This is a genomic window from Marinobacter sp. (genome assembly GCF_033722195.1).
Classification (GTDB): Bacteria; Pseudomonadota; Gammaproteobacteria; order Pseudomonadales; family Oleiphilaceae; genus Marinobacter.
In genome coordinates, this window is the sequence record NZ_JAWVZL010000018.1 from 1 (window position 1) to 50,534 (window position 50,534).

General features: G+C 64.7%; 43 protein-coding genes and 1 pseudogene. 33 read left to right on the forward strand and 11 right to left on the reverse strand.

Annotated elements, in window-relative coordinates; translation table 11 throughout:
- The 5 genes and pseudogenes from R3280_RS05320 to ung all read left to right on the forward strand — a co-directional run.
- Positions 1–741, forward strand: a pseudogene (locus R3280_RS05320) (threonine synthase); the annotation flags it as partial.
- 16 nt (positions 742–757) lie between these two features.
- A complete protein-coding gene (gene recJ / locus R3280_RS05325) occupies positions 758–2,491 on the forward strand; it encodes a single-stranded-DNA-specific exonuclease RecJ (protein WP_318997583.1) in 1,734 nt (577 codons plus the stop codon).
- A 132-nt stretch (positions 2,492–2,623) separates the two neighbouring features.
- Positions 2,624–3,719 (forward strand): peptide chain release factor 2 gene (gene prfB / locus R3280_RS05330; protein WP_318997545.1). Its coding sequence is split into 2 segments (ribosomal slippage): positions 2,624–2,695 and positions 2,697–3,719, totalling 1,095 coding nucleotides; the frame shifts between segments, so codons are not numbered across the junction.
- 38 nt (positions 3,720–3,757) lie between these two features.
- A complete protein-coding gene (gene lysS, locus R3280_RS05335) occupies positions 3,758–5,269 on the forward strand; it encodes a lysine--tRNA ligase (protein WP_318997546.1) in 1,512 nt (503 codons plus the stop codon).
- A 3-nt stretch (positions 5,270–5,272) separates the two neighbouring features.
- Positions 5,273–6,019 carry a uracil-DNA glycosylase gene (gene ung, locus R3280_RS05340; RefSeq protein WP_318997547.1) on the forward strand — a complete coding sequence of 249 codons (747 nt, stop codon included), beginning with the start codon at positions 5,273–5,275 and terminating at the stop codon, positions 6,017–6,019.
- Between the two features lie 37 nt (positions 6,020–6,056).
- Here ung and R3280_RS05345 read toward each other — a convergent pair whose 3' ends face one another.
- From R3280_RS05345 to nadB, 5 genes are all read right to left on the reverse strand, one after another.
- Positions 6,057–6,890: an HDOD domain-containing protein gene (locus tag R3280_RS05345; RefSeq protein ID WP_318997548.1), complete on the reverse strand. Its 834-nt coding sequence runs from the start codon at positions 6,888–6,890 to the stop codon at positions 6,057–6,059.
- A gap of 81 nt (positions 6,891–6,971) precedes the next feature.
- The gene (locus R3280_RS05350; RefSeq protein WP_318997549.1) at positions 6,972–7,961 is read right to left on the reverse strand and encodes a folate-binding protein; all 990 of its coding nucleotides are present in this window, start codon (positions 7,959–7,961) and stop codon (positions 6,972–6,974) included.
- 65 nt (positions 7,962–8,026) lie between these two features.
- A complete protein-coding gene (locus R3280_RS05355) occupies positions 8,027–8,515 on the reverse strand; it encodes a hypothetical protein (RefSeq protein ID WP_318997550.1) in 489 nt (162 codons plus the stop codon).
- Positions 8,499–8,753: a succinate dehydrogenase assembly factor 2 gene (locus R3280_RS05360; protein WP_318997551.1), complete on the reverse strand. Its 255-nt coding sequence runs from the start codon at positions 8,751–8,753 to the stop codon at positions 8,499–8,501. The genes R3280_RS05355 and R3280_RS05360 overlap by 17 nt, the downstream gene beginning before the upstream one ends.
- Positions 8,754–8,801: 48 nt before the next feature.
- Positions 8,802–10,406: an L-aspartate oxidase gene (gene nadB, locus R3280_RS05365; RefSeq protein ID WP_318997584.1), complete on the reverse strand. Its 1,605-nt coding sequence runs from the start codon at positions 10,404–10,406 to the stop codon at positions 8,802–8,804.
- Between the two features lie 200 nt (positions 10,407–10,606).
- Here nadB and rpoE point away from each other — a divergent pair, with 200 nt between their 5' ends.
- The 13 genes from rpoE (at position 10,607) to pdxJ (ending at position 24,028) form a co-directional block, all read left to right on the forward strand.
- Positions 10,607–11,218 carry an RNA polymerase sigma factor RpoE gene (gene rpoE / locus R3280_RS05370; protein WP_318997552.1) on the forward strand — a complete coding sequence of 204 codons (612 nt, stop codon included), beginning with the start codon at positions 10,607–10,609 and terminating at the stop codon, positions 11,216–11,218.
- Positions 11,219–11,273: 55 nt separating this feature from the next.
- Positions 11,274–11,837 carry a sigma-E factor negative regulatory protein gene (locus tag R3280_RS05375; RefSeq protein ID WP_318997553.1) on the forward strand — a complete coding sequence of 188 codons (564 nt, stop codon included), beginning with the start codon at positions 11,274–11,276 and terminating at the stop codon, positions 11,835–11,837.
- A 17-nt stretch (positions 11,838–11,854) separates the two neighbouring features.
- Positions 11,855–12,859, forward strand: coding sequence for a MucB/RseB C-terminal domain-containing protein (locus tag R3280_RS05380; protein ID WP_318997585.1), 1,005 nt, complete (start codon positions 11,855–11,857; stop codon positions 12,857–12,859).
- Positions 12,856–13,323, forward strand: coding sequence for a SoxR reducing system RseC family protein (locus R3280_RS05385; protein ID WP_318997554.1), 468 nt, complete (start codon positions 12,856–12,858; stop codon positions 13,321–13,323). The genes R3280_RS05380 and R3280_RS05385 overlap by 4 nt, the downstream gene beginning before the upstream one ends.
- A gap of 118 nt (positions 13,324–13,441) precedes the next feature.
- A complete protein-coding gene (locus R3280_RS05390; protein WP_413468742.1) occupies positions 13,442–14,893 on the forward strand; it encodes a DegQ family serine endoprotease in 1,452 nt (483 codons plus the stop codon).
- Between the two features lie 145 nt (positions 14,894–15,038).
- On the forward strand, positions 15,039–17,765 hold the full coding sequence (locus R3280_RS05395) for an EAL domain-containing protein (protein ID WP_318997555.1): 2,727 nt from the start codon (positions 15,039–15,041) through the stop codon (positions 17,763–17,765).
- Positions 17,766–17,881: 116 nt separating this feature from the next.
- Positions 17,882–19,684, forward strand: coding sequence for a translation elongation factor 4 (gene lepA, locus R3280_RS05400; RefSeq protein ID WP_318997556.1), 1,803 nt, complete (start codon positions 17,882–17,884; stop codon positions 19,682–19,684).
- Positions 19,685–19,693: 9 nt separating this feature from the next.
- Complete coding sequence (gene lepB / locus R3280_RS05405; protein ID WP_318997557.1) at positions 19,694–20,503, forward strand: signal peptidase I; 810 nt, start codon at positions 19,694–19,696, stop codon at positions 20,501–20,503.
- A gap of 50 nt (positions 20,504–20,553) precedes the next feature.
- The gene (locus R3280_RS05410) at positions 20,554–20,949 is read left to right on the forward strand and encodes a DUF4845 domain-containing protein (RefSeq protein WP_318997558.1); all 396 of its coding nucleotides are present in this window, start codon (positions 20,554–20,556) and stop codon (positions 20,947–20,949) included.
- Positions 20,946–21,635 (forward strand): ribonuclease III, encoded by a 690-nt coding sequence (gene rnc, locus R3280_RS05415; protein ID WP_318997559.1) that lies wholly within the window; start codon positions 20,946–20,948, stop codon positions 21,633–21,635. Before R3280_RS05410 ends, rnc begins: the two co-directional genes overlap by 4 nt.
- Complete coding sequence (era, locus tag R3280_RS05420) at positions 21,635–22,552, forward strand: GTPase Era (RefSeq protein ID WP_318997560.1); 918 nt, start codon at positions 21,635–21,637, stop codon at positions 22,550–22,552. Before rnc ends, era begins: the two co-directional genes overlap by 1 nt.
- Position 22,553: 1 nt before the next feature.
- A complete protein-coding gene (recO, locus tag R3280_RS05425) occupies positions 22,554–23,276 on the forward strand; it encodes a DNA repair protein RecO (protein ID WP_318997561.1) in 723 nt (240 codons plus the stop codon).
- Positions 23,273–24,028, forward strand: a complete 756-nt coding sequence (gene pdxJ, locus R3280_RS05430) for a pyridoxine 5'-phosphate synthase (RefSeq protein WP_318997562.1) — start codon at positions 23,273–23,275, stop codon at positions 24,026–24,028. The genes recO and pdxJ overlap by 4 nt, the downstream gene beginning before the upstream one ends.
- Before the next feature lie 2 nt (positions 24,029–24,030).
- Here pdxJ and R3280_RS05435 read toward each other — a convergent pair whose 3' ends face one another.
- On the reverse strand, positions 24,031–26,913 hold the full coding sequence (locus R3280_RS05435; RefSeq protein ID WP_318997563.1) for a response regulator: 2,883 nt from the start codon (positions 26,911–26,913) through the stop codon (positions 24,031–24,033).
- 207 nt (positions 26,914–27,120) lie between these two features.
- Here R3280_RS05435 and cysM point away from each other — a divergent pair, with 207 nt between their 5' ends.
- The 5 genes from cysM to R3280_RS05460 all read left to right on the forward strand — a co-directional run bounded on the left by cysM (position 27,121) and on the right by R3280_RS05460 (position 33,108).
- Positions 27,121–28,014 carry a cysteine synthase CysM gene (gene cysM, locus R3280_RS05440; protein WP_318997564.1) on the forward strand — a complete coding sequence of 298 codons (894 nt, stop codon included), beginning with the start codon at positions 27,121–27,123 and terminating at the stop codon, positions 28,012–28,014.
- Between the two features lie 60 nt (positions 28,015–28,074).
- Positions 28,075–29,406 (forward strand): 23S rRNA (uracil(1939)-C(5))-methyltransferase RlmD, encoded by a 1,332-nt coding sequence (gene rlmD / locus R3280_RS05445; protein WP_318997565.1) that lies wholly within the window; start codon positions 28,075–28,077, stop codon positions 29,404–29,406.
- A 62-nt stretch (positions 29,407–29,468) separates the two neighbouring features.
- The gene (gene relA, locus R3280_RS05450; protein ID WP_318997566.1) at positions 29,469–31,706 is read left to right on the forward strand and encodes a GTP diphosphokinase; all 2,238 of its coding nucleotides are present in this window, start codon (positions 29,469–29,471) and stop codon (positions 31,704–31,706) included.
- Positions 31,707–31,709: 3 nt separating this feature from the next.
- Positions 31,710–32,558, forward strand: coding sequence for a nucleoside triphosphate pyrophosphohydrolase (gene mazG / locus R3280_RS05455; RefSeq protein ID WP_318997567.1), 849 nt, complete (start codon positions 31,710–31,712; stop codon positions 32,556–32,558).
- Positions 32,559–32,763: 205 nt separating this feature from the next.
- Entirely contained in the window at positions 32,764–33,108 is a 345-nt protein-coding gene (locus tag R3280_RS05460) for a pilin assembly protein (protein WP_318997568.1), read from the forward strand.
- Between the two features lie 43 nt (positions 33,109–33,151).
- Here the strand turns inward: R3280_RS05460 and R3280_RS05465 are convergent, their stop codons facing one another.
- Positions 33,152–33,394 (reverse strand): hypothetical protein, encoded by a 243-nt coding sequence (locus tag R3280_RS05465; RefSeq protein ID WP_318997569.1) that lies wholly within the window; start codon positions 33,392–33,394, stop codon positions 33,152–33,154.
- A gap of 128 nt (positions 33,395–33,522) precedes the next feature.
- On the opposite strand from R3280_RS05465, the gene ppc reads away from it, so the two are divergent.
- The 7 genes from ppc to R3280_RS05500 all read left to right on the forward strand — a co-directional run bounded on the left by ppc (position 33,523) and on the right by R3280_RS05500 (position 41,257).
- Complete coding sequence (gene ppc, locus R3280_RS05470; protein WP_318997570.1) at positions 33,523–36,165, forward strand: phosphoenolpyruvate carboxylase; 2,643 nt, start codon at positions 33,523–33,525, stop codon at positions 36,163–36,165.
- A 58-nt stretch (positions 36,166–36,223) separates the two neighbouring features.
- Complete coding sequence (locus R3280_RS05475; RefSeq protein ID WP_318997571.1) at positions 36,224–37,603, forward strand: HDOD domain-containing protein; 1,380 nt, start codon at positions 36,224–36,226, stop codon at positions 37,601–37,603.
- Between the two features lie 213 nt (positions 37,604–37,816).
- Complete coding sequence (adk, locus tag R3280_RS05480) at positions 37,817–38,470, forward strand: adenylate kinase (RefSeq protein ID WP_318997572.1); 654 nt, start codon at positions 37,817–37,819, stop codon at positions 38,468–38,470.
- Between the two features lie 16 nt (positions 38,471–38,486).
- A complete protein-coding gene (gene tsaB / locus R3280_RS05485) occupies positions 38,487–39,182 on the forward strand; it encodes a tRNA (adenosine(37)-N6)-threonylcarbamoyltransferase complex dimerization subunit type 1 TsaB (protein WP_318997573.1) in 696 nt (231 codons plus the stop codon).
- Positions 39,183–39,217: 35 nt separating this feature from the next.
- Positions 39,218–40,015, forward strand: a complete 798-nt coding sequence (locus R3280_RS05490; protein ID WP_318997574.1) for an undecaprenyl-diphosphate phosphatase — start codon at positions 39,218–39,220, stop codon at positions 40,013–40,015.
- A 67-nt stretch (positions 40,016–40,082) separates the two neighbouring features.
- On the forward strand, positions 40,083–40,451 hold the full coding sequence (locus tag R3280_RS05495; protein ID WP_318997575.1) for a UDP pyrophosphate phosphatase: 369 nt from the start codon (positions 40,083–40,085) through the stop codon (positions 40,449–40,451).
- A complete protein-coding gene (locus R3280_RS05500) occupies positions 40,451–41,257 on the forward strand; it encodes a class I SAM-dependent methyltransferase (RefSeq protein WP_318997576.1) in 807 nt (268 codons plus the stop codon). Before R3280_RS05495 ends, R3280_RS05500 begins: the two co-directional genes overlap by 1 nt.
- Before the next feature lie 8 nt (positions 41,258–41,265).
- Here R3280_RS05500 and plsB read toward each other — a convergent pair whose 3' ends face one another.
- On the reverse strand, positions 41,266–43,731 hold the full coding sequence (gene plsB / locus R3280_RS05505) for a glycerol-3-phosphate 1-O-acyltransferase PlsB (protein WP_318997577.1): 2,466 nt from the start codon (positions 43,729–43,731) through the stop codon (positions 41,266–41,268).
- Positions 43,732–43,863: 132 nt separating this feature from the next.
- Between plsB and nudC the strand changes: the two genes are divergently transcribed.
- Positions 43,864–44,685 (forward strand): NAD(+) diphosphatase, encoded by an 822-nt coding sequence (nudC, locus tag R3280_RS05510; RefSeq protein ID WP_318997578.1) that lies wholly within the window; start codon positions 43,864–43,866, stop codon positions 44,683–44,685.
- Complete coding sequence (murI, locus tag R3280_RS05515; protein ID WP_318997579.1) at positions 44,682–45,518, forward strand: glutamate racemase; 837 nt, start codon at positions 44,682–44,684, stop codon at positions 45,516–45,518. The genes nudC and murI overlap by 4 nt, the downstream gene beginning before the upstream one ends.
- Here murI and R3280_RS05520 read toward each other — a convergent pair.
- Together R3280_RS05520 and R3280_RS05525 are read right to left on the reverse strand one after the other, a co-directional pair.
- Entirely contained in the window at positions 45,496–46,506 is a 1,011-nt protein-coding gene (locus tag R3280_RS05520; RefSeq protein WP_318997580.1) for a DUF2156 domain-containing protein, read from the reverse strand. The genes murI and R3280_RS05520 overlap by 23 nt on opposite strands.
- A 49-nt stretch (positions 46,507–46,555) precedes the next feature.
- Positions 46,556–47,212 carry a class I SAM-dependent methyltransferase gene (locus tag R3280_RS05525; RefSeq protein WP_318997581.1) on the reverse strand — a complete coding sequence of 219 codons (657 nt, stop codon included), beginning with the start codon at positions 47,210–47,212 and terminating at the stop codon, positions 46,556–46,558.
- A gap of 344 nt (positions 47,213–47,556) precedes the next feature.
- Between R3280_RS05525 and R3280_RS05530 the strand changes: the two genes are divergently transcribed.
- On the forward strand, positions 47,557–48,351 hold the full coding sequence (locus R3280_RS05530; protein ID WP_318997582.1) for a transporter substrate-binding domain-containing protein: 795 nt from the start codon (positions 47,557–47,559) through the stop codon (positions 48,349–48,351).
- Between the two features lie 7 nt (positions 48,352–48,358).
- Here the strand turns inward: R3280_RS05530 and R3280_RS05535 are convergent, their stop codons facing one another.
- A complete protein-coding gene (locus R3280_RS05535; protein ID WP_318997587.1) occupies positions 48,359–50,530 on the reverse strand; it encodes a putative bifunctional diguanylate cyclase/phosphodiesterase in 2,172 nt (723 codons plus the stop codon).
- Between the last annotated feature and the right edge of the window lie 4 nt (positions 50,531–50,534).

Genomic DNA, 50,534 nt, shown 5'->3' on the forward strand with positions numbered 1-50,534 from the left:
AATTCCATCAACTGGGCCCGCATCATGGCCCAGATCGTCTATTACTTCCACGCCGCCCTGGCCCTGGGCGGGCCGGACCGCAGTCTGGCCTTCTCGGTGCCCACCGGCAACTTCGGCGACATCTTCGCCGGCTACCTGGCGCGCCAGATGGGCCTGCCCATCAGCCAGCTGGTGATCGCCACCAACCGCAACGACATCCTGCACCGCTTCCTCAGCGGCAACCGCTACGAGCAGCACAAGCTGGAACACACCCTGTCCCCCAGCATGGACATCATGGTGTCCAGCAACTTCGAGCGTCTGCTGTTCGACCTTCACGGTCGCGACGGTGCCGCTGTCAAGAAGCTGCTGGAAGATGCCCAGAGCGGTCCGGTAAGCATTGAGGACTACCGCTGGCGCCACATGCGCAAGCTGTTCGACAGTGCCGCCGTGGATGACGACGCCACCTGCGGCATGATCCGGGAGATCTACCAGCAGAACGAGTACCTGCTGGATCCCCATACCGCGATCGGTGTGAAAGCGGCCCGTCAGTGCCGGCGTGATGCCGCGATCCCGATGGTCACCCTGGGCACGGCCCATCCGGCCAAGTTCCCGGATGCGGTGGAGCGCTCCGGTGTGAGCGTAAGACCGGAGCTGCCCAAGCACCTGGAAGACCTGTTCGAGCGGGAAGAGCGCTTCACGGTGCTGGACGACGACCTGAAAACCGTCCAGGGCTTTATTGCCAAGCACTGGAAACACGCCTGACAGCCCTCGAGGCATGATGACCCCCAAGAAGATCCTGCGTCGCGCCATGCCTGATTCCGGCCCCGACTGGGGCCGGGACCTGCCCGACCTGCTGCGGCGGCTCTATGCCGCCCGTGGCGTCACCTCCGAGAGTGAACTGGCCTACACCCTCCAGCACCTGGCGTCGCCCCTGGAGTTGCGGGGCATCGACCGGGCTGTGGAAATCCTGGCACAGGCTATTGCCGGCCGGCAGCGGGTGATGGTGTTGGGGGACTTTGACGCGGACGGCGCCACCAGTACCGCGGTGGCGGTGCTGGGGCTGACCATGCTGGGGCTGACGGATGTGGATTTTCGGGTGCCCAGCCGCTTTGCCGACGGCTACGGCCTGACGCCGGGCATCATCGAGCGGCTGGCGGCGGAGGGCAACCTGCCGGACCTGCTGGTCACGGTGGACAACGGTATCGCCGCGGTGGAAGGCGTCCGGGCGGCCCGCGAGCTGGGTATCCGGGTGCTGGTAACCGACCACCACCTGCCGGGTGAGGTGCTGCCGGAGGCCGATGCCATCGTCAATCCCAACCAGCCCGGCTGCCCCTTTCTCAGCAAGAACGCCGCCGGGGTCGGGGTGATGTTCTACGTGCTCACCGCCCTGCGGCGCCACCTCCGTGAGACCGGCCGGCTCGACCAGACCCGCCAGCCCAACCTGGGTTCGCTGCTGGACCTGGTGGCCCTGGGGACGGTGGCGGACGTTGTGCCGCTGGACCATAACAACCGGATCTTTGTCGAGCAGGGCCTGCGCCGTATCCGCCAGGGCGAGGCCCGGCCCGGGATTCTGGCCCTGCTGGAAGTGGCCGGCCGGGACTACCGCGAGATCAGTGCCACCGACCTGGGTTTCGTCGTCGGCCCCCGTCTCAATGCCGCCGGCCGGCTGGACGATATGGGCCTGGGCATTGCCTGCCTGCTGGCGGACAGCATGGATGAGGCGCGCCGGCTGGCGGGCGAGCTGGACAGCCTGAACCGCGCCCGGCGCAGCATCGAGACCGACATGAAGGCCCAGGCCCAGGAGCTGCTGGCCTCCCTGTCGCTGGATACCCAGGGCCTGCCCTGGGGTCTGGCGCTCTACGATCCGGACTGGCACCAGGGCGTGATCGGCATCCTGGCGGCGCGCATCCGGGAGCAGACCCATCGCCCCGTTGTGGCCTTTGCCCCGGGCGAGGGCGGCGGTGAGCTCAAGGGTTCGGCCCGCTCCATTCCCGGCCTGCACATCCGCGACGCCCTGGCGGCGGTGGACAGCCGCCACCCGGGCCTGCTGAAGAAATTCGGTGGTCACGCCATGGCGGCCGGCATGACCATCGCGCCGGAGCAGCTCGACACCTTCGCTGCGGCCTTCGACGAGGCGGTGCGGGCGGTGGTCAGGGCCGAGGATCTGGAGGCGGCCATCACCACCGACGGGCCGCTGGCGCCCTCCGAGCTCACCCTGGAGACCGCCTACCTGCTCAAACGCGCCGGCCCCTGGGGCCAGCACTTCCCGGAGCCGCTGTTTGACGGCCACTTCGAGGTGATCCGCCAGCGCATCGTTGGCGAGAACCATCTCAAGCTGGTGCTCAAGCCGGTTGACGGTGGCGACATCATCGACGGCATCGCCTTCAATACCGGGCCGCAGGTGCCGGACTTCACCCGTACCGGCGCCCGGGTGGTGTACAAGCCCGATGCCAACAGCTTCCGGGGCCGCACCAGCCTTCAGCTGCTGATCGACTACCTGGAGCCGGCCTGACGCACCGGCCGCAGCTGCACCACAACGGCTGATTTCAGCCGCCAACTCCGGTAAAATACCGCGTCTGATTCCAACGTGGGCAGCGTTTTCCTGCGCCCGCGCCATCCTTTTGAGCATGCGAGAAGCCGTTTCATGGAAATCAACCCGATCGTGATCACCATCAAGGACCTCCGCGAGCGCACCGATGCGCTTAGGGGGTATCTTTGACTACGATCAGCGCAGCGAACGCCTGGTCGAAGTAGAGCGGGAACTGGAGGACCCCAAGGTCTGGGAGGATCCGGAGCGGGCCCAGGCTCTGGGCAAGGAGCGCGCCGATCTGGAGGTGATCGTCAGCACCCTGGATAAACTCAGTTCCGGCCTGGACGACGCCGAAGGCCTGCTGGACATCGCCGCCGACGAGGAAGACCAGGCTACGGTCGACGACATAGTCGCGGACCTGGAGAGCCTCGACGAGGAGCTCCAGAAACTGGAATTCCGGCGCATGTTCTCCGGCGAAATGGACGGTAACAATGCCTACCTTGATATCCAGGCCGGCTCCGGCGGTACCGAGGCCCAGGACTGGGCCAACATGCTGCTGCGGATGTACCTGCGCTGGGCCGAGCGCCGGGGCTTCAAGGCCGAGATCACCGAGTTGCAGGAGGGTGAGGTGGCCGGCATCAAGAGTGCCACGGTGCATTTCCAGGGTGAGTATGCCTACGGCTGGCTGCGTACCGAGACCGGCGTGCACCGGCTGGTGCGCAAGTCCCCATTTGACTCCGGCAACCGCCGCCACACGTCTTTCTCCTCGGTGTTCGTCTCGCCGGAGGTGGACGACACCTTCGAGATCGAGATCAATCCCGCCGATTTGCGGGTGGACGTCTACCGGGCTTCCGGTGCCGGCGGCCAGCACGTCAACCGGACCGAATCCGCGGTGCGGCTGACCCACAACCCCACCGGCATCGTGGTCGCCTGCCAGGCCGGCCGCAGCCAGCACCAGAACAAAGACCAGGCCATGAAGCAGCTCAAGGCCAAGCTCTACGAGCTGGAGATGCAGAAGCGCAACGCCGAGAAGCAGCAGATGGAGGATTCCAAGTCCGACATCGGCTGGGGCAGCCAGATCCGCTCCTACGTGCTGGACGACAGCCGGGTCAAGGACCTGCGCACCAAGGTGGAAACCAGCAATACCCAGGCCGTGCTGGACGGTGACATCGACAAGTTCATCGAAGCCAGCCTGAAGATGGCCCTCTGATCCAACCCCTAAACGACTGACCTTTGCAGCGAGAGACCATGACCGACCAAACGCCGAATGCCGCCCAGCAGGACGACAACAAGCTGATCGCCGAACGCCGCGCCAAGCTGGCGGAGCTTCGGCAGCAGGGCAATCCCTTCCCCAACGACTTCCGCCGGGACGCCACCGCGGAGGCCCTGCAGGCGAAATACGGTGACAAGAGCAAGGAAGAGCTGGAAGCCCTGGGCCTGAAGGTTGCCATTGCCGGTCGCCTGATGCTGGACCGCAAGGCCTTCAAGGTGGTGCAGGACATGACCGGCCGGATCCAGGTCTACGCCTCCAAGGAGGTCCAGAAGGACACCCGCCTGTGGGACCTCGGCGACGTGGTGGGCGTCCGCGGCACCTTGAGCAAGTCCGGCAAGGGCGATCTCTACGTGGTCATGGAGGAGTATCTGCTCCTCACCAAGTCGCTGCGGCCGCTGCCGGAGAAGCACAAGGGTCTGACCGACACCGAGGCCCGCTATCGCCAGCGCTACGTCGACCTGATGGTGAACGAGGACACCCGGCGGGTGTTCCACGCCCGCTCCAAGATCATCAACTGCATCCGCAACTTCTTCACCCTGCGGGACTTCATGGAGGTGGAAACCCCCATGCTGCAGGTGATTCCGGGGGGCGCCACCGCGCGGCCCTTCGTTACCCACCACAACGCCCTGAACATCGACATGTACCTGCGCATCGCGCCGGAACTGTACCTCAAGCGCCTGGTGGTGGGCGGTTTCGAGCGGGTGTTCGAGATCAACCGCAACTTCCGTAACGAGGGTCTGTCCACCCGGCACAACCCCGAGTTCACCATGCTGGAGTTCTACCAGGCCTACGCTGACTACCATGACCTGATGGACCTGACCGAGGCCATGCTGCGGGAAACCGCCCAGACCGTACTGGGTAAGACCCTGGTGACCAACACCCGGCCGCGGCCGGATGGCGGCGTGGATATCATCGAGTACGATTTCGGCCAGCCCTTTGCCCGGCTGACGGTGGTGGAGTCCATCCTCAAGTTCAATCCGGACCTGACCGCCGCCCAGGTCAACGATGACGCCGGCGCCCGCAAGGTGGCCCAGGACCTGGGCATCACCGTCAAGGACGGCTGGGGCCTGGGCAGGGTGCAGGTGGAGATCTTCGACAAGACCGTCGAGCATCGCCTGATGCAGCCCACGTTCATTACCGAATACCCCACCGAGGTATCGCCTTTGGCCCGGCGCAAGGACAGCAACCCCTTTGTCACCGAGCGCTTCGAGTTCTTCGTCGGCGGCCGTGAGATCGCCAACGGCTTCTCCGAGCTCAACGACGCCGAGGACCAGGCCGAGCGTTTCCGGGAGCAGGTGGCGGAGAAGGAAGCCGGCGACGACGAGGCCATGTTCTACGACGAGGACTACGTCACCGCGCTGGAGTACGGGCTGCCGCCCACCGCCGGCGAGGGTATCGGCATCGACCGCCTGGCCATGCTGCTGACCGACTCCCAGTCGATCCGGGACGTGATCCTGTTCCCGGCGATGCGCCCCGAGCACCGCTAGGCCATGCATCCTGCCGAAGTTCTGGCGGCCGAGCTCAAACCCGGCAGGGGCTGGCAGGAGCACCTGGGAGCCGAGTTCCGCCAGCCCTACATGCGGGCGCTGGCAGAGTTTCTGGCCGCCGAGGAGCAGGCCGGCAAGGTCGTCTACCCGCCCCGGCCGCTGTGCTTCAACGCCCTCAACAGCACACCCCTGGACCGGGTGGCGGTGGTGATCCTGGGCCAGGACCCCTACCACGGCCCGGGCCAGGCCCACGGCCTGTGCTTCAGCGTCCGACCCGGCGTGGCGCCACCGCCCTCGCTGGTGAATATCTTCAAGGAGCTGGCGTCAGACGTGGGCTTCGACACCCCGGACCATGGCTGCCTGCAACCCTGGGCGGATCGGGGCGTACTCCTGCTCAACAGTGTGTTGACGGTGGTGGAGGGACAAGCCGGCGCCCATCAGGGCAAGGGCTGGGAGACCTTTACCGACCGGGTGATCGAGACCGTGAATCGGGAGCGCCAGGGGGTGGTGTTCATTCTCTGGGGCAGCTACGCCCGCAAGAAGGGACAGGCTATCGACCGCAAGCGTCACCACGTCCTGGAGGGGCCGCACCCGTCGCCATTGTCCGCCTACCGGGGCTTTTTCGGCTGCCGGCATTTCTCCCGCGCCAACCAGTGGCTCAGTGCCGAGGGCCTGCCCACCGTGAACTGGCAACTGCCCGACCGGGAAACGCTGGTGGCGCAATACCGCAAACAGAAAAGCCGGCCCTAGGGCCGGCTTCTTTGTCATCGGACTCTGGGAATCAAGCCTATTTCAGTAGCGCCATGGCCGCTTCCATCTGGGCGTTGAGGTCTTCCTCCTCGCTCATGTCGATGTCGGGATCCAGGCCGAGCCGGTCGAAGGCGGAGATGCTGTTCCAGTCCATTTCTGTCAGCGGATGGTCACTGCCGGCCACCAGCTGCAGGTTGGCCACCATCACCAGGTCGGCGTAATCGGCCTTGGGCACCTCCCGGTGCCAGTTGCTGTACTCCAGAGGTACCTGCTGGAGTTCTGTCGGAAAGTCCCATTTTTTCAGGATTCGTGCGCCGATCTGCGGATGCAGCTCATCGATGACGTTGTCCAGCAGGATGCTGCTGATCTGGATGTCCTGGTCCTCCACGTAGCGCAGGATGGGCAGCACGCCGATCAGGTGTACCAGGCCGGCCAGGGTGGCCTGGTCGGGCTTGAGCTTGGTGTAGTGCTGGGCCAGTACGTGGCAGATACCCGCCACCTCGGTGCTGGTCTGCCAGGTGGCCCGCAGACGCTTGTCGATCATGTCGGAGGTGGCCTGGAACATCTGCTCCATGGCCAGACCCATGGCCAGGTTGCTGGTGTAGGCCATGCCCAGGCGGCTGACGGCCATGTTGAGGTTCTCGATCTGGCGCGAGCCCCGGAACAGCGGACTGTTGCAGACCCGGATCAGGCGCGCCGACAGGGCGGTGTCATTGCTGATGACCTTGACCAGATCCTGGATCGCGGAGTCCTCGGACTCGGCAATCTCCCGCACTTTGAGCGCCGCTTCCGGCAGGGTGGGCAGCACAAGCTTGTCGTTCTCGATCGCGGTAATCAGGTCGTCTTTAATCTGGTCAGCAATGGTCGGCATAGTCTGAAAGAACCCGTAGGCAATGATGGATCAGAAATGTATGTGTACTTATAGCAAAAACTGCCGCAACTGCCTGTCAACTTATGTATCTGCGGCTGGCCGGTTTTCCCGTTCCGGTACCCGGTAGGGCAGTGGCAGCACCCGGGCCCGGCTGGCGCCCACGGTGAGTTCGGCATCGGCGCTGTCGTGACGGAGCACCGCCAGGCACTCCACCCGGCCATCCTCGTAACGCACGGCATTGACCAGCTCCCCGGCATTGCGCTCGCCGCCGTGCACCGGCTCACCAGGCTGTGGCGGCACATCCGCGCTGTCGAGGCCAAGCCGGTAGAGGCTCTTCTTGAGCTGACCGAGGAAGTGCATGCGGGCAATGACCTCCTGGCCGGTGTAGCAGCCCTTCTTGAAGTGGATGCCCTGCAGGTGCTGCCAGTTGAGCATCTGGGGCACGAAGTGGTCCCGGGTTTCCGGGGTCAGGGCCGGCACCCCGGCGGCGATTTCCGATGCCCGCCAGTCGATGAGATCCAGCTCGGGTGCCGCTGACAGCACCTGCTCCAGTTCGCCGCTCAGCGGGCCGATTTGCCAGAGCTCGTAGCGGGCCAGGCCCTCGGCGGTGTCCTCGGTCCGCACCAGGCGGTGGCGTCCGATGCCGGCGGTGGCGCCGGGCCGGTCCAGGCTCTGGCTGGCGCCCCGGCAGAGGGACTCCGCCAGCTCCTGGCCCAGGATGCCCAGAATCCGCGCCTCTGGTTCAACCGCCATGGTGGTGCCACGGAACAGCATCCGGTACTTGTTGAGATGCGCCAAGGTCTCATCAGCCATGGTGGCGGACAGGTCGAAGAGGAGGTCGTCACCATCGCGCACCAGTCGTACCAGCGCATAGGCCCGGCCCTTTGGGTTGCAGGCGGCGGCACGGGGGGAGTACGCGGCGGTCACGTCCGACAGGTTCTGGCTGAACTGACCGTGGAGAAACTTGTCGGCGCCGGTCCCGCTGACCCGGACCAGTTGCCGGTCCCCGATAACCGTCCAGCCGCTGGCCGCCAGTGGCGATCGGGCATTGGCTTGTTGGGCTGACGACATGATGATCTCCCAGTGCGCAACGGTGGTGCCGCAACTGCGTCACCGTGATTCAGAATGAGTGGCGCTCAGGCCCGCCTGTTTGGCGCCGGCGCGTCCGGGACGGCCCTGGCGGGCGCCAGTCTCAGCCAGACCCGCAGGCGCCGGAAGGCATCGGCGTCCACGTTGCCGCGGGATGGACCGGCGAGGCTGACCAGAACCACCAGCGGTGGTCTCAGCTTGGTGGTGTGCAGGCGCAGTTTCAAGAGCGCCAGGCCGCTGAAAAGGCGACTCTCGGTGGCGGCCGTTGCCTCGAAGCAACGGCCGTCCGCAAGTTCCGCCTGCAGCCGGCCGCCGCTCACCCGCAATCGCACCACCGAATCTCGGCTCGCCAGCAGGCCGCTGGCGTGAAACTGCCACCAGGCCCCGGCCAGCCCCAAGGCGCAGAAGACCAGCAGGTAGCCCGGACCGTAGGCGGCCAGCGCCAGCACCGCCAGGGATAATACCAGCCAGGGCGCGGCGGCAATCACTCCCGCTGCCCGGCAGGGTGTCAGAGTGACGTCAATCCGGCTGGACACGGTTCAGGATCATGTCGACGATACGCTGCAGGTCCGGGTCTTCCGGTCGTCCCCGCTGCATGAACCATTGCCACATGTCGGCATCCTCGCAGGCCAGCAGCTTGCGGTAGCGGGCCTGGTCTTCCGGATCCAGGCTACGGTAGGCCTGCTCCAGGAAGGGCAGCAGCAGTACGTCCAGCTCCAGCATGCCGCGACGGCTGTGCCACCAGAGGCGATTGAATTCGGTGTTGTCTTCCATCTGGATCTCGCTTGTTCTGTCGAATGGGCTGACCCCGGCCTGGCGCTGTCAGGCCGAGGGTTGCCGGTAGCTGGTGGGTATCAATACGGTATCACGGGCCTCATTGAGCAGGCCGGGATAGTCCAGGGTGTAGTGCAGGCCCCGGCTTTCGCGGCGCTGCAGCGCCGAACAGATGATCAGGTCCGACACCGTCACCAGGTTGCGCAGCTCCAGCAGGTCGTTGGACACCCGGTAGTTGCTATAGAACTCGCCGATTTCCCGGGCCAGCAGGTCCACCCGGTGTTTGGCCCGCTGCAGGCGTTTGGTGGTCCGGACGATGCCGACGTAGTCCCACATGAAGTGCCGCAATTCGTCCCAGTTGTGGGAGATCACCACGTCCTCGTCGGAGTCCCGCACCTGGGATTCGTCCCAGTCCGGGGCCGGCGGCGGTGGTGGCACTTCATCGGCCTTGCGGCTGATGTCCAGGGCGGCGGCGCGGCCATAGACCAGGCATTCCAGCAGGGAGTTGCTGGCCATGCGGTTGGCCCCGTGCAGGCCGGTGAAGGCAGCTTCTCCCACCACGTAGAGCTGGTTGACGTCACTACGGGCGCGGTTGTCGGTCATGACGCCGCCGCAGGTGTAGTGAGCCGCGGGCACCACCGGGATCGGGTCACGGGTGACGTCGATGCCAAAGGCCAGGCACTTCTCGTAGATGGTGGGAAAGTGCTGCTGGATGAAGTCCGCCGGTTTGTGGCTGATGTCCAGGAACAGGTGGTCTGCCCCCAGCCGCTTCATCTCATGGTCGATGGCACGTGCCACCACGTCCCGTGGCGCCAGTTCGGCACGCTCATCGAAACGGTCCATGAAGCGGCTGCCGTCCGGCAGCAACAGGCGCCCGCCCTCGCCACGCAGGGCCTCGGTAATCAGGAACGACTTCGCGTGAGGGTGGTAGAGACAGGTGGGATGGAACTGGTTGAACTCCATGTTCGCCACCCGGCAGCCGGCGCGCCAGGCCATGGCGATACCGTCGCCGGAGGCGCCATCCGGGTTGCTGGTATAGCGGTAGGCCTTGCTGGCGCCGCCGGTGGCGATCACCACGAAGCGGGCCCGGAACAGCTCTACATGGCTGTCCTTCAGATTGAGGATGTAGGCGCCAACACAGCGGTTGCCGGGCAGGGACAGCTTGCGGTTGGTGATCAGATCCACCGCCACCCGGGCTTCCATCAGGTCGATGTTGGGTCTCGCCGCCGCCTGCTCGGAAAGCGTCGTGGATACCGCCTGGCCGGTGGCGTCGGCGGCGTGAATGATACGCCGGTGGCTGTGGCCGCCTTCGCGGGTCAGGTGCAGCTGGGCGTTCTCGTCACGGGTAAAGGCTACGCCCCGGTCCACCAGCCAGTCGATGCTCTCCCGGCCGTGTTCCACGGTAAAACGGACGGCGTCCTCATGGCAGAGCCCGGCGCCGGAGGCCAGGGTGTCGCGGATGTGGTCTTCGGTGGAGTCGGCGCTGTCCAGCACCGCGGCGATACCGCCCTGGGCCCAGAGAGTGGCTCCGCTGGCGATCCTGCCCTTGCTGATGACTGCAACACTGAGATGTTCGGGAAGATTTAGCGCAACGGTGAGGCCTGCCGCACCACTGCCAATTATTAAGACATCGTACTCGTAGGACTGTGGCATCAGGTCGTTATCGCGGGCCATAATGTGGCTGTGTATTGAACTAAACTTTGTGCCTGCTGTCTATTTGGCCGAATGCAGCACCTGGCGTAGCGTGCCGGTGGCAATCTGGTCAAAACGGAAATGGCAGCGCAATGACACAACTGAATCGTCAAATGCCCGGGTTCGAAACCCGCATTTCCGAAAGGCCTGGCACTCCATCCATGACCGCCGACACCAAACAACGCCCGGACGCAGGCGCCGAGAGCCAGACCGACCTGCAGCTCGTGCGCAAGGTCCGTCGTGGCGACCGCTCCGCTTTTGATCTGCTGGTCATCAAGTACCAGTCACGGGTGGGCGCCATCATCAGCCGGTATGTGTACGACAGCCAGGAAGTCATGGACCTGACCCAGGAAACCTTCGTCAAGGCCTACCGGGCCATCGACCGCTTCCGGGGTGACAGTGCCTTCTACACCTGGCTCTACCGGATTGCCGTCAACACCGCCAAGAACTTTCTGGAGGCCCGCAACCGCCGGCCCCAGCCCACCGCCGACGCGGAAGAGGCCGAGGGCTTCGACGAGGGTATCAGGCTGCGTGACAACGCCAGTCCGGAGCGGCTGATGCAGCGTGAGCAGGTCCAGAAGGCGCTGCAGACAGCCATTGGCGCGCTGCCGGAAGAACTGCGCTCGGCCTTCCTGCTCAGGGAGTACGATGGTCTGAGTTACGAAGACATTGCCCAGATCCTGGAGTGCCCCATCGGCACCGTGCGATCCAGGATCTTCCGGGCCCGGGACTCGGTTGATAAGCACCTGGGTCCGTTGCTGGATACCATGTAACCGACAAGATGCCCGGCCGACGGAACTCACGGCGGGCCAGTGAGGTCGAATAGGGATGGACGAAAGACTGAAAGAAACCCTGTCCGCCATGATGGACGACCAGGCCGACGAGCTCTCCGTCCGGCGCCTGTTCTCGCATCCTGATCAACAGGAAGTGCGGGCGCAGTGGCAGCGCTGGCAACAGGTTCGGGACCTGATGCACGAGCCCGGTCTGGAGCCGGTGGACGTCAGCGCCGGTGTGCGGGATACCCTGGCGGGCCGGCCGGTCGCGGCGGCAGCCACGGCCTCTGCCGCAGCGGCGGGCCGGCGGCTGCCGGTCTGGCGCTGGCCCATAGCGGCCATGGTGGTCATGGCCCTGGTGGTGGGCTTTGGCGCGGGCGCCGGCTGGGATGACGATGGCACCGGCCAGGTGCCACTGGTCCGGACCGGTACCGGTGTCGATACCGGCGCCGCCGCCATTCCCGAGGTGGCCCTGCAGGGGCTCAACCAGGACCAGTGGGAGCACCTCAGCCGCTATCTGCTTGAACATGCCCAGCACAGCAGTCTTGGGGCCGGTCCCGGCTCCGTCAGCTACGCCCGTTTAACCAGTGTGTCCGGACCGGCGGGACCGGATTACTGAACCAGGATGAGGTCTTGATGAAGGTATTGCGGTTGTCGGCCCTTGCTGCCGTGTTCTGGGCCACCCTGCTGGCCCTGGCGCCGGTGCCGGTGCTGGCGGAATCCCCCAGCCGGGCCGATCTCTGGCTGCAGAAGCTGGGGCCGGCCATGAACCTCACCACCTACCGGGGCGTCTTCGTCTACGCCCGGGGCGAGCAGGTCCACTCCATGCAGATTGCCCACCGTTACCACGAGGGTCAGGTCCAGGAGCGGCTGGTGCAGCAGGACGGCGCCGGCGGTGAGATTCTGCGCAAGGGCGAGCGCGTGCTCTGCGTACTGCCGGACCATGGCCGGGTCCAGCTGGACCAGGTGATCCCCTCCGGTCCCTTCGCCGAGGCCATGGCATCGCAATGGGTGCCTGACAGCCGCTGGTACCAGTCGGTGCTGCTTGAAGATGATCGGGTGGCCGGTCACACCACCGTGCAGGTGGCGCTGGAAGCCCGGGATGCGCACCGTTACAGCTATCGTCTGTGGCTTGAAAAGAACACCGGCCTGCTGGTCAAAAGCCATGTCCGCACGGCCTCCGGTGAGGTGCTGGAGCGCTTCCAGTTCACCAGTCTGGAAATCATCGACAGCCTGCCTGACAGCGAGTTTGAACTCCAGACGGAGGGAAGGATCATCAAGAACCGTGCCCTGGCCGGCGAGCCTGCACCCGCTGAAAGCCGTATGTCCGGCTGGCGCCTGGGCTGGCGGCCGGATGGTTTTGTCCCGGCGGTGGCCCCCAGAAGCGGCGGCAAGCCGGCGGTGGCCTTCTCCGACGGCCTGGCGACCTTCTCCGTGTTCGTCGAGTCCACCGGCGCCATGGCGATGCCCACCGGCGTGTCCAGAATCGGCGCTACCACCGCTTACATGCGCCATGTGGAAGCCGGAGACGCGGGTTATCTGATCACCGTGATCGGCGAGATACCGCCCGCCACCGCCATGCGCCTGGCGGAATCGGTGGAAGTGGACGCCCCCGTTCTGGGCGGGACAACCACACAATGATTACCGAGCGCGGCCGGGTAATTGCGGTGACCGACGGTAAGGCCTGGATTCAGACCATCCGTCTGAGCGCCTGCCAGAGCTGCAGCGCCCGCGCCGGATGCGGCCAACGGGCCCTGGCCGGGGTGTCCGGCGGCCGGGCCAACCAGGTGCTGGTGGCCAATACCCTGGGAGCCGCGGTTGGGGATGAGGTGTCCCTGGCCATCGCCGAGTCTGCGCTGTTGCGGGCCTCGCTGCTGGTCTACGCGCTGCCGCTGCTGTTGATGGTGGTGGGAGCCATGGCCGGGCATCAGTGGGCGCCGGGCTCCGATGCCGCCGCCATGATGGCGGCTGTGGTCGGGCTGGGTCTTGGTTTCTGGCTGGCGCGTCTGGCGCAGCGTGGTTTGGGGCCGGCCTGTACCCCCCAGCTGGTTCGCATCGAACAGGCCGCGATCCCGGCTCCGGAATCCGTTTCCGGGCCCTGTTGAAAAGCCGTCGCCAGGTCACCAGATACGAGGAATGTATCCAGTTCAGGGACGGCGGGCTCGGGCCCGTTCGTCTGAGACAAAGCCAGTAGTCAGGGTTTGATCAAAAGGGGAACATTGAATGTCCAATTCGATACCACAACGTTCGGCAACGACACAAAAGGCCGCGGGATTCACCAGCCTGCTGGTCGGCGTTCTCGCCCTTATGCTGACCGCCACGGCGCAAGCCGCCAACCTGCCGGATTTCACCGAGCTGGTGAAAGACAATTCGGCGGCGGTGGTCAACATCAGCACCACCCAAGAGCGCGGTAATGCCGGCGGCAATATGCCGTTCGACGAGCGCCAGCTGGAGCAGCTGCCGGAGTTCTTCCAGGATTTCTTCCGGGGACCCAACTCCCCCTACGGTCGCGGTGCGCCCGGTGGCCAGCCTCCGGCCCGCTCCATGGGCTCCGGTTTCATCGTGTCCAAGGATGGCTACGTGCTGACCAACAACCACGTGGTGGAAGGCGCCGATGAAATCATCGTGCGGCTCAGCGACCGCCGTGAAATGAAGGCCGAGCTGGTGGGTACCGACCCGCGCTCGGACATGGCGGTGTTGAAGATCACCGACGATGAGGACCTGCCGGTGGTGAGTATCGGTAAATCCTCGGAGCTGGAGCCTGGTGAATGGGTCTTCGCCATCGGCTCACCCTTCGGCTTTGACTACACCGTTACCGCCGGCATCGTGAGCGCAGTGGGCCGTTCATTACCCAGCGAAAACTACGTGCCGTTCATCCAGACCGACGTGGCCATCAACCCCGGCAACTCCGGTGGTCCGCTGTTCAACCTGGACGGTGATGTGGTGGGCATCAACTCCCAGATCTACACCCGCTCCGGCGGTTTCATGGGGGTTTCCTTTGCCATCCCCATCGACCAGGCCATGAACGTGTTCAAGCAGATCCGGGATCAGGGCTCGGTGGCCCGGGGCTGGCTTGGCGTGCTCATCCAGGAGGTCAACCGCGACCTGGCGGAATCCTTCGGTCTGAAGCGCCCGCGGGGTGCCCTGGTGGCGGAAGTGATGCCGGATTCGCCGGCCCAGAAAGCGGGTCTGCAGGCCGGTGACATCGTACTGGAGTACAACGGCGAGCCCATTACCCTGTCTTCCGACCTGCCGCCCATGGTGGGCAGCACCCCGGTCGGCGAAACCGCCACCCTCGAGGTGCTGCGCGGTGGTGACCGTCAGGAGATCAAGGTGGAGATCGGTCGTCTGCCCGGCGATGAGACGGCGCAGGCACCGACGCCGGCCACACCGGACACCAATGGCGGTGCCCTGGGGCTGATGGTGGAGCCGCTGGCCGAGAAGGCGCGTAAGGCCGCCGGTGTGGATCATGGCGTGCTGGTGAGTAACGTCACCCAGGGGCCTGCGGTGAACGCCGGTATCCGTCCCGGTGACATCATCACCGAGCTCAACCGCAAGCCCATCACCTCGGTGGAGGAGTTCCGGCAGGTGGCCTCCCAGCTGCCTGAGGACAAGGCCGTTTCGGTCCGTGTGGTCCGTCAGGGTCGTGCCACCTACCTGGTGATGAAGCCCTAGCGCCTGGCCTCCGGAGCGCCCCGCGCCGGCCCTGGCCGGTGCCGCAAGGACCCACCCCTCGCAGCGAATGCGACGGGTGGGTTTTTTGCTATACTGGTCGATCAAAAAACTCCCAAAGGCCATGGATTGGACCGGAAAATCAGCGATGATCAACAGAAAGGATGTGCCCCTGCGGCAACTGTTCCGGTTTCGACATGGCCGCATGGCCTGGCTGCTTCTGGCGGTCGGGCTTGGCATCACCGCCGCGCTCTGGCACTTCTCGGTACAACTGGTCGCTGACCGCACCGAGGCGCTTTTCAAGACCCAGTCCCTGCAACTCAAAACCGCGGTTGAACAGCGCCTGCTCAATTACGAACAGGTGCTGGCGGGCAGTGCCGGCCTGTTTGCGGTGGCCGGCGAGGTCAGTCGCGAGGCCTGGCGACTCTACGTCAACCGGGTGGATATCGACCGCTACTACCCCGGCATCCAGGGTATCGGTTACGCCAAGCGGGTCCTCGCCGACGGCGTCGACCGTCACATTGCCGAGATCCGCGCCGACGGCCTGGATGACTACCTGATCTATCCGGTCAGTGAGCGCAGCGAGTATTACCCGGTGGTCTACCTGGAGCCGGGCAACGCCCGTAACCGCCGCGCTTTCGGTTTTGACGCCTTCGCCGAGCCCCGCCACCGCCTGGCCATGGAGCGGGCCGCCCGGACCGGCGAACCCACCATGACCCCCCGAGTCGTGCTGGTACAGGAAACCGAAGACTACGAGCAGGTGGGCTTTTTGATGTACATGCCGGTTTTCCGGGGCAATGAAGTGCCGGAGACGCCGACGCTCAGGCAGCAGCGGCTGGAGGGTTTTGTGTTCAGTGCCTTTCGCATGAACAACCTGTTTGACGGAATCGTCGGGCTGATTGCGCCTTTCCTGGACGTGCGCATCTACGACGGTGGTGAAGTGAACCGGCAGGCGCTGATGTATGGCTCCAACCTGGGGTCGCTGGACGAAGAGTTCACCTTCACCATGAGTCAGACCCTGGAGCATGGCGGCCGCAGCTGGCTGCTGCAGACCCGCTCCACGCCGGCGTTCGATTACCGCGCCTCGGACCCCCGGCCGCTGATCGTCCTGGTGGCAGGCACCCTGATGAGCCTGCTGCTGTTTGCCTTCGCGCTGGTGCTGATCCGCTCCCGCCTGCTGGCCCAGGCCAGCGCCGGTCGCTACCGCGCCATCACCGAAGGCGCCAGCAACATTACCCTGGTCCTGGATCGCCAGGGCCAGCCGCTCTACGCCAGCCCTTCCTGCGAAGCCATTCTCGGCTTCGCCCCGGAACGGATCCGGGAGCTGGAGCTGGAAACCCTGGTCCACGGTGACGACAGGGCCCAACTGCAGGCCAGTTTCGAGCAGGCGCTCATGGAACCGGGCCGGCAAGTGCCGGTGATGCACGCCAGGATCCGCGATGTGGCCGGGGAGTGGCGAGACATGGAGGGCAGCTACACCGCCATGCTGGACGAGCCCGGGGTGCACGGTGTGGTGCTGAGCCTGCGGGACCTGACCGAACTCAAGGCGGCCCAGTCCGAACTGCACCGGCTGGCGTTCTACGACCCCCTCACCGGTCTGGCCAACCGCCAGCTGTTCCGGGACCGGCTGGCCCATACCGTCCGCCGCAGTCGCCGCACCGGCGAGCCGGCGGCGCTGATGTTCCTGGATCTGGATGGTTTCAAGCGCATCAACGACACCCTCGGCCACGACGCCGGCGACACCCTGCTTGAGAACGTGGCACGGTGGCTCACCGGCTGTGTCCGGGAGGAGGACTCGGTGGCAAGGCTGGGGGGTGACGAGTTCGTGGTGCTGCTGTCCAGCATCAGCGGCCCGGAGGCCGCCGCCCGGGTTGCGGATACCATCCTGCGCCGGCTGCGCCAGCGGGTGCGACTGAGCGAGCATGAGGTGGGGGTTACCGTCAGTATCGGCATCACCATGATCCCCCACGACAGCGAGGACCCCGGTGTCCTCATGAAATACGCCGACCTGGCCATGTACCAGGCCAAGGAGCGCGGTCGCAACAACGTCCAGTTTTTCACTCCGGCCATGAACATCCATGCCGCCCGGCGCCTGCTGCAGCAGGAGGAGTTGGCGGAGGCCCTGGACGCGGAACGGTTTGTGCTGCACTACCAGCCCAAGTTCGACCTGCAGGAGGAGCGGGTAGTGGGGGTGGAGGCTTTCCTGCGCTGGCAGCATCCGGAAAAGGGTCTGCTGCCGGCCCAGCAGTTCATCGGCCTGGCGGAGGAGTCGGGGCTGATCATCCGGTTGGGTGAACTGGCCCTGCGCCAGGCCTGCATCCAGATCCAGGCCCTGGAAAGGGCCGGCTTCGAAGCCCTGCGGGTGTCGGTGAATTTCTCCGTCAAGCAGCTCATGGAGCCGGGCTTCCTGGACATGTTCCGTCAGGTGGTGACCGAGACCGGCGTCTCGCCGGACCGGCTGGAGATGGAGATGCCGGCCGAGCTGCTGAATCGCAACCCGAGGCAGTTGCGGGAGGTGCTGGGCAGTCTCCACGACCTGGGGGTCTGGCTGGTGCTGGATGATTTCGGTTCCGGGGCCTGCTCCATGGCTTCGCTGCAGAAGCTGCCGCTGGACGCGGTCAAGATTGATCACTGCTTTATCCGCGATATCCCCTACAACAGTCACGCCACCGATGTAACCTCCGCCGTCATCGCGCTGGCCCACAAGCTGCGCCTGACGGTGATCGCCGAAGGTGTCGAGACCACGCAGCAGCTTGGCTTCCTGCGGGCCGCCGGCTGTGCCCAGTGCCAGGGCAACCTGTTCAGCCATCCCCTGGACGAGGACGCGCTGATCGGCTTTCTGGTGCGCCAGCACGAGAGGGCGCTGATCTCGTGAGCATGGCAATAGCCGCGGGTAACCGGTAAAATCACGCCGTTCAAGTGTACGCCCGATCTGCCGCCCTGCCGGCCTTTCTGGAAACGTCCCTAGTCTTACGCGAGTAACCTTTTTCTGTGACCGAACTGAGCCGCATCCGCAATTTTTCCATCATTGCCCACATCGACCATGGCAAATCCACGCTGGCGGACCGCTTTATCCAGATCTGCGGTGGCCTGAGCGATCGTGAAATGGCCGAACAGGTGCTCGACTCCATGGACCTGGAACGGGAGCGGGGCATCACCATCAAGGCCCAGAGCGTCACCCTGATGTATAAGTCCCGGGACGGCCACGAGTACAAGCTCAACCTCATCGACACCCCCGGCCACGTGGATTTCTCCTACGAAGTATCCCGTTCCCTGTACGCCTGCGAGGGTGCCCTGCTGGTGGTGGACGCCGGCCAGGGTGTTGAGGCCCAGTCCGTGGCCAACTGCTACACCGCCATCGAGCAGGGTCTGGAAGTGGTGCCGGTGCTCAACAAGATGGACCTGCCCCAGGCCGAGCCGGACCGGGTGGCCCAGGAGATCGAGGACATCATCGGCATCGAGGCCACCGGCGCCGTGCGCTGCAGCGCCAAGAGCGGCATGGGCGTGGAAGACGTGCTGGAAGACCTGATCCGCCGCGTGCCGCCGCCCGCCGGTGAGGTGGACGCGCCACTGCAGGCGCTGATCATCGACTCCTGGTTCGACAACTACCTCGGGGTGGTGTCGCTGGTTCGGGTCAAGCAGGGCAGCCTACGCAAGGGCGACAAGATCGTGATCAAGTCCACCGGCCGGGCCTGGAACGCCGACAAGGTGGGTATCTTTGCGCCCAAACCCACCGAGACCGAGGTGCTGGGCACCGGCGAGGTGGGTTTCATGGTGGCCGGCATCAAGGACATCCACGGCGCGCCGGTGGGCGACACCATCGTGCACCAGAAGTTCGCCGCCGAAACCTCGATGCTGCCGGGCTTCAAGAAGGTCAAGCCCCAGGTCTACGCCGGCCTGTTCCCGGTGCTGGCGGACGACTACAACGATTTCCGCGATGCCCTGGAAAAGCTCACCCTCAACGACGCCTCGCTGTTCTTCGAGCCGGAAACCTCCGACGCCCTGGGCTTCGGTTTCCGCTGTGGCTTTCTGGGCATGCTCCATATGGAGATCATCCAGGAGCGGCTGGAGCGGGAATACGACATCGACCTGATCACCACCGCTCCGACCGTTATCTATGAAGTGGTCACCAAGCAGGGTGAGACCCTGTCGGTGGACAACCCGTCCCGTTTGCCGGATGTTGGTTCCATCGAGGAAATGCGCGAGCCCATCGTGGAGGCCAACATCCTGGTGCCCCAGGAGCACCTGGGCAACGTCATCGCCCTGTGTGAGGAGAAGCGCGGGGTCCAGCAGAACATGCTGTTCCTGGCCAACCAGGTGCAGCTCACCTATGAGCTGCCGATGGCGGAAGTGGTGCTGGACTTCTTTGACCGGATCAAGTCGGCCAGTCGTGGTTTCGCCTCCCTGGATTATCATTTCAAGCGCTTCCAGACCGCCAACCTGGTGCGCCTGGACGTGTTGATCAACGGTGAGCGGGTGGATGCCCTGGCGCTGATCGTCCACCGGGAGCAGGCCCACTATCGTGGCCGGGCCCTGGTGGAAAAGATGAAAGAACTGATCCCGCGCCAGATGTTCGACATCGCCATCCAGGCCGCCATCGGCAATCAGGTGGTATCCCGGGTAACGGTGAAGGCACTGCGCAAGAACGTGACCGCCAAGTGTTACGGCGGGGACGTCAGCCGCAAGAAGAAACTGTTGCAGAAGCAGAAGGAAGGTAAAAAACGCATGAAGCAGCTGGGCAATGTCGAGGTGCCTCAGGAAGCGTTCCTTGCCGTACTCAAAGTGGATAACTAGGGCACCCCGATGGACATTGATTTCCCACTGATTCTTGTGGTCCTGACTTTCGCGACCGGGGTCATCTGGCTGGCGGACCTGCTGTTCCTGCGGGCCCGGCGCCAGGCCCAGGTGGTTGAGGGCGGCCCGTCCGCGAGCGCCTCCGCTGGTGCCGTCGACGAGGACGCGGAGGCCCCCAAGGAGCCCTACCTGGTGGACCTGAGCCGGTCCTTTTTCCCGGTTCTGCTGATTGTGCTGGTGCTGCGCTCGTTCCTGGTGGAGCCCTTCCAGATTCCGTCCGGCTCCATGCTGCCGACTCTGGAAGTGGGGGATTTCATCCTGGTAAACAAGTACGCCTACGGCCTCAGGCTGCCTGTGGCGGGCAACAAGGTACTGGCTGTGGATGACCCGCAGCGGGGCGACGTCATGGTGTTCAAATTCCCCAATGACGGCCGCACCAACTACATCAAGCGGGTGGTGGGTGTCCCCGGAGACCACATCCGCTACCGCGACAAGGCGCTCTACATCAACGGTGAGCGGGTGCCCACCGAGTTCATCGCCAGCCTGCCGCCGGTGGAGCTGCACCGGGAGTACCTGAATGACGTGGCCCACGAGATTTTCCTCACCATGGGTAATCGCGGCGGCGTGGGGGAAGGCGAGTGGCTGGTGCCGGAGGGGGCCTATTTCGTCATGGGCGACAACCGGGACAACAGCAACGACAGCCGCTTCTGGGGGTTCGTGCCCGATGAGCTGGTGGTCGGCAAGGCCTTTGCGATCTGGATGCACTGGGAGTCGCTGACCAGTCTGCCGAGTTTCGGCAGGGTCGGCACGATTGAGTAACGCTGGCCGGCGCCACTAGCGGCGCGGCCGAATTGAGGGAAGTCCATTCGATGAACAACAACACTCCTGTCCGCGGCAGCCTGCGGTCTCAGCGCGGTGCCTCCACCCTGACGATCCTGGTGATGGTGCTGTTCTTTGGCAGCCTGCTGACCCTGGCCATCAAGCTGGGCCCGATCTACCTGGACGACATCACCATCCAGGAAGCCCTGGAAGGCCTTGAAGGCACAGAGAACCTGGGCAACATGACCCCCGGCGATGTCCGCAGCCTGATTAACAAGCGCCTGAGCGTGAACAACGTCCGTGGTTTCGATGCCAAGAACATCACCGTCACCAAGGACGGCGACAAGGTCCTGATCGCGGTGGACTACGAAGTGCGCACCGACATCTTCAGCAATGTGGATGCCGTGGTGCACTTCCAGCACAACTACGAGATGGCGGGCCGGTGACCAACAACCCTGACCTGGACCAGCTCCAGCGCCGGCTCGGCTATCAGTTCCGCGAACCGGAACGGCTGCTGCTGGCGCTGACCCACCGCAGTTTTGGCAACCAGAACAACGAACGCCTGGAATTTCTCGGCGACTCCATCGTCAATATGGTGATTGCCGAGCATCTCTACCACAGCTTCGAGCGCGCCCGTGAAGGCCAGCTCAGCCGCCTGCGGGCCCGTATGGTCAAGGGCGTGACCCTGGCGGAGATTGGCCGGGAGTTCGAGCTTGGCCAATATCTCAGGCTGGGTTCCGGTGAACTCAAGAGCGGCGGTTTCCGCCGTGATTCCATTCTGGCGGATGCGGTGGAGTCCATCATCGGTGCCCTCTATCTGGACAGTGATTTCGATACCTGCCGCGCCCAGGTGCTACGCTGGTTCGACCAGCGCCTGCAGAACCTGGACATCCAGGACACCCAGAAAGACCCCAAGACCCGGCTGCAGGAGTACCTGCAGTCCCGGCAGTACCCGCTGCCCCAGTACGAGGTGATCTCGGTGGAGGGCGAGGCCCATGCCCAGACCTTTCACGTGGCCTGTGCCCTGCCGTCGCTGGACCGCAAGACCACGGGTGTGGGCAGCAGCCGCCGTATTGCCGAGCAGCAGGCCGCCCGCAGTGCCCTCAAGGCCCTTGGCGTGGAGAGTGTGTAATGACTGACATCACCCGACCGGACGACCCCAACAGCCGTTGTGGCTTCGTGGCCATTGTAGGCCGGCCCAATGTGGGCAAATCCACCCTGCTCAACCACATCCTGGGCCAGAAGGTCAGTATTACCTCCCGCAAGCCCCAGACCACCCGGCACCAGGTGCTGGGCATCAAGACCGAGGGGCCGGTGCAGGCGGTATACGTGGACACTCCCGGCATGCACGAGGAAGAGCCCCGGGCGCTGAACCGCTACATGAACCGGGCCGCCACCTCGGCCCTCAAGGGCGTGGACGTGGTGATCTTCGTGGTGGACCAGACCCACTGGACCACTGCCGATGAAATGGTGCTGGAGAAGCTCCAGGGCCTGCCTTGCCCGGTCATCCTGGCCATCAACAAGGTGGACCGGGTCGAAAAGCGCGAGATGCTGCTGCCGCATCTGGACATGCTGGCCAAAAAGCGCGACTTCGCCGAAGTGATCCCGCTGTCCGCCCTCAAAGGCCATAATCTGGAGCCGCTGGAGCAGGCGGTGAACCGGTTTCTGCCCCAGAGCGTGCACTTCTACCCGGACGACCAGATCACCGATCGCAGCGAGCGTTTCCTGGCGGCCGAGCTGGTGCGGGAGAAGATCACCCGTCAGCTGGGCGCTGAGCTGCCTTACTCGGTGGCGGTGGAGATCGAGGAGTTCCGCCGTGACGGCAAGACCCTGCACATTTCCGCGCTGATCCTGGTGGAGCGGGAAGGCCAGAAGAAAATCGTGATCGGCGAGCGGGGCGACCGGCTGCGGAGCATCGGCCAGGAAGCCCGCACCGACATGGAGACCCTGTTCGACAGCAAGGTCATGCTGCGGCTCTGGGTCAAGGTCAAGCGGGGCTGGGCCGACAGTGAGCGTGCCCTGAAGAGTCTCGGGATGCACGACCTCTGAGATGAAAACCGCGGTCCAGCAGCAGCCGGCCTATGTGCTGCACCGGCGACCCTACCGCGAGACCAGCCTGCTGGTGGAGGTGTTCTCCCTGGACGCCGGCCGCATGACCCTGGTGGCCCGCGGTGCCAATGCCGCTCGCAGTCCCCTCAAGGCCCAGCTGCAGCCGTTCCAGCCGCTGCTGCTGGACTGGCAGGGCCGGGGCGACCTCAAGACCCTGACCCAGACCGAGGTCCGACCGGGGCCGGTACTGGCCCGGACCCAGGCCCTCTACAGCGGGCTCTACATCAACGAGCTGCTGCAGCGCCTGCTGCCGGTGGCCGACCCCCAGCCCGAACTCTTTGCCGCCTATATCGAAACCCTGGCCCAGCTGGCGCAGACCCAGGACCTGGAGCCGGTGCTGCGGCGCTTCGAGGCGGCGTTCGCCGACGCCATGGGGCTGTCGTTCGACTGGGCCTGGGCCACCGATGTGGGGGAGGCGGTCGCAGCCGGCGGCGTCTATGGCTATGATCCGGAACAGGGCATCGTGTCCGGCGCTGCCGCCGGTGTCAGGCTCCAGGGCCTGCCTGGGGAGGTTCTGCTGGCGCTGGCGGACGGCGACCTGGCATCCCCCGACTGCCGGCGTCTGGCCAAGCGGGTGATGCGTACACTGATTGATCACTTATTACAGGGCCGCACGCTCAACAGCCGGGCCCTGTTCAGTCAAGGCCGAGGAGATCGCCGATGAATTCCCGAGTACTGCTTGGTGTCAACATCGACCACGTCGCCACCCTGCGCCAGGCCCGGGGTACCCGCTATCCCGACCCGGTCCACGCCGCGCTGCTGGCGGAGGAAGCGGGTGCGGACGGCATCACCATCCACCCGCGGGAAGACCGCCGCCACATCCAGGACCGCGATGTGCTGCTGCTGCGGGAGATGCTCAACACCAAGATGAACCTGGAAATGGCCGTCACCGACGCCATGCTGGCGTTCGCTGAACAGGTCAGACCCCAGTGCGTCTGCCTGGTGCCGGAGAAGCGGGAAGAGCTCACCACCGAGGGCGGCCTCGATGTGGAGGGCCAGGAGGCCCGGGTGGCCAAGGCCTGTGAACGCCTGGCCCGGATTGGCGCCGAAGTGTCCCTGTTCATCGACCCCAACAACGCCCAGATCGACGCCGCTGTGCGGTGCGGTGCGCCGGTGATCGAGCTCCACACCGGCGAGTACGCCGAGGCCGCCAGCCCGGAGGCTGCGGACGAGGCCTTCGAGGCCATCGCCAGTGCCGTCCGATACGCCCGCCGCAAGGGCCTGATCGTCAACGCCGGTCACGGGCTGCACTATCACAATACCGAAAGGGTGGCGGCCATTGCCGGCATCAATGAGCTCAACATCGGCCACGCCATCATTGCCAGGGCAGTCTTCACCGGTCTGAAGGAGGCGGTCCGGGACATGCGGGCGATCCTCGATCGGGCGCGGCCGCCGGCGCCTGAAAACAGCGCCTGAGTTCAGGGCGCCGAGTCCTCCCGGCTGGCGGTCTGGCCGTGCTCACGGAACAGACGCTGCCAGTCGGTCTCCTCGCTCCAGAGCTCCAGCCGGTCCAGGGCCTTCTGCAGCCGCTCATGGCGGCTGACCAGGTCCGTGGCCTGATGCTTGAGCCCGGTCTCCAGTTCCTCCGCGGCCTGACGCAATTCCGGCACGCCACAGTAACGGGTGGCGCCGTGGAGCTTGTGCACGGTTTCCAGCAACGCTTCCCGGTCGCCGGCCTGCCACAGCGAGGCCAGGTGTGGCCGGTCACTTTGCAGCTGCTCCAGCAGCATGCTGAATAGCTCCTCGGCCAGGTCGGTCTTGCCGGCCGCCAGCCGGACACTCTCGCCAATGTCCACGCAGTTGCGCTGCTGTTGCCGGGTGGAGGGCCGCAGCGCCCGCCGGGTATCGCGGATCTCCGCCATGGGGGCAACATTTGCGTGACCGGGCCGGCAGCTGTAACCGGTGTACTCCCGGATGGTTTCCATCAGCTGACGGGTGTCGATGGGCTTGGCCAGGTAGCCATTGAAGCCCTGGCGCAGCAGGCGGTCCTGCTCGTCAGCCAGGGCATGGGCGGTGAGGGCGATGACCGGTGTGCTGCGCTCGTGGCCGTCCAGGCTGTGCAGGCGCTCGGTGGTCTCGACGCCGTCCATGCCGGGCATCTGCAGATCCATGAAGACCAGGTCAAAGCCCTGTTGGCGGGCCTTGCTGAGGGCCTCGAAGCCACTGGCGGCGCCCTCGGCCTGGACGTTGCAGTCCCGCAGCAGGGTCAGCACCAGTTTCAGGTTGGCTTCGTTGTCATCCACCGCCAATACCCGCGGGGCATTGGTCAGCTGCGGCACCTGCGGGCGCGGGGGCAGTCGCGATGGCGTGATCGGGGCGGCAATGCCATGCACCAGCATCAGCAGTTCGTCGTACAGGGTCTCCCGGCACACCGGTTTGGCAATGTGGCCACTGGCCAGCCCGGACAGCGCCGCGTCCTGGCTTTCCAGGGTGGGGGTCAGCAGCAGGGTGCGGCAGTCCCGCTCGATTTCCAGATGGTGCAGCAGCTCCCGGTACTGGTTCGAGTTCATCAGGTGGCGGGTGATGCCGATGATGGCGACGGCATAACCCTGCTGGTTCTGCTGGGCCGCCTCCACCCGCTCCATCAGTTCCGCCGGCGAGCCGGCCCGGTCCAGCCGGATGCCCCATTCCTCCAGCAGGTGTTCCACCGCAAGGCCGGTGGTCTTCTGGTGTTCCAGATAGATCACCCGCTCACCCTGGAGGGCATCCCTTGGGGCCGGGGCTTCCGCGGACGAGGACAGCTCCGAGGTCAGGGTGAACCAGAAGGTGGAGCCCTTGCCCAGTTCGCTCTCGAGACCGATCTTGCCGCCCATTTCCTCCACCAGCCGTTTCGAGATCACCAGCCCCAGGCCGGTGCCGCCGTACTGGCGGGCGGTGGAGGCGTCGGCCTGGCTGAAGGCATTGAACAGCGACTGCTGTTGGGCCCGGGACAGACCCACACCGGAGTCGGAAATGCTGATCTTGAGGGTGACCCGGTGGGACTCGGGATCGTCCGCCTCCAGGCTGGCCCGCAGCACCACTTCACCGGTCTGGGTGAACTTGATGGCGTTGTTGACCAGGTTGGTGATCACCTGTTTCACCCGCAGCGGGTCTCCCACCAGGTTGTCGGGCACGTCGTTGTAGACCAGCGGCACCAGGTCCAGGTTCTTGCCATGGGCCGCCGGTGCCAGCATCACCATGACCTCCTCCACGATGTCCCGGAGCTGGAAGGGCACCCGGTCGAGGATCAGCTTGCCGGCCTCGATCTTGGAGAAGTCCAGGATGTCGTTGATGATGGTGAGCAGGATTTCGGAGGACTTGCGGATGGTGTTGAGGTGGTCCCGCTGCTGCTTGGGTTGGGGGCTTTTCAGCAGCAGCTCGGTGAAGCCGATGATGCCGTTGAGCGGGGTGCGGATCTCGTGGGACATGTTGGCCAGGAACTCGGACTTGATGCGGCTGGCCTCCAGCGCCTCCTTGCGGGCGAAGTCCAGCTCGATGTTCTGGATCTCGATGGTTTCCAGGGTCTCCCGCAGGTCCTCGGTGGCCTGGTCGATGTTCTGCTGCATCTCGGCCTGGGCGTTGCTGAGCTCCTCCGCCATGGCGTTCAGGCCGGATTCCAGCTGCTCGAACTCCGGTCCGGCGCCGGTGTAGACCCGGGTGTCCAGTTTGCCTTCCTTGAGCTTGGCCACCGCGCCATTGAGTTCGAACACCGGGTCGGTGAAGGTGCGGCTCATGCGCAGGGCGATCAGCAGGTTGAGGCCGACACCGGCCAGCACGAGCAAAAGGCTGATCAGCAGGGCCTTGTAGGTTTCCTTGTCGGTGCGCAGATGGGACATTTCCACCGCCACCCAGCCAATGGGGTCGACGGCGCTGGGCGCCGTGGCCCGGGATTCCATCTCCAGCATGCTGTCCAGCATCAGGTCCCGCAGGTAGACCGGGGCCACGAACTGGGTGCTGTCACTGGCGCGCAGCTGCAGGGTGCGCTGCGGGTCGAGCTGGTCGCGCTGGATGTCGAGGTTGTTGCGGGGGCCGGTGTGAAGCAGACGCTCCCCGCTGGCGTTATAGAAGGTGAGCGAGCGCACGTCCTTCTCTTCCAGCAGAGAGTTGGACAGGCTGTTGAGCAGGCTGCGGTTGGCGGTGAACATGCCGTACTCGGCGGCGGCCGCCAGCTGCCGGGACAGGGATTCGCCGCGGTCCCGCAGCAGGTGTTCGATATTGCCCACCCAGCTGTAGGTGAAGAAAAGCCCGAGCATCAGGGTCGTCAGCAGGGTAGGGACCAGGGTCACCACCAGGACTTTCTTACGGATACCCCAACGACGCATGATGTGTTTCCCGAGCCCGTCTGCCGATTCACCAAACCCACGTTGCCGCCACGGCGTTATAGCCCCCGGTCATGTAAATAGCGACAAGCTGTATTGGGAGACCCGGCGGGTTACGCGTATGATGCGATGCCAGAGTGTACCATAGGGCATGACACGGGGATTTGACGTGTCACACGCCGCTGTCGGTTGTCAGGAGCAAACATCATTATGCATTTTCCCACCATTGAGGACTATGTTGGCCACACTCCGCTGGTGCGTCTGCAGCGTCTGCCCGGCGAAACCAGCAACGTGATTCTGGCCAAGCTGGAAGGCAACAACCCGGCCGGCTCGGTGAAGGACCGGCCGGCGGTCAGCATGATCCAGCAGGCCGAGGCCCGGGGCGATATCAAGCCCGGTGACACCCTGATCGAGGCCACCAGCGGCAATACCGGCATCGCCCTGGCCATGGCGGCCGCCATCAAAGGCTACCGCATGGTGTTGATCATGCCCGCCAACATGAGCGAGGAGCGCCGCGCCTCCATGCGCGCCTACGGCGCCGAGATCATCACGGTGAGCCGGGAAGAAAGCATGGAGGGCGCCCGCGACCTGGCCGCCCGGATGCAGGCCGAGGGCAAGGGGTACGTACTGGATCAGTTCGCCAACCAGGACAACCCGCTGGCCCATTACCGCACCACCGGCCCGGAGATCTGGGAGCAGACCGCCGGGCGGGTCACCCATTTTGTCAGCTCCATGGGTACCACCGGCACCATCATGGGAGTGTCCCGCTACCTGAAGGAGCGCAACCCGGACATCCGAATCATCGGCCTGCAGCCGAAAGAGGGCGCGTCCATTCCCGGTATCCGGCGCTGGCCGGAGGCCTACCTGCCCAAGATCTATGACGCCGCCCGGGTGGACCAGGTCCTGGATATCGGCCAGCAGGAGGCGGAAGAAACCATGCGGGCCCTGGCCCGGCGCGAGGGGATCTTCTGCGGGGTTTCCTCCGGTGGTTCCATTGCCGCTGCCCTGCGCCTGTCCGAGCAGGTTGAAAACGCCGTGATTGTGGCCATCATCTGTGACCGGGGTGACCGCTACCTGTCCACCGGGGTCTTCCCGGCGGCCTGACGGTTGCCGTCAGTGAGCCGTTTGAGACCCCGATCCCGCTTTGTTGAAGAGTCCGAATCTATGAGCAGACGACGCAGGAAGAGCCTGCCGGCCGAGCCGGTGCGGTGCGTCATTGAAAGACTGAGCCACGATGGTCGCGGCATTGCCCACCAGAACGGCAAGACCCAGTTCGTCGACGGTGCCCTGCCGGGGGAAACGGTGATGGCGAAGGTGGTGGGGTCCCGCAGCAAGTTCGACGAGCTGCGCACCCTTGAGGTGCTGGAGCCGGTGGCGGAGCGGGTGACGCCCCCCTGCGAATTTGCCGACCTGTGTGGGGGCTGCAGCCTGCAGCACATGGCAGGCGATGCCCAGATTGCGTTCAAGGAGAAGACCCTGCGGGAGCATTTTGCCCACTTTGGGGGCATCGAGCCGGAGCACTGGGAGCCCCCGATGCGGTCGCCGGACCTGGGCTACCGCCGTAAGGCACGCCTGGGGGTGCGTTTCGTGCCCAAGCGGGATTCGGTGCTGGTGGGTTTCCGGGAGAAGCGCAACAGCTTTCTCACCGATATCGACCGCTGCGTGGTGATGGATCCCCGGATCGGCGATCGCATCACGGATTTGCGGGCCATGCTCTATACACTGCAGGCCCATGACAGCATCGCCCAGGTGGAGGTGGCCTGTGGTGATGACGCCGCCGCGCTGGTGTTCCGCAACATGGAGCCCCTGGGCAGCGCCGACTACGAGCGCCTGGTGGCGTTCGGAAAGGCCCACGACTTGCATATCTATCTGCAGCCGAAGGGACCTGACACGGTACACCGGATCTGGCCGGAGCAGGGCGAGGAGCGGCTGAGCTACCGCCTGGATGACTTCGACCTGACCCTGAAATTCCATCCCATGGACTTTACCCAGGTTAACGCCGGCATCAATCACAAGATGGTAGCCTTGGCGGTGGAGTGGCTGGATGTGCAGCCCGGTGAGAGGGTGCTGGACCTGTTCTGCGGCCTGGGCAACTTCACCCTGCCCCTGGCCCGGCGGGCCGGGCAGGTGGTGGGGGTGGAAGGCGACGACGCCATGGTGGTGCGGGGCCGCGAGAATGCCCGCCTGAACGACCTGGACAACGTCAGCTTCCACGGCGCCAACCTGCAGGGCGATTTCACCGGTGAGTCCTGGGCGAGGGAGGGCTTCGACAAGATCCTGATCGACCCGCCCCGGTCCGGCGCCGAAGAGGTCTGCGAGTATCTGACCGCCTTTGGCGCCCGCCGTATTGTCTATGTGTCCTGCAATCCCGCCACCCTGGCGCGGGATGCCGGGGTATTGGTGGCCAAGGGCTACCGGCTGGTGCGGGCAGGGGTGATGGACATGTTCCCCCATACCACCCACGTGGAATCCATTGCCCTGTTTGAGCGTAAGTAGGAGCCGGGAACCAACCGGCGTGGCGGGTGTCAGCCTGTGGTGCACAGAACAATGGAAATGGCATGGTAAAAGTCCGTGAAGATTACGCCCTGAACCAGGACGGTCACATCGACATCGAACGCTGGATTGCCGAAATCCAGAGCCAGACCACCCTGGAGGATGTGGACCAGTTTCGCCGCGCCTGCGTCAAGAGTGCCGAAATCGACCGCGAGGCCTTCCGCGAGGACCGGCTCTGGGCGCCTGGCGCCAGTAGTTTCCGCACCGGCGTGGAGATGGCTCAGGTGCTGGTGGAGCTGCACCTGGACCAGGCCAGCCTGGTGGCCGCCATTCTCTACCGGGCGGTGCGTGAGGAACGGGTGCCGCTGGAGGAGATCCGCAAGGAGTTTGGCGACGAAGTGGCCAAGCTGATCGACGGCGTCCAGCAGATGGCGGCCATTTCCGCCATTCACCATCCCCTCAAGGGCAACGTGCTGGGCCAGAGTCAGGGCCAGCTGGACAACGTCCGCAAGATGCTGGTGACCATGATCGACGATGTCCGGGTCGCCCTGATCAAGCTGGCGGAGCGGACCTGCGCCATCCGCGCGGTCAAGGACGTCTCCCCCGACAAGCGCATGCGGGTGGCGCGGGAGGTGTTCGACATCTATGCCCCGCTGGCCCATCGCCTGGGCATCGGCCATATCAAGTGGGAGCTGGAGGACCTGTCCTTCCGTTACCTGCACGAGACCGCCTACAAGAAAATCGCCAAGCTGCTGGATGAGAAGCGTCTCGACCGGGATGGCTACATCCGCCGGGTGCTGGAAACCCTGGAAAGCGAGCTCAAGGCCGCCGGTATCGAGGGCGAGCTGGCGGGCCGGGCGAAACACATCTACAGCATCTGGCGCAAGATGCGCCGCAAGGGTATCGATTTCTCCCAGGTCTATGACGTGCGGGCGGTGCGAATCCTGGTGCCCGCGGTGCGGGACTGCTATGCCGCCCTCGGCATCGTCCATACGCTCTGGCGCCATATCCCGAACGAATTCGATGACTACGTGGCCAACCCCAAGGAGAACGGCTACCAGTCCCTGCATACCGCCGTGATCGGCCCCGAGGGCAAGGTCATGGAGGTGCAGATCCGGACCCACAAGATGCACCAGGAGGCGGAACTGGGGGTCTGTGCCCACTGGGCCTACAAGGGCATGGACCAGGGCAACCGCTCCACCGGCTACGAAGCCAAGATCAACTGGCTGCGCCAGGTGCTGGAATGGCAGGAGGAACTGGGTGACCTGTCCGGCCTGATGGACCAGCTCAAGAACGATGTAACTTCCGACCGGGTCTATGTATTCACCCCGGAGGGCCACGTGGTGGACCTGCCCCAGGGCGCGACGCCGGTGGATTTCGCCTACCGTGTCCACACCGAGGTGGGGCACGCCTGCCGCGGTGCCCGGCTGAACGGCCGCATCGTGCCGCTGACCTATCCGCTGAAAACCGGTGACCAGGTCTTCATCCTGACCTCCAACAATCCAGCCCCCAGCCGGGACTGGCTCAATCCCAGCCTGGGCTACATCCAGACCTCCCGGGCCCGGGCCAAGGTCACCCACTGGTTCAAGGAGCAGAACCGGGACCGTAATATCATCGACGGCCGCGCCATCCTGGAGGATGAGTTCAAGCGCCTGTCGATCTACGATGTGGATCTCAACCTGCTGGCCAACAAGGTCAACTACCAGAACGCCGAAGACCTGTTCGCCGCCGTAGGGGCAGGGGACCTCAAGCCCACCCACGTGGCCAACATCGCCCAGCAGATGGTCGAGCCCCGTACCCAGCAGCTGGATCTGAAACTTAGCGGCAACCGGCGGCGGCCCTACGACACCGAGTCCGACATCCAGATTCGCGGCGTCGGCAAACTCAAGACCCAGGTGGCCAAGTGCTGCAAGCCCCTGCCCGGTGACCCCATTGGTGGCTATATCACCGTCGGCCGTGGCGTCACCGTGCACCGGCAGGACTGCCTGACCTTCCTGCACCTGCGGGAATACGAGCCCAACCGCATCATCGAGGTCAGCTGGGGCGGCAAGCCGGAGGCCACCTACCCGGTGGACATCGAGATCCTGGCCTACGACCGTTCCGGCCTGCTGCGGGACATCACCCAGGTGCTGTCCAACTCCCGCAGCGACGTGCTGGCGCTGAACACCCAGTCCAACGCCGACGACAACACCGCCACCATGACGGTGACGGTGGAGATTTCCAGTCTCGAGCAACTGGCCCGACTGCTGGCGCAGATCCGCAACCTGCCCAACATCGTGGAAGTTCGCCGCAAACGCAGGTGATGCATGAGTTACAGCATTGAAGACCTGAAGACACTCATGGCCCGGCTCCGGGACCCGGAAACCGGATGCCCCTGGGATCTCAAGCAGACGTACCGCAGCATCGTGCCCCACACCCTGGAGGAAGCCCACGAGGTGGCGGACGCCATCGAGCGGGCGGACTATCCCCACCTCAAGGACGAGCTGGGGGACCTGCTGTTCCAGGTCATTTTCTACAGCCAGCTGGGGCGGGAGGATGGCCACTTCGATTTCGACTCGGTGGTGGACCATCTGGTGCGCAAGCTGGTGCGGCGGCACCCCCATGTGTTCCCGGACGGCACCCTGGCCAGCCGTATCGATCCGGACAACCGCCCCGGGGAGGATGAGATCAAGGCCAGCTGGGAGCAGATAAAGGCCGAAGAGCGTGCAGCTGCACCGGAATCAGGCGCCGAAGCAGGCCCCGCCAGCCGTCTGGATGGCATTGCCCGCACCCTGCCGGCCATGGCGCGGGCCGAGAAACTGCAGCGACGGGCCTCCAGTCACGGTTTCGACTGGCCGGACGTGGCGCCGGTGTTCGACAAGCTCCACGAGGAAATCGAGGAGCTGCGCCAGGCCTGGCAGCGGGCCCGGTCCGAACCGGAGGGTCAGGATGCGGTGGAGGACGAGCTGGGGGATCTGCTGTTTGTCTGCGTCAACCTGGCACGCTTCATGAAGGTCAACCCGGATCAGGCATTGCGCCGCACCAACCACAAGTTCGAGGCCCGCTTTCGTGCTATCGAAGAGCGCCTGGAGGCCGAGGGCCGCGTCATGGAGTCTGAGGACCTGGAGGCACTGGATAAGATCTGGCAGTCGGTCAAGGGTGTGGAGAAACAGTGATTACAGGCGGCCCGCCAGCGGTCGCAGACCGAAACATGCGTCGCGATGATAGGTACAATCCGTAACCATATAAAAGCGTTGGGGTTGTTTTTTTGGCGCTACACTTCGGGTGAGAATAGTCAGTGAAACGCGCTGCTCCACGGTCACAAGCCGGCAGCGCTGGCAAACCGGGTATCCCCGGGGCAACAGGCAGGAGTCGCACGATATGAAGATTAAGGATCTGGTGAAATACTGGGACAAGCATGCTCGCGGACGTCTTGCGAAGGATGCCTATTTTCTGCAGCTTTCCGATCAGCATCACAGCCGACTGGAAAAGCTCGCCGCTCTCTACCCGATGAAGTCTTCCCAGGACCTGATCCGCGACCTGGTCTCCGCCGCCCTGGATGAACTGGAAACCAGCTTTCCCTACGAGCAGGGCTCCAAGGTGGTGGCCTTCGATGAGGACGGCTTCGAGATCTATGAGGACAAGGGCCTGACGCCCCGCTTCGTGAGCCTCAGCCAGAAGCACATCCAGCGCCTCAAGGCCCGTCAGCTCGAATCCGTGGCCTGAACCACTCGGCCGGGCCTGCGGGCCCGGCGCCTGAACTGCCTTCCTAGTTACCGCCTTCCTTGCCGCCGGTCAGCTTGTCCTTGAGCGGGCTCTGGCGCACCAGGTCATCCAGTGCCGCCGCCACCATGTCGTTGAGAATGTCGCTCTCGCTGCGGTCCGGGTACAGCTCCGCCAGGGCCGCCACACGCGCGGCGTCTTCCAGGGGCAACCGCAGGTTGTAGTCGTGGGTGCGCTCCACGTGCTCTTTCTTCTTTTCCCAGTGCTTGGGCAGATCCGTAACTTTCATGATGTCTCCTCGTGACCTGGCGCCTGTGGCGGCCGGCTCCCGGCTCGGCCGAATGGCGCATGGACTTGCTCCGACGTTCCTTAGTATCGTTACACGCCTTGCTACTCGTCAATTTAAAAGGACGTCACGTGACAGAGCTCCACCCCGATCTTCGAGAAAATGTTCGCCTGCTGGGTGAGTTGTTGGGCCAGAGTATTCGCCAGTACCCCGGCCAGGACTGCTTTGATCTGATTGAGGAAATCCGCGCTGCCGCCAAGGCCGACCGGCGCCAGGAGAGCGGCTCGGGTCAGCGCCTGATACAGCTGCTCAGCCAGCTTCAGGACGACCAGCTGTTGCCGGTCACCCGAGCCTTCAACCAGTTTCTCAACCTGGCCAACCTGGCCGAGCAGTATCACGGGGTGCGGCGCAAGCGCGGGCACCAGTCCGATCTGATGGTGGAGTCACTGGGGGAGGTGTTCGAACGTCTGCAGGGCAAGGGCATTTCCGCGGCGGAACTGCATCAGCGGGTGCGGGAACTGCGCATCGAGTTCGTGCTCACCGCCCATCCCACGGAGGTGACCCGCCGTACCCTGATCCTGAAATACGACGAGATGTCCGATTGCATCGCCCGGCTGGACCACGACGACCTGCTGCCGGCGGAGCGGGAAGAAATCATCCAGCGCCTGCGCCAGCTCATTACCGAAGCCTGGCATACCGATGAGATCCGCTACGAGCGACCCACCGCCGTGGACGAGGCCAAGTGGGGCTTCGCGGTGATCGAGAACAGTCTGTGGCAGGCGCTGCCCCGGTTCCTGCGCAGCCTCGACCAGGCCCTGGTGGCCGCCACCGGCGACGGTCTGCCCATGGACGCCGCCCCCATCCGGATGGCGTCCTGGATGGGCGGCGACCGGGACGGCAACCCCAACGTCACCCACGAAGTCAGCCAGCAGGTCTTCCTGCTGGGCCGGTGGATGGCGGCGGATCTCTACTTGCGTGATATCCAGGCGCTGCGAGCGGAGCTGTCCATGTGGCAGGCCAGCGATGAACTGAGGGCACAGGTGGGTGACAGCCGGGAGCCCTACCGCACGGTGCTGGCGGGTCTGCGGGAGCGGCTGGTGAAAACCCGCGACTGGGCCGAGGCCCGGATCAACGGCGAGCCCGCCGACGCCACCGGCATCCTGTTCGAGAACAGTGACCTGACCGAACCGCTGGAGCTGTGCTACCGGTCGCTGGTGGATTGCGGCCTGGAAACCGTGGCCAACGGGCCGCTGCTGGATACCCTGCGCCGGGCCCATACCTTCGGCCTGCCGCTGATCCGCCTGGACATCCGCCAGGAGGCCAGCCGCCACGCCGAGGCGGTGGCGGAAATGGTGGATTACCTGGAGCTGGGGGACTACCTGGCCTGGACCGAGGAAGAGCGTCAGCGCTTCCTGATTCGCGAGCTGCAGAGCCGCCGGCCGCTGATCCCACGGGACTGGCAGCCGTCGGAGGCGGTGCGGGAAGTCCTGGCCACCTGCGAGGTGGTGGCGGGCCAGACCCCGGAGGCTCTGGGTTCCTACGTCATCTCCATGGCCAGCAAACCTTCCGATGTGCTCAATGTCATCCTGCTGCTGCGGGAGTCCGGCATGAAGCACCCCATGCGGGTGGTGCCGCTCTTCGAGACCCTGGACGACCTCACCGGTGCGCCGGACGCCATGGCCGCCCTGTTCGCGCTGGACTGGTACCGGGGCTACTGCCGCGATCATCAGGAAGTCATGATTGGCTATTCCGATTCCGCCAAGGACGCCGGCCAGATGATGGCGGCCTGGGCCCAGTACCAGGCCCAGGAGCAGCTCACCGAGGTGGCTGGCCGCTACGGCATTCACCTGACCCTGTTCCACGGGCGCGGTGGCACCGTGGGTCGGGGCGGCGGGCCGGCCAACCGCGCCATCCTGTCCCAGCCCCCGGGCTCGGTGAACGGCAGCTTCCGCATCACCGAGCAGGGCGAGATGATCCGCTTCAAGTTCGGCCTGCCGCGGCTGGCGGAGCAGAGCCTCACCCTTTATACCACCGCGGTGATCGAGGCCACCCTGTCGCCGCCGCCGGCGCCTGAGCCGGAATGGCGCGAAGCCATGGACTGGCTCACCGAACGCTCCCTCAAGGCGTACCGGGAAGTGGTTCGGGAGCACCCGGATTTCGTACCCTATTTCCGTCAGGCCACGCCGGAGCAGGCCCTGGGCAAGCTGGCCCTGGGCAGCCGGCCGGCCCGGCGCAAGCCCAGCGGCGGTGTGGAGAGCTTGCGGGCCATTCCCTGGATCTTCGCCTGGACCCAGATGCGGATGATGCTGCCCAGCTGGCTGGGCAGCGACGTGGCGCTGGCGCAGGCCGCCGAGGCGGGCCGCCTGCCGTTGCTGAAGGACATGAGGGCACGGTGGCCGTTTTTCCGCACCTACGTGGACATGCTGGAGATGGTGCTGGCCAAGTCCGACCTGCGCATCGCCAGCTACTACGAGAAGACCCTGGTGGAGCCGGGGCTCAGACCCCTGGGGGAGGACCTGCGCCAGCGGCTGGCCGGCTGTATCGAGCAGGTCAAGGCACTGAAGGAGCGGGACACCCTGCTGCAGGATGAGCCGGTATTCGCCCATTCCCTGCGGGTGCGCAATCCCTACACCGACCCGCTGCACTATCTGCAGGCGGAACTGCTGCGCCGGGACCGGGAAAGCGGCGAAGGTGGCCAGGTGCCGGAAATGGTGGAGCGGGCCCTCAAGGTCACCATGGCGGGGATTGCGGCGGGCATGCGCAATACCGGCTAGAATCAGGGTCAGGGTTCGGCCAGAAACCCCACAGGACAGCAGGATTAAGGAGAACACCGTGCCATTGTCTGCGCGGCTTGAGCAGTACCTGAACCGAAAGGGCATTGTCTTTGACGAAGTTGCGCTGTCCCCCGCCCCCGGGTTTGACGCCGCCATCCTGCATTCGGGGTTGGCCAGGGAGGACGTGATCCAGGCCACGATGCTGATCGACCTCAAGGGGGTGGTCATGGCGGTCCATCCGTTCGATACCGTACTGGATCCCGACGCCATCAGGCAGCTGACCGGCCGCAGCCTGCAGCCGCTGACACCGCGCCAGGCGGACCGGCTGTTCGGCGACTGCGAGCCGGGCTTTCATCCTCCCATCGGCGGTGCTTACGAGCTGCCGGTGCTGGTGGACAGCTCGGTGATGACCATGGCCACCGCCTACATGGCCGCCGGCAGCGACCGGACCCTGCTGCGGCTGGAGGCCCGGTCCCTGCGTCTGACCATGGCCGGGGCCCGGCAGGGCAGGCTGGTGATGAATGGCTCCGGCCAGGGCGCCCTGGCCGGTCAGCGCTCACTCACCCTGGAGGAGGTGGCGGAACAGCTCCAGAAGCTCTACCGGCTGCCCCCCATGCCAGCCCTGGCGTTGCGGATCATGCGGCTCACTGCCAACCCGGACGCCAGCGCCCGGGAGCTGGCGGAATTGATCGAGTTCGACCCCAGCCTCACGGCCCAGGTCATGCGCTACGCCCGTTCGGCGCTGTTCAATTACCCCGGCCAGATCGATTCGGTGCAGGACGCCGTCACCCGCGTGCTGGGTTTCGATCGGGTCGCTCACATCGCCCTGGGTATTGCGTCGGTCCGCGCGTTTGACGTGCCCCGCCAGGGCATGCTCGGCATGGACGAGTTCTGGCGCCATTCGCTCTATTGCGCCTTCCTGTGCCAGCGCATGGCGGCGCAGTGCAAGGCCGACAAGGGCCTGGCGTATTTGTGCGGCCTGCTCCACAACTTCGGCCTGCTGCTGATCGGCCACCTGTTCCCCACCGAGTTCGACCAGCTCAACCGCCTGCGGGAGGATAACCCCGAGCACAGCATGCGGGCGCTGGAACGTCAGGTGTTCGGCGCCGGCAACGGCCAGGATCTGCTGGCGGTGGGTCACGGGGCCATCGGCGGCATCCTGCACAAGCTCTGGCAACTGCCGGAAGCGGTGATCAAATCCGCTGGAGTCCATCAGAACGGCGATTATCACGGTGACCACGAGACCTATGTGCTCATGGTGCAGTTGGCCAATGAGCTGCTGAAGGAAAAGGGCGTTGGCGATGAGTTCAACGTCCCGGAACCGGATCTGCCAGCACAACGTCTTGGCCTGGCCAGCGAGGACCTGGACGAGCTGCGGGAATCCATCGACACGGTGGCCCCCGACCTGGACGCCCTGGCCCGGTCACTGACCGGCTGAGCCGGCGGGCTGCGACCTAGGTATGAGGAACCGCTACCGAGGTCGACTTTCTCTTGCAGGCCCGAGTTCGTATAATGCGCGATCTTCAGAATTAAGGGTCTCCTGGCACGCGCGCTTCGCGGCAGGGTGGAGGGTCCCGGAAGTCGTGGTGCAGATCGCTGCTCAGTCTCCGCGCTTCTACAACAATTTTCATTAAACGGGAGCAGAACCACTATGAGAGTCATCATGTTAGGCGCGCCGGGCGCGGGTAAGGGTACCCAGGCCCAGTACATCACTGAGCGCTTCAAGATTCCCCAGATTTCCACCGGCGACATGCTGCGGGCCGCGGTCAAGGCGGAGTCGGAACTGGGCAAGCAGGTCAAGGAAGTGATGGCCTCCGGTGGTCTGGTGTCGGACGACATCATCATCGCACTGATCGAGGAGCGGGTGCAGCAGGACGACTGCCGTAACGGCTTCCTGCTGGACGGCTTTCCCCGCACCATTCCCCAGGCGGAAGCGCTCAAGGACCAGGGTATCGACATCGACTACGTGGTGGAGATCGCGGTTCCCGATGAGGAAATCGTCAAGCGTCTGTCCGGTCGCCGTGTTCATGAGCCCAGCGGCCGTATCTATCACGTCGAGTACGATCCGCCCAAGGAGCCCGGCAAGGATGATGAAACCGGTGAGCCCCTGGTGCAGCGCACCGATGACAAGGAAGAGACCGTGCGCAAGCGCCTGAGCATCTACCACACCCAGACCGCACCGCTGGTGGATTACTACCGCGAATGGGAAGCCCAGGATCCCGAGCGGGCGCCCCGCTACATCCGGGTCGACGGCGTGGGTTCGCTGGACCATATCCGCAATCAGATCCTCGAGCAGCTGGGCTGATCATCGGAGCCATAGCGTGAACCTGCTGGCACTGGATACCTCCTCCGAGGGTTGTTCTGCCGCGCTCTGGGCCGGTGATCGCCTCACCGACCGCTTCAGCCTGGCCCCCCGGGGCCATACCCGGCTTTTGATGCCGATGGTGCGGGAGCTGCTGGCGGAGAGGGAACTGGCGCCTGCCGCCTTGAATGCTCTGGCTTTTGCCTGTGGTCCGGGGTCGTTCACCGGTCTTCGGATTGCCACCGGCGTGGTCCAGGGCCTGGCCTACGGTCTGGGCATACCGGTGGTGCCGGTATCCTCCCTGGCGGCGGTGGCCCAGCAGGTGATCGACGCCGAGGCCCTGGAAGAAGGCACCGGGGTGGCAGTGGCCTTTGACGCCCGCATGGACGAAGTCTACTGGGGCTGTTTTCAGGTCCGGGACGGCTGGGCCACGCCGCTGGCCGCCGAACAGGTGAGGGCGCCGGAGGCGGTGAGTCTGGTTGACGGTGTCGCCCGGTGGGTGGGTGCCGGCTCCGGCTGGCGCTTCCAAAGCCGAATGCCGGCCGAGGTCGGCGCAAGTGTCCCGGCACCCGACACCGAGCCGGTGCCCCGGGCCCGGGAAGTGGCCCTGCTGGGGCGGCAGGCCTGGCAGCGGGGGGAAACCGTGCCGGCGGCCATGGCCCGGCCGGTCTACCTGCGCGATGAAGTCACCTGGCAGAAGCTGCCTGGTCGTTAAATCACCCTCCCATTCCAGATTCAGGAAGTGCCGCCATGGACCTCTGGCATATCATCGTGCTGTCCATTATCCAGGGCCTCACCGAGTTTCTGCCTATCAGCAGTTCGGCCCATCTGATCCTGCCCTCGCAGTTGCTGGGCTGGCCCGACCAGGGCCTGGCGTTCGACGTGGCGGTTCATGTGGGCACCCTTGCGGCGGTGGTCTGGTACTTCCGTCGGCAGGTTTTCCAGCTGGGCCGGGCCTGGGTGGTGGACAGCTGCCAGCGCCGGGTGGGTCCGGACAGCTATTTGGCCTGGGCCATCATACTGGGTACGGTGCCGGCCGGCCTGGCGGGCCTGCTGCTGGATGACTGGATTGCCGGCCACCTGCGTTCGGGGCTGGTGATCGCCATCACCACCATCGTTTTTGGCCTGGTACTCTGGTGGTCCGACGCGGTCGGACGGCGCCAGCGCGGCCTCGCCGGACTGTCGATGCGGGATGCCCTGATCATCGGAGTGGCCCAGGCGCTGGCACTGATTCCCGGCACCTCCCGTTCCGGTATCACCATGACCGCGGCGCTGTTCCTGGGCTTCGACCGGGAGTCGGCGGCGCGGTTCTCGTTCCTGCTGTCGATCCCGCTGATCGCCGCCGCGGGCCTGCTCAAGGTACTGGAACTGGTGGAGCTGGGTGAGGCCGCGGACTGGACCTCCATCGCGCTGGGGGCCGTCATGTCGTTTGTCAGCGCGGTGATCTGTATTCACCTGTTCCTGGCCTTTCTGGAGCGTCTTGGCCTGATGCCTTACGTGATCTACCGGCTGGTGCTGGGCGCGGTGTTGCTGCTGGTGCTCTGGTAGGGGTTTTATTTCTCCGGCGCCGGCCTCATAATTGAGGTTCTTGCCAAAACTGCCTGGAATTTGATCAATGGTCGCCGGCCTGAATCCAAACGCTCCGTTTCCCGCCCAGTCGGAAGCCACTGCCGCCCGCAGCCGGCCCGATGTGGCGCGCAATCCGGCGGCCACCGGCCCCAACGCCACCACCGATTCGGTGCGCCAGTCCTTCCTCGGTCCCCAGGCGGAACGCAGCAACACCCGTCAGCCGGATATCATCGACACGGTTGCCATCGAGCGTCGGGTTGAAGCCCGCCAGGCCGCCGAAGACACCCGCCTTGAGCGTTTTCGCGCCGACGAACTGCCATTTGCCAGTGCCCGCGCGCTCGACGTGTTCGCCTCGGTGGCGGGTCAGCGCGACGGCTCTGACGTGGAACTGGCGGGCATCGATATCCGCGTCTGATGCCTCCCGATCCTGCCGCCACCCTTGCCGTGGCCGGTTCTCCCCTGGCGGATTTACGGGCTCTGGAAGAGCTCGCCCGTCGCCTCGAACTGCAATTCCTTGGCAGCCGCGACCCGCGCCGGGTGAGCGATTTTCCTTACCTGCTGTTTGGCGATGAGCACGGCCTGGGTCTGCAGATGACGGGCAAAGGCGCGCCCGGTCCAGTTCGGGTGGAGTTCGCCACCGGTAAGGCTGGGTATCGTCTTGAGCATGGCGGCGGCACAGGTCAGTTGGTGGCCAGGGCGGTGGGGTTGAAGAAAACCCGGCAGCCGCTGCATGTACTGGACGCCACCGCGGGCCTGGGCCAGGACGCCTTTGTGCTTGCCGGCCTGGGTTGCCGGGTCACTATGCTCGAGCGCTCCGCTATCGTCCACGCCTTACTGGCGGATGGCCTGGCCCGGGGCCGCCTGAACCCGGCGACTGCCGGGGTGATGGCGCAGATGACGCTGATCCACGCCGAGAGCACCTCCTGGCTTCAGGCCGGCGAGTCGGATCTGGCGGATGTGATTTACCTGGACCCCATGTTTCCGCACCGGGACAAATCGGCCCTGGTGAAAAAGGAAATGCGGATCTTCCGCGACCTGGTGGGCGCCGACGAGGATGCCGGCGGCTTGCTGGCGGCGGCCCTGACCCGCGCCCGCTACCGGGTGGTGGTCAAGCGCCCCCGCAAGGCCCCGGCAGTGGAAGGACCGGAGCCGGCGGCCCGGGTCGAGGGCAAGACCAGCCGCTACGATATCTACCCCCTCCGGGCCCTGCCCAACGCCTGAGGCGGCACTCAGGCCCCCAGCATGGTGACCTGCTGGATGGCCTGGCGCTTCTCCACATTGAGCACCAGCCGGGCATCCTCGGCCACCTCGTCCAGACCCTCGCTGTAGCAGAGCTGGCCATTGGCGTCGGTGGTGATGACTTCGTTTTTCTGCAGGTTGGCGATGAAGTTCCGGAACAGGCTCTTGTCGAAGAATTCCGGGGCGTTGAGGCCAAACAGGATGGCCATGCGTTCCGCCAGCAGGGTGCTCTGCTCTTCCAGCTCGGCGGCGCTGATCTTGCCGGAGCCGTGCTTGCGCAGGATGGCAATGGCAATGTGGTAGCGCTCCAGGGTCTGGATGATAAAGCGTGAAAGCACCCGCAGCCGCAGCATGGCATCGGTGCCTTCCTCCGGCCGGCAGAGGCGGTTGCCGTCCACCCGCAGCAGGCCCTGTGCCACCAGCACGTCCAGCCACTGGTCCACCACCTGTTCGGCCTGGTCGGCCTGGTACTTCAGGAACAGCTCCGACTGCAGGTAGGGATAGACCACACTGGCCAGGAACACCACCTTCTCCCGGGCCAGGGAGGCGTTGTTCTCGAACAGACAGGCAATCAGTGACGGCAGCGCGAACAGGTGCTGGATGTTGTTGCGGTAGTAGGTCATCAGGATGGCGTTGTTGCCCTCCAGGGCAATGATGTCCCCCAGCTTCTGGTGCTGGCGGTTGACCAGGCCCATGCCCTCGCAGTAATCGATCCAGTCCTTGCCATGGCCCTCCGGCAGGGTGACGGTGCTGGCGTAGGGGAAGGCCCGCAGCAGTTCCGCGAACTGGTCCATCAGGCGGCTGAGCTGGCCCTCGTCCATGCTCAGTCGTTCGGTGCTGAGCAGCACCGTGGCGGTCATGCCGATGGGGTTGACCGCTACCGAGGCGTTGATGCGGGTGGCCACCTCCGTGGCCAGGGTGTCCACCGCCTGGTTCAGCCAGGCCGGCCGGTAATCCTGGTCATAGGCTTCCTGGCGCCAGCTGGGATGAACCTCGTCCAGCAGGCCCGCCAACGGGATGGCCTCGCCGAAGTTGACCGCGACCCGGCCAAAGGAGCTGCGCAGGCGGCGCAGGGTGCGCACCAGCGAGAAAATGCTCTCCTTCTGTTTCTTCTTGCCCCTCAGCTCACCCAGGTAGGACCGGCCTTCCATGACCTTTTCATAACCGATGTAGACCGGAATGAACACGATCGGCTTGTGGTGATCCCTGAGGAAACTACGCACCGTCATCGCCAGCATGCCCGGCCGGGGCTGCAGCATCCGCCCGGTGCGGCTGCGGCCACCCTCGACAAAGTATTCCACCGAGTAGCCGCGGGTGAACATCACGTGCATGTACTCGTTGAACACAGTGCTGTAGAGCGGGTTGTCCTTGAAGCTGCGGCGCATGAAGAAGGCCCCGCCCCGGCGCAGGATGGGGCCCACGATGGGCATGTTCAGGTTGATGCCGGCGGCGATGTGGGGCGGCATCAGGCCGTTACGGTAGAGCACGTAGGAGAGCAGCAGGTAATCAATGTGGGAGCGGTGGCAGGGCACGTAGACCACCGCATTGTCCTGGGCCACATCCTGCGCCACCTGGATGTTGTTGACGGCGATGCCGTTGTAGATCCGGTTCCACAGCCGGCTGAGCAGCACCTCGAGGAACCGGATGGTGGCAATGGACATGCTGGCGGCGATTTCGTCGGCGTATTTGCGTGCCTTGATCCGCACTTTTTCCGGCGGAATGTCGTCCTTGCGGGCGGTCTCCCGGATGGCGTCCTTGACCGCCGGCGTGCGCACCAGGCCTTCCACCAGGGTCCGGCGGTGGGACAGGTCGGGTCCCAGTACCGCCTGGCGGACCCGGCGGAAATGGGTGCGCAGGATACGGGCCAACTTGCGCTCGGCTTTCTCCTCGCTGTCCCGGTACTCGTCGATGACGGCGCTCAGTGACAGCGGCCGGCTGAACTGCACGTAGGTATTGCGGCCGTGCACCAGGATGATCAGGAACTTCTGCAGCCGGCCCGCCACCGACCAGGTGTCCGAGAGGATCATCTTGATCAGGGACTTGGCCTTGTCCGGGGAGCGGCCCCAGAACAGCGAAACCGGAACCACCTGGACATCCAGGGTGGGGTCCTGCTGGCACAATCTGACGTATTCCCGCATGCGGGCGGTGGTCACCGGGGTCTGGCGGGGGCGGAACAGGCCGCCGGTGCGATGGTATAGGAAGAAGAACGAGCGGTCCGGGCCGTTATGGACCGGCAGCGGCCGATTGGCGGGGGGCAGTCCGGCCCGCCGCACCTCCTGCTCCAGCACCAGGCGGCTGGACAGGGAACTGTACTGCAGCACGTAGCAGACCGGCTTGTTGGGATCCAGCTCAAGGGCCTCGCGGCTGGCCCCCATGACGTCGGTCCGGACCCAAAGGTACAGCATCTTGCGCAAAAGGGTCAGGAAAAAGCCGCTCAGGCCCGGAATCAGTCGCATACAGGTTCGCTCTGTTAACAAAACTGGCGCTAAGTGTACTTGCTCCCCCGGTTTGCGCAAAGCGGGCGCCGTCTTATGGCGCAAGCGGCTATGTGCTACATTCTGCCCAACAGAAATGGCGGGGGTGGTGCAATGACTCAGTGGGCTGCCGGTTGGCGTCGCGAGGGTCCGTCCGTTGAGGACGGCGTGGTGGCACTGTGCGACCAGGCCGTGGTATCCCGCAACGGCCAGTGGCTGCTGCCCTGGTCGGAGGCCGGCAACTGGCTCGACGGCGACAGCGAGCCGGTCTATGTGGGGCGCTTCGAGGGCCGCAACGTCTACGTCGCCGAGATGTCCGCCGACGCGCCTTTCAGCGCCAGCGAGCGGGTCCCGCTGCGGGACGCAGTCTTGACCACCGCCAGTGCCACCGCCGCCATGCTCAGCACCGCCATCCAGGTCCAGCAGGGGTGGCGGGATCACCGTTACTGCGGTCGCTGCGGCCGCGCCACCGGCTATCATCCCGCCGAACGGGCGCGCTGGTGCGAGCATTGCCGGATTCCCTGGTACGCCCGACTGGCGCCCTGTGTGATCGTGGTGATCCGCCGGGGTGACCGTTTCCTGCTGGCCCGCTCGTCACGCACCCGGCGCTATTACTACAGCCTGATCGCCGGTTTCGTGGAGCCCGGCGAGAGCGCGGAAGAGGCGGTGATTCGGGAGGTTCTAGAAGAGACCGGCCTGGAGGTCACCAACGTCCGTTATCGGGCGTCCCAGCCCTGGCCTTTCCCACATCAGCTGATGCTGGGCTACTTTGCCGACTACGCCGGCGGCGACCTGGTGCTGCAGGAGGACGAGCTGGCGGATGCCGGCTGGTTCGAGCCCGGCGCCCTGCCACCGGTGCCCCCGGACACCACCATCGCCGGCCGGCTGATTCAGGCCATGGAGCGGGAAATCGCCGCCCAGGAGGGACTGGGGTGAAGCAGCCGCAGGTGCTGGTGTTCGATTCCGGTGTCGGCGGCTTCAGCATCGCCGCCGGCATCCGTGCCGAGCTGCCCGGCGTGGAGTTGCGCTACCTGGCGGACAACGCCGGTTTCCCCTATGGCGACAAGCCGGAGGCGGTGGTCACCGGGCGGGTGGTGAGCCTCGTGAGGCAGGCGTTGGCGGAACAGCCGGTGGATCTGGTGGTGATTGCCTGCAACACCGCCAGTACCGTGGCACTACCAAGCCTGCGGGAAGCCATTGCCACGCCGGTGGTGGGGGTGGTACCGGCCATCAAGCCGGCCGCGGCCCTGTCTGCCAACCGCCGCATCGGTCTGCTGGCCACGCCCGCCACCGTGCGGCGGCCCTACCTGGACGGGCTGGTGCGGGAATTTGCCGCCGACTGCCAACTGACCCGCATCGGCCAGCCGGATCTGGTGCACTGGATCGAGGCCTGGGTTTCCGATCCCAAGGCGCTGCCGGAGTCCGCGCTGGCGGCGGCATTGGTGCCGTTCCGGGAAGCCGGGGTGGATACGGTGGTGCTCGGCTGCACCCACTATCCGCTGATCCGGGCGCAACTGCAGATGTGCCTGCCGGAGGTGCGGCATTGGGTGGATTCGGGTTCTGCCATCGCCCGGCGTACCCGACATCTGCTTGAGCAGGCCGGTTATGCCGCTCTGACCGCGGCAACGGCAGGGCCGGTGTCGGCCGGGTTCACTGACGCCTTGCCCCTGGGGCTGGAAGGTTTCATGACCCGGCTGGGCCTGGCGCCGGGTTCGCTGACCGGCGGCTGGCCGCTGGCGGCTCCGGTTACAGGAGCCGAGTCAGCTTGAACATGGCGAGGAATTCCAGCGCCGGCAGGGCACGGCGGTGGCAGCAGTAGGTCTTGAAGGCGCTGCCGCGGAAGCGGGATTTGGTGAACTCCAGCCCCTGGAAGTTGTAAAGGAAGGTGCCATGGTCGTAGAGGCCATGCAGAATGCGTTTCAGCAGCCGGCTTTCCTGACGTTCGGTGGCCGGGTCCAGGGATAGCGGGATCAGGCCCAGATCCAGGTAGGGCACGCCCTCGCTCTGGAAAACTTCCATGGCGTGAGCCATCAGGGTATAGAAGATGCCCTGCCGGAAATCGGCGTTGGCCCGTGAGATATTGGGCACGTAGCTGATGATCCGGTTGTTGCGGTAGACCGGGTCGAAGTAGATGAAACCCACCGCCTTGCCGTCCTGGTAGGCGTAGAAATGTCGCTCGTTTTCCCGATAGTCCATTTCCATGGGCCGGATCAGGAAACGGATCTCGTTGCTCTTGCACTTGCGGGTGCGGATCCAGGCCTCGGAAATCTCCCGGGTATTGTCGTCGCTGAACCGCTCCTTGACGGTGATGCCGTTCTTCTCGGCCTGGTTGAGGGCGGTCCGGATGATCTGCTTTTTCTTCCCCTTCAGGGACCACTCCGCCAGATCGATGCGGGATTCGCTGCCGAACTGGGTGCCGTAGAGGCCAAAACGCCGATGCAGGTAGTCCACCACCGGTTTGGACACCTGGATATAGGACGCGTTGGGATAGCGGCAGTGAAAGCGCTCCAGGATCAGTTCGAAATGCTCGGGCGCGGTAACCGGATCCGACAGCACGAAGGTCATGCCCCACTTGCGCATGAAGCCGATATAGCCCACCCCGGGCAGATCGAAATAGTCCATGCCCGGCTGCAGGGTGGAAAACGACTGGGAATGGGTGCCGTATTGCTTCAGGTAGTCCACCCGCTCGGCGAAGGTGAAGGCACCTTCCGCGGCCAGGGTGCCTTGGCGGTCCAGCAGCAGCGTTTGGTCGGTCATCGGGTGTCTCCCCAGGTTATGGCCATCTTGTTGTTGGGTATCGGGACTGTCAGCGCGCCTGTTTCTGGCCGAGGATCGACCAGTAGCAGTTCATGTTCAGCAGCTTGAAGTGCTTTTTCTCGGTGACCTGCAGCCCCAGCCGCTGCATGTGTTCGGGGTAGTTGTAGATCTTGTGGAAGGCGTTGTTGGCGAACAGCCAGAAGATGAAGACCGCCATGTACCAGTAGAGCTTCTTGAACTGGCGGGCGAGTATATTGCCGGTGGGGTAGCAGAAGTCTCCCACCACCACCCGGGCGTCCGGTTTGCCCAGTCGGATCAGGTGCTCCAGCACCCGCACCATCATGTTCTCGTCGAACACGTTGAGGAAGAAGTTGGCCACCACCATGTCGTACTGCTCGTACTCGGTGACCTGCATGATGTCGCTGTGGATACGACGGATCCGAAGTTGCGGCGCCTCCCTCTGCTGGGCATCGGCAAACTTGCGCAGCATGGTTTCCGACAGGTCCACCACCGTCACCTCGGCGCCCAGTTCGGCGGCCCGGATGGCGTCGCGGCCATGACCGACCCCGGCGAACAGGACCCGGGTACCGGGTTTGATGGTTTCCACATCCAGCATGGCGGTCTTGCAGCGATGGATGTTCTTGCCGCTGTAGAGATTGCTGAGAAAGTCGTAAACCGGGCCGATGTACTTGTATTTGTCGCGCATTGTTGTGGCAGCCTTCCCATGTCAAGTGAACCCGCCGCGATTGTTGTGGTTGTCAGGGCCGGCCCGGTTTGGGGACCGGAGCCTGTGCCCGCGGGGGCCTGTGGAAAAAAGCTTAGAGAGTCGAGGGGGCCATTTATGTGCAGTAGCGCGCATTTCCGGATACATTGCGTTACGTACCGCAACACTTTGCAAACCGCGTCATAATTTAAAATCAGAGTGTTCTACAATCCGTTTTAAATATTTTGCTGCCTGTTCGGCCCATTGCGAGCCGCTCGAAAAGTGGTGACCGAAAAATCACCGGCGTTCTATACTCCCCCTCAGTTCCTCGTTGAAGAGGTGGTCAATTGGCTGTCTGCAAGCGCAAGGGTCTGTTCGCCGGGTTGGCGGCCGTACTATGCCTGGCCGGTGCCCTGCGGGCTGATGAAACGGTCACGGTGCGTTACCTGGTGGTGGACGCGAAGACCCGACCGTTCCAGATTGTGGAAGACAACCAGAGCCGTGGCGGTATTGTGTCGGACATGGTGGACGCCATCTTCGCCGGCACCGACTATGAGGTCACCCATCAGGTGTTGCCGGTCAACCGGTTGCGTGTTCAGGTGCACGAGAACCGGATAAACCACTGGGTGGCATTCGATGCTCCGGTGTGGAACTCTTTCGGTGTCGAAGGTGAGATGCTGGCCCAGCCCCTGTTCACCACCCGCCACATCCTGCTGACCTGCCGTACGGATCTGCCCGCCCGGATTACCTCGATCGACCAGCTGAAAGACCTGTCGGTGGTGATGCTGCGCCACTTCGACTACCTGGCGATTTCGGAGGCGGGGGAGAGGGGATACCTGCAGGCGGTACCAGTCGACCGCTTCGAGGCCGGGCTGAGTCTGGTGCAGTTGGGTCGGGCCGACGGTTTCGTGGAGATGGTGTCCCGCCTGCGGCATCACCTGAAGGCTTTCCCCGGCAACGGTGACTGCTTTCGCGAGGTGGACCTTGGCCCCATCATACCGGACTACCCTATTCACCTGAGTGTGGACCGGGACTGGTCCGACGCATTCAAGAATCGGGTGAGCAAGCGCCTGGAGGAACTGGCCGACGCCGGTGAGCTTGACCGTATCTACCGCCGGTACGTCCCCGAATCGCTGCCCTGATACCGGCTCAGACCACGGCCCGCAGGGATTTGTGGTCCAGCATCCGCGAGATGGCCTCGGCCGGCTGGGCGGGGCCGTAGAAGAAGCCCTGAACCTGATGGCAGCCCAGATTCTGCAAGTAGGCCAGTTGGGCGTCGGTTTCCACGCCCTCGGCAACGATGTCCAGCTTCAGGCCGTGGGCCATGGCCACGATGGCATTGACGATGCAAGCGCCGTCTTCCCCCGAACGGATGCCCCGGACAAAGGACTGGTCCACCTTGAGGGTATGGATCGGCAGCCGGTGCAGGTAGTTGAGGGAGGAATAGCCGGTACCGAAGTCATCGATGGCAATCCGTACCCCCATTCCTGCCAGTTCCCGGAGTTTCTGACTGATCTGCTCCAGGTCGTTCATGATGGTGTTTTCGGTAATCTCGATCTCGAGATTGCTGGCCGGGAACTTGTGGTTGTGCAGCTGCTGCACCAGGTTCTCCACGAATCGGGGATGATCCACCTGGATCGGCGACAGGTTGACGGCCAGCCGGAGCTTGTCGTGACCGGCCAGGATCCACTGTCGGACCTGGCGGCAGGCGATGGCCAGCACCTGTTCGCTGAGATCCACGATCAGCTTGGTTTCCTCCGCCAGGGCCAGGAAATCCCGGGGGTAGAGCAGGCCCCGCTCCGGATGCTGCCAGCGCACCAGGGCCTCCAGACCGACAATCCGGCCGCTGCGGGCGCACACCTGGGGCTGGTAGAACACCCGCAGCTCGTTGTTGTCCAGAGCCTGGCGCAGATCCCGCTCCAGCGACAGCCGGTTGGCGGTATCAATGCTCATGGTATCGCTGAAGAAGCGGTAACCGTCCTTGCCTCGGGCCTTGACGTGGTACATGGCGATATCGGCGTTCTGGATCAACTGGTCCATGTTTTCGCCGGCGTCGGGAAAGAGAGCGATACCGATGCTGACCCCCACGAAGACCTCGTGCTCGCCCAACTGGAAGGGCGCCTTAAGGGCCTGGATCAGCTTCTTGGCAATGCGACGGGCGTCGTCGTGGTGGGCAATCTCTGGCAACAGCAGGGTGAACTCGTCGCCGCCGAAGCGGGACAGGGTGTCGCCCTTGCGCAGGCAGTTCTCCAGGCGCTGGGTGACAGCCTGGAGCAGCCGGTCCCCCATGGCGTGACCAAGGGTGTCGTTGATGATCTTGAAACGGTCCAGGTCCAGGAACATCACCGCCAGTTTCTGGTCGCTGCGCCTGGCCTGGGTGATGGCCAGGTTGAGCCGGTCCTTGAATAGGGCCCGGTTGGGGAGGCGGGTCAGCAGGTCATGATAGGCCTGGAAATTGATAAAGGCTTCCGCCTCCTTGCGTTCGGTCACGTCCCGGGCGGTGCCGTAGAAACGGGCTTTGCGGCCGGCCTCCCGGACATTGGCGTCCACCGCCAGGGGCCAGGTTTCGTGGTCGATAGGGAAGGCGGTGATCTCGAAGTAGCGATTGGCCTTGCGGCTGCCCCGGGTCTTGAGCCGGACCTCCAGAGTGCGCGGGTTGTCGGCGTTGATGCCGGGATCCTGCAAGGCGTAGGTACCCCGAACCACATCCTGCTCATCGAGGATATTGCGGAAATGTTTGCCGTTGAGTTCCGTGGCCTGATAACCCAGCAGGGCCTCGACCTTGTTGTTGACGAAGCAGAAGCGGCCATCGTGGTCCAGCATGAAGACGATGTCCGGTGAGCTGTTGACGATGTAGCGATGCAGCGCCTCGGACTTTTCCAGCCGCAGCTGGATGTCGGCGTGGGCCCGCACCAAGGACTGTTTACCCAGGACCGCCTCCAGGGTGGCAAGCAGTTCGTCCGGATCGAAGGGTTTCTTGATGTAGTCCTGGGCACCCCGCCGCAGGGCGCGGCTGACAGCGCTGAATGAACTCTCGCCACTGACCACGATGATGCCGCAATTGGCCTGGACGCCGGCGGCGTGGGCCATGACGTCGAAGCCGTCCACCTCCGGCATCCTCAGGTCCAGCATGGCCAGGTCAAAACGCTTGCGCTCCAGGGCATCGCAGGCGGCCCGGCCACCCAATGCGGAGGTTACGTCGTAGCCCTGCTGCTCAAGCAGCCCGGCCAGGCTTTTTAACAGTCTTGGATCATCGTCTGCCACCAGAATACTGGCCGGGGCAGGCTCCGGCCCGGAGGGTTCGCTGAATTCCCTTCTCATCTCG

What these genes read in the sequence shown, in the direction of transcription:
- lepB (WP_318997557.1), top strand. Translation starts at nt 19,694, where the DNA reads ATGGACATTGATTTCCCACTGATTCTTGTGGTCCTGACTTTCGCGACC.
- R3280_RS05360 (WP_318997551.1), bottom strand. Translation starts at nt 8,753, where the DNA reads ATGGAAGACAACACCGAATTCAATCGCCTCTGGTGGCACAGCCGTCGC.
- nudC (WP_318997578.1), top strand. Translation starts at nt 43,864, where the DNA reads ATGACTCAGTGGGCTGCCGGTTGGCGTCGCGAGGGTCCGTCCGTTGAG.
- R3280_RS05380 (WP_318997585.1), top strand. Translation starts at nt 11,855, where the DNA reads ATGAAGGTATTGCGGTTGTCGGCCCTTGCTGCCGTGTTCTGGGCCACC.
- mazG (WP_318997567.1), top strand. Translation starts at nt 31,710, where the DNA reads ATGAGTTACAGCATTGAAGACCTGAAGACACTCATGGCCCGGCTCCGG.
- R3280_RS05410 (WP_318997558.1), top strand. Translation starts at nt 20,554, where the DNA reads ATGAACAACAACACTCCTGTCCGCGGCAGCCTGCGGTCTCAGCGCGGT.
- rlmD (WP_318997565.1), top strand. Translation starts at nt 28,075, where the DNA reads ATGAGCAGACGACGCAGGAAGAGCCTGCCGGCCGAGCCGGTGCGGTGC.
- plsB (WP_318997577.1), bottom strand. Translation starts at nt 43,731, where the DNA reads ATGCGACTGATTCCGGGCCTGAGCGGCTTTTTCCTGACCCTTTTGCGC.
- R3280_RS05350 (WP_318997549.1), bottom strand. Translation starts at nt 7,961, where the DNA reads ATGTCGTCAGCCCAACAAGCCAATGCCCGATCGCCACTGGCGGCCAGC.
- R3280_RS05345 (WP_318997548.1), bottom strand. Translation starts at nt 6,890, where the DNA reads ATGCCGACCATTGCTGACCAGATTAAAGACGACCTGATTACCGCGATC.
- lysS (WP_318997546.1), top strand. Translation starts at nt 3,758, where the DNA reads ATGACCGACCAAACGCCGAATGCCGCCCAGCAGGACGACAACAAGCTG.
- R3280_RS05460 (WP_318997568.1), top strand. Translation starts at nt 32,764, where the DNA reads ATGAAGATTAAGGATCTGGTGAAATACTGGGACAAGCATGCTCGCGGA.
- R3280_RS05390 (WP_413468742.1), top strand. Translation starts at nt 13,442, where the DNA reads ATGTCCAATTCGATACCACAACGTTCGGCAACGACACAAAAGGCCGCG.
- ung (WP_318997547.1), top strand. Translation starts at nt 5,273, where the DNA reads ATGCATCCTGCCGAAGTTCTGGCGGCCGAGCTCAAACCCGGCAGGGGC.
- R3280_RS05435 (WP_318997563.1), bottom strand. Translation starts at nt 26,913, where the DNA reads ATGCGTCGTTGGGGTATCCGTAAGAAAGTCCTGGTGGTGACCCTGGTC.
- era (WP_318997560.1), top strand. Translation starts at nt 21,635, where the DNA reads ATGACTGACATCACCCGACCGGACGACCCCAACAGCCGTTGTGGCTTC.
- R3280_RS05395 (WP_318997555.1), top strand. Translation starts at nt 15,039, where the DNA reads ATGATCAACAGAAAGGATGTGCCCCTGCGGCAACTGTTCCGGTTTCGA.
- adk (WP_318997572.1), top strand. Translation starts at nt 37,817, where the DNA reads ATGAGAGTCATCATGTTAGGCGCGCCGGGCGCGGGTAAGGGTACCCAG.
- R3280_RS05535 (WP_318997587.1), bottom strand. Translation starts at nt 50,530, where the DNA reads ATGAGAAGGGAATTCAGCGAACCCTCCGGGCCGGAGCCTGCCCCGGCC.
- R3280_RS05525 (WP_318997581.1), bottom strand. Translation starts at nt 47,212, where the DNA reads ATGCGCGACAAATACAAGTACATCGGCCCGGTTTACGACTTTCTCAGC.
- pdxJ (WP_318997562.1), top strand. Translation starts at nt 23,273, where the DNA reads ATGAATTCCCGAGTACTGCTTGGTGTCAACATCGACCACGTCGCCACC.
- R3280_RS05495 (WP_318997575.1), top strand. Translation starts at nt 40,083, where the DNA reads ATGGTCGCCGGCCTGAATCCAAACGCTCCGTTTCCCGCCCAGTCGGAA.
- cysM (WP_318997564.1), top strand. Translation starts at nt 27,121, where the DNA reads ATGCATTTTCCCACCATTGAGGACTATGTTGGCCACACTCCGCTGGTG.
- R3280_RS05490 (WP_318997574.1), top strand. Translation starts at nt 39,218, where the DNA reads ATGGACCTCTGGCATATCATCGTGCTGTCCATTATCCAGGGCCTCACC.
- nadB (WP_318997584.1), bottom strand. Translation starts at nt 10,406, where the DNA reads ATGCCACAGTCCTACGAGTACGATGTCTTAATAATTGGCAGTGGTGCG.
- R3280_RS05465 (WP_318997569.1), bottom strand. Translation starts at nt 33,394, where the DNA reads ATGAAAGTTACGGATCTGCCCAAGCACTGGGAAAAGAAGAAAGAGCAC.
- relA (WP_318997566.1), top strand. Translation starts at nt 29,469, where the DNA reads ATGGTAAAAGTCCGTGAAGATTACGCCCTGAACCAGGACGGTCACATC.
- R3280_RS05385 (WP_318997554.1), top strand. Translation starts at nt 12,856, where the DNA reads ATGATTACCGAGCGCGGCCGGGTAATTGCGGTGACCGACGGTAAGGCC.
- R3280_RS05375 (WP_318997553.1), top strand. Translation starts at nt 11,274, where the DNA reads ATGGACGAAAGACTGAAAGAAACCCTGTCCGCCATGATGGACGACCAG.
- R3280_RS05500 (WP_318997576.1), top strand. Translation starts at nt 40,451, where the DNA reads ATGCCTCCCGATCCTGCCGCCACCCTTGCCGTGGCCGGTTCTCCCCTG.
- rpoE (WP_318997552.1), top strand. Translation starts at nt 10,607, where the DNA reads ATGACCGCCGACACCAAACAACGCCCGGACGCAGGCGCCGAGAGCCAG.
- recO (WP_318997561.1), top strand. Translation starts at nt 22,554, where the DNA reads ATGAAAACCGCGGTCCAGCAGCAGCCGGCCTATGTGCTGCACCGGCGA.
- recJ (WP_318997583.1), top strand. Translation starts at nt 758, where the DNA reads ATGACCCCCAAGAAGATCCTGCGTCGCGCCATGCCTGATTCCGGCCCC.
- R3280_RS05520 (WP_318997580.1), bottom strand. Translation starts at nt 46,506, where the DNA reads ATGACCGACCAAACGCTGCTGCTGGACCGCCAAGGCACCCTGGCCGCG.